General features: G+C 60.1%; 63 protein-coding genes and 2 tRNA genes (2 of these 65 running past the window's edge). 49 read left to right on the forward strand and 16 right to left on the reverse strand.

Going from position 1 to position 54,425, the window contains the following annotated elements:
- Positions 1-588, forward strand: partial view of a 1-acyl-sn-glycerol-3-phosphate acyltransferase gene (locus JQF37_RS16560; protein ID WP_189340423.1) — the 3' portion only. It extends 576 nt beyond the left edge of the window; 588 of the gene's 1,164 nt are visible here — the last part of the coding sequence; its start codon lies beyond the left edge, outside the window; the stop codon is at positions 586-588.
- 76 nt (positions 589-664) lie between these two features.
- Here JQF37_RS16560 and JQF37_RS16565 read toward each other — a convergent pair whose 3' ends face one another.
- A complete protein-coding gene (locus tag JQF37_RS16565; RefSeq protein WP_130208275.1) occupies positions 665-949 on the reverse strand; it encodes a hypothetical protein in 285 nt (94 codons plus the stop codon).
- 192 nt (positions 950-1,141) lie between these two features.
- Here JQF37_RS16565 and JQF37_RS16570 point away from each other — a divergent pair, with 192 nt between their 5' ends.
- Positions 1,142-1,348, forward strand: coding sequence for a hypothetical protein (locus JQF37_RS16570; protein WP_047533094.1), 207 nt, complete (start codon positions 1,142-1,144; stop codon positions 1,346-1,348).
- A gap of 148 nt (positions 1,349-1,496) precedes the next feature.
- On the opposite strand, the gene JQF37_RS16575 is transcribed toward JQF37_RS16570, so the two are convergent.
- On the reverse strand, positions 1,497-2,081 hold the full coding sequence (locus tag JQF37_RS16575) for a YajG family lipoprotein (RefSeq protein WP_090325093.1): 585 nt from the start codon (positions 2,079-2,081) through the stop codon (positions 1,497-1,499).
- A 204-nt stretch (positions 2,082-2,285) separates the two neighbouring features.
- Here JQF37_RS16575 and JQF37_RS16580 point away from each other — a divergent pair, with 204 nt between their 5' ends.
- Positions 2,286-2,519, forward strand: a complete 234-nt coding sequence (locus JQF37_RS16580; RefSeq protein WP_130208277.1) for a hypothetical protein — start codon at positions 2,286-2,288, stop codon at positions 2,517-2,519.
- Positions 2,520-3,258: 739 nt separating this feature from the next.
- A complete protein-coding gene (mqo, locus tag JQF37_RS16585; RefSeq protein ID WP_103405131.1) occupies positions 3,259-4,767 on the forward strand; it encodes a malate dehydrogenase (quinone) in 1,509 nt (502 codons plus the stop codon).
- A 103-nt stretch (positions 4,768-4,870) separates the two neighbouring features.
- On the opposite strand, the gene JQF37_RS16590 is transcribed toward mqo, so the two are convergent.
- The 4 genes from JQF37_RS16590 to JQF37_RS16605 all read right to left on the reverse strand — a co-directional run bounded on the left by JQF37_RS16590 (position 4,871) and on the right by JQF37_RS16605 (position 6,826).
- The gene (locus JQF37_RS16590) at positions 4,871-5,158 is read right to left on the reverse strand and encodes a PA4642 family protein (RefSeq protein WP_090465008.1); all 288 of its coding nucleotides are present in this window, start codon (positions 5,156-5,158) and stop codon (positions 4,871-4,873) included.
- A 63-nt stretch (positions 5,159-5,221) separates the two neighbouring features.
- Positions 5,222-5,707 carry a hypothetical protein gene (locus JQF37_RS16595; RefSeq protein WP_130208279.1) on the reverse strand — a complete coding sequence of 162 codons (486 nt, stop codon included), beginning with the start codon at positions 5,705-5,707 and terminating at the stop codon, positions 5,222-5,224.
- 83 nt (positions 5,708-5,790) lie between these two features.
- A complete protein-coding gene (locus tag JQF37_RS16600) occupies positions 5,791-6,264 on the reverse strand; it encodes a WbuC family cupin fold metalloprotein (RefSeq protein WP_130208281.1) in 474 nt (157 codons plus the stop codon).
- Between the two features lie 4 nt (positions 6,265-6,268).
- Entirely contained in the window at positions 6,269-6,826 is a 558-nt protein-coding gene (locus JQF37_RS16605) for a hypoxanthine-guanine phosphoribosyltransferase (protein ID WP_047533108.1), read from the reverse strand.
- A 165-nt stretch (positions 6,827-6,991) separates the two neighbouring features.
- Between JQF37_RS16605 and upp the strand changes: the two genes are divergently transcribed.
- Together upp and JQF37_RS16615 are read left to right on the forward strand one after the other, a co-directional pair.
- The gene (gene upp / locus JQF37_RS16610; RefSeq protein ID WP_096509110.1) at positions 6,992-7,630 is read left to right on the forward strand and encodes a uracil phosphoribosyltransferase; all 639 of its coding nucleotides are present in this window, start codon (positions 6,992-6,994) and stop codon (positions 7,628-7,630) included.
- Positions 7,631-7,632: 2 nt separating this feature from the next.
- Positions 7,633-8,907, forward strand: a complete 1,275-nt coding sequence (locus JQF37_RS16615) for a uracil-xanthine permease family protein (RefSeq protein ID WP_130208283.1) — start codon at positions 7,633-7,635, stop codon at positions 8,905-8,907.
- A gap of 51 nt (positions 8,908-8,958) precedes the next feature.
- On the opposite strand, the gene hemH is transcribed toward JQF37_RS16615, so the two are convergent.
- Positions 8,959-9,984 carry a ferrochelatase gene (gene hemH / locus JQF37_RS16620; RefSeq protein ID WP_130208285.1) on the reverse strand — a complete coding sequence of 342 codons (1,026 nt, stop codon included), beginning with the start codon at positions 9,982-9,984 and terminating at the stop codon, positions 8,959-8,961.
- Between the two features lie 13 nt (positions 9,985-9,997).
- Complete coding sequence (locus JQF37_RS16625; protein WP_130208287.1) at positions 9,998-10,900, reverse strand: TIGR01777 family oxidoreductase; 903 nt, start codon at positions 10,898-10,900, stop codon at positions 9,998-10,000.
- Positions 10,901-11,098: 198 nt separating this feature from the next.
- Here JQF37_RS16625 and JQF37_RS16630 point away from each other — a divergent pair, with 198 nt between their 5' ends.
- The 11 genes from JQF37_RS16630 (at position 11,099) to JQF37_RS16680 (ending at position 20,647) form a co-directional block, all read left to right on the forward strand.
- The gene (locus tag JQF37_RS16630; protein WP_130208289.1) at positions 11,099-12,085 is read left to right on the forward strand and encodes an NAD(P)/FAD-dependent oxidoreductase; all 987 of its coding nucleotides are present in this window, start codon (positions 11,099-11,101) and stop codon (positions 12,083-12,085) included.
- Entirely contained in the window at positions 12,082-12,297 is a 216-nt protein-coding gene (locus tag JQF37_RS16635; RefSeq protein WP_130208291.1) for a TIGR02450 family Trp-rich protein, read from the forward strand. Before JQF37_RS16630 ends, JQF37_RS16635 begins: the two co-directional genes overlap by 4 nt.
- 115 nt (positions 12,298-12,412) lie before the next feature.
- Positions 12,413-13,372, forward strand: coding sequence for a DUF523 and DUF1722 domain-containing protein (locus JQF37_RS16640; protein ID WP_130208293.1), 960 nt, complete (start codon positions 12,413-12,415; stop codon positions 13,370-13,372).
- Complete coding sequence (locus tag JQF37_RS16645; RefSeq protein WP_130208295.1) at positions 13,372-14,313, forward strand: MerR family transcriptional regulator; 942 nt, start codon at positions 13,372-13,374, stop codon at positions 14,311-14,313. Before JQF37_RS16640 ends, JQF37_RS16645 begins: the two co-directional genes overlap by 1 nt.
- A gap of 13 nt (positions 14,314-14,326) precedes the next feature.
- Positions 14,327-15,772, forward strand: a complete 1,446-nt coding sequence (gene phrB / locus JQF37_RS16650; protein WP_130208297.1) for a deoxyribodipyrimidine photo-lyase — start codon at positions 14,327-14,329, stop codon at positions 15,770-15,772.
- Positions 15,765-16,187 carry a nuclear transport factor 2 family protein gene (locus JQF37_RS16655; RefSeq protein WP_130208299.1) on the forward strand — a complete coding sequence of 141 codons (423 nt, stop codon included), beginning with the start codon at positions 15,765-15,767 and terminating at the stop codon, positions 16,185-16,187. Before phrB ends, JQF37_RS16655 begins: the two co-directional genes overlap by 8 nt.
- The gene (locus JQF37_RS16660) at positions 16,184-16,966 is read left to right on the forward strand and encodes an SDR family NAD(P)-dependent oxidoreductase (RefSeq protein WP_130208301.1); all 783 of its coding nucleotides are present in this window, start codon (positions 16,184-16,186) and stop codon (positions 16,964-16,966) included. The genes JQF37_RS16655 and JQF37_RS16660 overlap by 4 nt, the downstream gene beginning before the upstream one ends.
- Positions 16,963-18,210, forward strand: a complete 1,248-nt coding sequence (locus JQF37_RS16665; protein ID WP_204149696.1) for an FAD-dependent oxidoreductase — start codon at positions 16,963-16,965, stop codon at positions 18,208-18,210. Before JQF37_RS16660 ends, JQF37_RS16665 begins: the two co-directional genes overlap by 4 nt.
- On the forward strand, positions 18,207-19,022 hold the full coding sequence (locus JQF37_RS16670) for a DUF1365 domain-containing protein (protein ID WP_204149697.1): 816 nt from the start codon (positions 18,207-18,209) through the stop codon (positions 19,020-19,022). The genes JQF37_RS16665 and JQF37_RS16670 overlap by 4 nt, the downstream gene beginning before the upstream one ends.
- Complete coding sequence (locus JQF37_RS16675) at positions 19,009-20,280, forward strand: cyclopropane-fatty-acyl-phospholipid synthase family protein (RefSeq protein ID WP_130208307.1); 1,272 nt, start codon at positions 19,009-19,011, stop codon at positions 20,278-20,280. Before JQF37_RS16670 ends, JQF37_RS16675 begins: the two co-directional genes overlap by 14 nt.
- Before the next feature lie 61 nt (positions 20,281-20,341).
- Positions 20,342-20,647 (forward strand): YkgJ family cysteine cluster protein, encoded by a 306-nt coding sequence (locus JQF37_RS16680; protein ID WP_007981864.1) that lies wholly within the window; start codon positions 20,342-20,344, stop codon positions 20,645-20,647.
- 70 nt (positions 20,648-20,717) lie between these two features.
- Here the strand turns inward: JQF37_RS16680 and JQF37_RS16685 are convergent, their stop codons facing one another.
- The 6 genes from JQF37_RS16685 to hemA form a co-directional block, all read right to left on the reverse strand.
- On the reverse strand, positions 20,718-21,236 hold the full coding sequence (locus JQF37_RS16685) for an acyloxyacyl hydrolase (RefSeq protein ID WP_130208309.1): 519 nt from the start codon (positions 21,234-21,236) through the stop codon (positions 20,718-20,720).
- 119 nt (positions 21,237-21,355) lie between these two features.
- The gene (murI, locus tag JQF37_RS16690; protein WP_130208311.1) at positions 21,356-22,147 is read right to left on the reverse strand and encodes a glutamate racemase; all 792 of its coding nucleotides are present in this window, start codon (positions 22,145-22,147) and stop codon (positions 21,356-21,358) included.
- Positions 22,140-22,895, reverse strand: a complete 756-nt coding sequence (locus JQF37_RS16695; protein ID WP_130208313.1) for a molybdopterin-synthase adenylyltransferase MoeB — start codon at positions 22,893-22,895, stop codon at positions 22,140-22,142. Before JQF37_RS16695 ends, murI begins: the two co-directional genes overlap by 8 nt.
- Positions 22,889-23,719 carry a peptide chain release factor N(5)-glutamine methyltransferase gene (gene prmC, locus JQF37_RS16700; protein WP_130208315.1) on the reverse strand — a complete coding sequence of 277 codons (831 nt, stop codon included), beginning with the start codon at positions 23,717-23,719 and terminating at the stop codon, positions 22,889-22,891. Before prmC ends, JQF37_RS16695 begins: the two co-directional genes overlap by 7 nt.
- Entirely contained in the window at positions 23,720-24,802 is a 1,083-nt protein-coding gene (gene prfA / locus JQF37_RS16705) for a peptide chain release factor 1 (protein WP_047533169.1), read from the reverse strand. It abuts the gene before it with no gap.
- Positions 24,799-26,088 carry a glutamyl-tRNA reductase gene (gene hemA / locus JQF37_RS16710; RefSeq protein WP_130208317.1) on the reverse strand — a complete coding sequence of 430 codons (1,290 nt, stop codon included), beginning with the start codon at positions 26,086-26,088 and terminating at the stop codon, positions 24,799-24,801. The genes prfA and hemA overlap by 4 nt, the downstream gene beginning before the upstream one ends.
- A 214-nt stretch (positions 26,089-26,302) precedes the next feature.
- Here hemA and JQF37_RS16715 point away from each other — a divergent pair, with 214 nt between their 5' ends.
- From JQF37_RS16715 to ychF, 8 genes are all read left to right on the forward strand, one after another.
- Positions 26,303-28,027 (forward strand): tetratricopeptide repeat protein, encoded by a 1,725-nt coding sequence (locus JQF37_RS16715; RefSeq protein ID WP_130208319.1) that lies wholly within the window; start codon positions 26,303-26,305, stop codon positions 28,025-28,027.
- 4 nt (positions 28,028-28,031) lie between these two features.
- Positions 28,032-28,649, forward strand: coding sequence for a lipoprotein insertase outer membrane protein LolB (gene lolB / locus JQF37_RS16720; RefSeq protein WP_047533176.1), 618 nt, complete (start codon positions 28,032-28,034; stop codon positions 28,647-28,649).
- Position 28,650: 1 nt separating this feature from the next.
- Positions 28,651-29,502: a 4-(cytidine 5'-diphospho)-2-C-methyl-D-erythritol kinase gene (gene ispE / locus JQF37_RS16725; protein WP_130208321.1), complete on the forward strand. Its 852-nt coding sequence runs from the start codon at positions 28,651-28,653 to the stop codon at positions 29,500-29,502.
- A 36-nt stretch (positions 29,503-29,538) separates the two neighbouring features.
- Positions 29,539-29,613, forward strand: a tRNA-Gln gene (locus JQF37_RS16730).
- Between the two features lie 46 nt (positions 29,614-29,659).
- Positions 29,660-30,601 (forward strand): ribose-phosphate pyrophosphokinase, encoded by a 942-nt coding sequence (locus JQF37_RS16735; RefSeq protein ID WP_003171603.1) that lies wholly within the window; start codon positions 29,660-29,662, stop codon positions 30,599-30,601.
- Positions 30,602-30,742: 141 nt separating this feature from the next.
- Positions 30,743-31,345 carry a 50S ribosomal protein L25/general stress protein Ctc gene (locus tag JQF37_RS16740; protein ID WP_130208323.1) on the forward strand — a complete coding sequence of 201 codons (603 nt, stop codon included), beginning with the start codon at positions 30,743-30,745 and terminating at the stop codon, positions 31,343-31,345.
- Positions 31,346-31,513: 168 nt separating this feature from the next.
- Positions 31,514-32,098, forward strand: a complete 585-nt coding sequence (gene pth / locus JQF37_RS16745; RefSeq protein WP_130208325.1) for an aminoacyl-tRNA hydrolase — start codon at positions 31,514-31,516, stop codon at positions 32,096-32,098.
- Positions 32,099-32,121: 23 nt separating this feature from the next.
- Entirely contained in the window at positions 32,122-33,222 is a 1,101-nt protein-coding gene (gene ychF / locus JQF37_RS16750) for a redox-regulated ATPase YchF (protein ID WP_130208326.1), read from the forward strand.
- 121 nt (positions 33,223-33,343) lie between these two features.
- Here ychF and JQF37_RS16755 read toward each other — a convergent pair whose 3' ends face one another.
- Positions 33,344-34,120 (reverse strand): DNA-binding transcriptional regulator, encoded by a 777-nt coding sequence (locus tag JQF37_RS16755; protein ID WP_130208328.1) that lies wholly within the window; start codon positions 34,118-34,120, stop codon positions 33,344-33,346.
- Between the two features lie 133 nt (positions 34,121-34,253).
- Here JQF37_RS16755 and JQF37_RS16760 point away from each other — a divergent pair, with 133 nt between their 5' ends.
- From JQF37_RS16760 to JQF37_RS16795, 8 genes are all read left to right on the forward strand, one after another.
- Positions 34,254-35,912, forward strand: coding sequence for a bifunctional 3-(3-hydroxy-phenyl)propionate/3-hydroxycinnamic acid hydroxylase (locus JQF37_RS16760; RefSeq protein WP_130208330.1), 1,659 nt, complete (start codon positions 34,254-34,256; stop codon positions 35,910-35,912).
- Between the two features lies 1 nt (position 35,913).
- On the forward strand, positions 35,914-36,864 hold the full coding sequence (gene mhpB / locus JQF37_RS16765) for a 3-carboxyethylcatechol 2,3-dioxygenase (RefSeq protein ID WP_130208332.1): 951 nt from the start codon (positions 35,914-35,916) through the stop codon (positions 36,862-36,864).
- 20 nt (positions 36,865-36,884) lie between these two features.
- Positions 36,885-37,748: an alpha/beta fold hydrolase gene (locus tag JQF37_RS16770; protein ID WP_130208334.1), complete on the forward strand. Its 864-nt coding sequence runs from the start codon at positions 36,885-36,887 to the stop codon at positions 37,746-37,748.
- A gap of 14 nt (positions 37,749-37,762) precedes the next feature.
- Positions 37,763-38,569, forward strand: coding sequence for a 2-keto-4-pentenoate hydratase (mhpD, locus tag JQF37_RS16775; RefSeq protein ID WP_130208336.1), 807 nt, complete (start codon positions 37,763-37,765; stop codon positions 38,567-38,569).
- 32 nt (positions 38,570-38,601) lie between these two features.
- Positions 38,602-39,537: an acetaldehyde dehydrogenase (acetylating) gene (locus JQF37_RS16780; RefSeq protein ID WP_189340424.1), complete on the forward strand. Its 936-nt coding sequence runs from the start codon at positions 38,602-38,604 to the stop codon at positions 39,535-39,537.
- A gap of 10 nt (positions 39,538-39,547) precedes the next feature.
- On the forward strand, positions 39,548-40,558 hold the full coding sequence (gene dmpG, locus JQF37_RS16785; RefSeq protein ID WP_204149698.1) for a 4-hydroxy-2-oxovalerate aldolase: 1,011 nt from the start codon (positions 39,548-39,550) through the stop codon (positions 40,556-40,558).
- An 85-nt stretch (positions 40,559-40,643) separates the two neighbouring features.
- Complete coding sequence (gene mhpT, locus JQF37_RS16790) at positions 40,644-41,849, forward strand: 3-(3-hydroxy-phenyl)propionate transporter MhpT (RefSeq protein ID WP_130208338.1); 1,206 nt, start codon at positions 40,644-40,646, stop codon at positions 41,847-41,849.
- Between the two features lie 74 nt (positions 41,850-41,923).
- Positions 41,924-43,195 (forward strand): OprD family porin, encoded by a 1,272-nt coding sequence (locus tag JQF37_RS16795; protein WP_130208340.1) that lies wholly within the window; start codon positions 41,924-41,926, stop codon positions 43,193-43,195.
- A gap of 115 nt (positions 43,196-43,310) precedes the next feature.
- On the opposite strand, the gene JQF37_RS16800 is transcribed toward JQF37_RS16795, so the two are convergent.
- Positions 43,311-44,528 carry an MFS transporter gene (locus tag JQF37_RS16800; protein WP_130208342.1) on the reverse strand — a complete coding sequence of 406 codons (1,218 nt, stop codon included), beginning with the start codon at positions 44,526-44,528 and terminating at the stop codon, positions 43,311-43,313.
- A gap of 332 nt (positions 44,529-44,860) precedes the next feature.
- Between JQF37_RS16800 and JQF37_RS16805 the strand changes: the two genes are divergently transcribed.
- The 16 genes from JQF37_RS16805 to JQF37_RS16880 all read left to right on the forward strand — a co-directional run.
- Positions 44,861-46,918 (forward strand): methyl-accepting chemotaxis protein, encoded by a 2,058-nt coding sequence (locus JQF37_RS16805; protein ID WP_130208344.1) that lies wholly within the window; start codon positions 44,861-44,863, stop codon positions 46,916-46,918.
- Positions 46,919-47,034: 116 nt separating this feature from the next.
- A tRNA-Met gene (locus JQF37_RS16810) sits at positions 47,035-47,111 on the forward strand.
- Between the two features lie 168 nt (positions 47,112-47,279).
- A complete protein-coding gene (locus tag JQF37_RS16815) occupies positions 47,280-48,518 on the forward strand; it encodes a tyrosine-type recombinase/integrase (protein ID WP_204149699.1) in 1,239 nt (412 codons plus the stop codon).
- A gap of 164 nt (positions 48,519-48,682) precedes the next feature.
- Entirely contained in the window at positions 48,683-49,588 is a 906-nt protein-coding gene (locus JQF37_RS16820; RefSeq protein WP_204149700.1) for a DUF6387 family protein, read from the forward strand.
- A gap of 161 nt (positions 49,589-49,749) precedes the next feature.
- Positions 49,750-50,016, forward strand: coding sequence for an AlpA family phage regulatory protein (locus tag JQF37_RS16825; protein WP_204149701.1), 267 nt, complete (start codon positions 49,750-49,752; stop codon positions 50,014-50,016).
- Between the two features lies 1 nt (position 50,017).
- A complete protein-coding gene (locus JQF37_RS16830; RefSeq protein ID WP_204149702.1) occupies positions 50,018-50,377 on the forward strand; it encodes a hypothetical protein in 360 nt (119 codons plus the stop codon).
- Entirely contained in the window at positions 50,374-51,021 is a 648-nt protein-coding gene (locus tag JQF37_RS31845) for a KilA-N domain-containing protein (RefSeq protein ID WP_204149703.1), read from the forward strand. Before JQF37_RS16830 ends, JQF37_RS31845 begins: the two co-directional genes overlap by 4 nt.
- A gap of 308 nt (positions 51,022-51,329) precedes the next feature.
- On the forward strand, positions 51,330-51,503 hold the full coding sequence (locus JQF37_RS16840; protein ID WP_204149723.1) for a hypothetical protein: 174 nt from the start codon (positions 51,330-51,332) through the stop codon (positions 51,501-51,503).
- Positions 51,500-51,742, forward strand: a complete 243-nt coding sequence (locus tag JQF37_RS16845; protein ID WP_204149704.1) for a hypothetical protein — start codon at positions 51,500-51,502, stop codon at positions 51,740-51,742. Before JQF37_RS16840 ends, JQF37_RS16845 begins: the two co-directional genes overlap by 4 nt.
- Complete coding sequence (locus tag JQF37_RS16850) at positions 51,739-51,966, forward strand: hypothetical protein (RefSeq protein ID WP_204149705.1); 228 nt, start codon at positions 51,739-51,741, stop codon at positions 51,964-51,966. The genes JQF37_RS16845 and JQF37_RS16850 overlap by 4 nt, the downstream gene beginning before the upstream one ends.
- Complete coding sequence (locus JQF37_RS16855) at positions 51,963-52,307, forward strand: hypothetical protein (RefSeq protein ID WP_204149706.1); 345 nt, start codon at positions 51,963-51,965, stop codon at positions 52,305-52,307. The genes JQF37_RS16850 and JQF37_RS16855 overlap by 4 nt, the downstream gene beginning before the upstream one ends.
- Positions 52,308-52,309: 2 nt before the next feature.
- On the forward strand, positions 52,310-52,939 hold the full coding sequence (locus JQF37_RS16860) for a DUF3102 domain-containing protein (protein WP_204149707.1): 630 nt from the start codon (positions 52,310-52,312) through the stop codon (positions 52,937-52,939).
- A gap of 6 nt (positions 52,940-52,945) precedes the next feature.
- Positions 52,946-53,233: a hypothetical protein gene (locus JQF37_RS16865; RefSeq protein WP_204149708.1), complete on the forward strand. Its 288-nt coding sequence runs from the start codon at positions 52,946-52,948 to the stop codon at positions 53,231-53,233.
- On the forward strand, positions 53,226-53,447 hold the full coding sequence (locus tag JQF37_RS16870) for a hypothetical protein (RefSeq protein ID WP_204149709.1): 222 nt from the start codon (positions 53,226-53,228) through the stop codon (positions 53,445-53,447). Before JQF37_RS16865 ends, JQF37_RS16870 begins: the two co-directional genes overlap by 8 nt.
- Entirely contained in the window at positions 53,444-54,334 is an 891-nt protein-coding gene (locus JQF37_RS16875; RefSeq protein ID WP_204149710.1) for a toprim domain-containing protein, read from the forward strand. Before JQF37_RS16870 ends, JQF37_RS16875 begins: the two co-directional genes overlap by 4 nt.
- Positions 54,321-54,425, forward strand: the beginning of a protein-coding gene (locus JQF37_RS16880) for a DUF927 domain-containing protein (RefSeq protein ID WP_204149711.1). It continues 1,695 nt past the right edge of the window; the window shows 105 of its 1,800 coding nt (coding positions 1-105); the start codon lies at positions 54,321-54,323; its stop codon lies off the right edge, out of view. The genes JQF37_RS16875 and JQF37_RS16880 overlap by 14 nt, the downstream gene beginning before the upstream one ends.

The following is a 54,425-nucleotide window of genomic DNA, read 5'->3' on the forward strand; positions in this document are numbered from 1 at the left end:
GCCGAGGGCCGGGCCAAGGACGGCGACGACCGTACCGAGTCGGCCATCCTCAAGATGTTCCACATGAGCCGCAAGGACGAGCCGTTTGGCGAAGTCATTCGCTCGCTGAACCTCACGCCGGTGTCGATCAGCTACGAATACGACCCGTGCGACCTGGCCAAGGCCCGTGAGCTTTATATCCGAGCCACCACCGGCAGCTACACCAAAGTGCCAGGCGAGGACGACGTCAGCATCGCCAAGGGCATTACCGGCTACAAGGGTCGGGTCCATGTGAACTTTGCCGCACCGATCACCGAGCTGTTCGAAGACACCAAGCAACTGGCCGTCGAAATGGACAAGCAAATCCTCGGTGGCTATCGCCTGTTCCCGGTGCACTACCTCGCCTATGCGCAATGGAAGGACGCCGACCCGCAATTACAGGTACCGAGCGCCGCCAAGATGTTCCCGGCCGATGAACTGGCCAAGGCCCAGGAGCAATGGCAACAGCGCCTGGACGCCTGCCCCGAGGAGCACCGCCCCTTCCTGGTGCTGCAATATGCGACGCCGGTACGCAATCAGTACCGTGTGAAGGCGGGATTGCCGCTGTAAGGCAGTTCGCGGATACGACAACGGCGCCTTTGGGGCGCCGTTTTTGTTTTCTGCTCACTACCGGGTTACATCTGGTTCAGACTCGAGTGCTGATCCACGACACCAGCAACGCCAACCCCAGGCAGGCAAAACCGAAGCTGTAGAAAAACCGGTTCATGCGCACGGTCGCGCCATCAAGAAACAACATGGGCTCATCGATGCGACGGCTCTGGCTCTGCGCCTCGAGGTTGGCCATCGCGCGCTGCTCGCGGCGGCGGGTCGCGTGCAGCAGCCATCCGCCGGGGCAAGCAAAGAGCAAGGCCAGCAGATTGATCAATTTGGCGGGATGGGCGGTAAGCAGCGTCATCAAATGCAGCGACATCATGGGCCTCGGGGGAAACAGATGTGGCAGACGCCGAACCGACGACCGCGGCGCGAATTCTACCGAAAGCCTGGGCATCTGCCCGTTCTTTCCGACAAATAACAAGCATTTGACCAACGGTTGTCCTGCGTCACGGCATCGTCATCTGCATCGGTCAGTCTGTCGCCCCTCGAAACCGACAGGGACCGTGTCATGTTGCACGCAGAAAACCAGGATCGACTCTACCTCATCAATCACAGCGACGAACAACAAGCCCTCGTCGGCAGCCTCGCCTTCAACGTTCAGGACCGCCATTGGCTGGTGTATTGCGCGCTGGGCGGCCATCAACATGCGGACTTGCCCGAAGCGGATTTGCTGACGGGTGTGAGTGTGCTGGACTTTTATTCGCAAGCGGCTTGATACCACGTCCCCCTGCAGGGGCTCGCCAGCGGTTGCCTTTGTGGGAGCGAGCCTGCTCGCGATGGGCTTGAGGACGCCGCGGGGTATCAGATTTCCTGCGGAATCGTTGACGACCATCGCGAGCGGGCTCGCTCCTACAGGGCTCGCATTACTCGCCGAGGATCTGACCTACGGTCGGGTCCTTGAACAGTCGGGTCAAGGCATCGCTCAACACGTCGCTGACCAGCTTGGTGTTGGTTTCCTGGTTCGGCGCCATGCCGAAACGCTGGTCCAGGGATGAACCATAACGGCCGCTGTAGCGACGATTGGCGTTCTGCACATCGGAGCGGAAGGTCGCGCCGATGGTCGCCTCGGTCACATACATGCCTTCTTTGGGCGACTGATACTTCAGCTCGGTCAGGGTCACGGTCAGTTGTGGCGCATTCATCGCGTTGGCTGTCGGGGTGAAGCCCAGCAGGCGCACGGCGGCTTCGGCCTGAGCCTGCAACTTCGGCAGGATCTGCTGGCCTTGCACGGTAATCGCGCTGGTTTCCGGGTACAGGCCACCACGGGTGCCCAGGGTCGGCGACGGACGGCCGTCCACTACACGCACCACCACCGGCTGACCGTGGCCTACCGGCGCCAGTTGAGCGGTGAGCTTGGGTTCCGGACTCAGTTGTTGCGGACTGTGGGCGCAGCCGACCAGCGTCAAGCTGGTCACAGTGATCAAACCGAACAACAGGCGTTGCAACATGCTCTTCTCTCCAGAATCAGGCACAAACAGGCCGGCAGTATAGCGGTGCGCCACTGCGGCTAACTAGGGTCATGCAACGATTACTGAAATCTCTGACACACCCTTGCCCACGCGGTTCCTGTCATACATTTTTCATCCGCCATTCACTTGCGCGTCACGACTGGAAGTCATCTTTGTCCGCAACCACCCAAAAGGTAATCTGCCATGCGCTTTCTCGTTTCGTTGTTCACTCCACGTCCGCGCCACCGCAGCTTTGCCCTGCTCGACAGCAATGGCCATTGCCAGGCATTCAAGCAATGCAGCCTTCAACCGATGGGCGATGGCTGGGTCGAAATCGAAGAAATTCGCCTCAACTGGTTGCACCGACCTCTGCCCGCTGGCGCCCGCGTCAGTCAGCATCAATCCCGTTCGCGGGTGCAACAACTGTTAACGACCTGACCAGACGCCTAATAAAAGTCATTAAACACGACCATTTCCCTGCATTTCTTAGATACAATCTCCCCCCGATTATAAGGACGTCTCCTGATCGGGCCTCGCAGCATCGTCAATGCCCAGGTATTGGCACCCCGCACCGCCCACAGAGAGCCGCCCACACAGATCGAGTGAAGCTGGCGCGCTTGCTGTTTTCTTCGGCAAAACCTCCACTTACCGCGAATCTGTAGAGCTGTCATTACGCTCGGTCACTGAGCTGTTTGCCCGTTTTGCCTGCCATGGTTTCCCTGGCGGCAAGCCATCCGGGCACGGTGCCAGGCTGGGACAGCCCTTTTTTGAGGTTCACGTCTTCAAAAGAGCGTGAAAAAAACGGGTTTTCACAACTTCACAAGAGTGTGGCGAGCAAATGAATAGTTTTGCGTCTGAACATGCACCATTAGCGTCTACAACAGCCCAACGACACAGGACCGAGTACTCCTCGAACACCGGAGCCTGAAGCCTGTCCGCTACGGATTTGGTTGCACAAACGGATGTATCGACCATAAGTCGAATTGCCTCCCGCGCGCTGAAATGAGTTCATATGGCTCATAGGCCCGGCAGGTAGCGTCCGTCGAAGTTGCGAAAAATTGCGAAGATTCGGACATGGCGATCCTGGCCATGAGTACCTGGGGCATCACTGACACGCCCCGGAACGCCTGGCAGCCATGCCGTCAATTTGGTGCTGCAGATTTTGGAGACGCGTTAAATGGCGCATAACGAAGCAGTCGACGTAGTACTGGTTGGGGCCGGCATCATGAGTGCCACCCTCGCGGTACTGCTCAAAGAGCTCGACCCCGCGATCAAGCTGGAAGTCGTCGAGCTGATGGATTCCGGTGCTGCGGAGAGTTCCAACCCCTGGAACAACGCCGGTACCGGTCACGCTGGCCTGTGCGAGTTGAACTACACGCCGCAGGCTGCCGATGGCACCGTCGACATCAAGAAGGCCGTGCACATCAACACCCAGTTCGAGGTGTCGAAGCAATTCTGGTCGTACCTGACCAAGAAAGGCACGTTCGGCTCATGCAAATCATTCATCAGCCCGGTTCCACACCTGAGTTTCGTGCAGGGTGAAAGTGGCGTGTCCTTCCTCAAGGAACGCTTCAAGGTGCTGAGCAAGCACCACGCCTTCGCCAGCATGGAGTACACCGAAGACAAAGCTAAAATGGCAGAGTGGATGCCATTGATGATGCCTGGCCGCGACCCTGGCGAAACCCTCGCCGCCACCCGCGTGATCAATGGCACCGACGTCAACTTCGGTGCCCTGACCAACCAGTTGCTCAAGCACCTGACCAGCGCACCCGATGCCCAGGTCAAGTACTGCAAGCGTGTGACCGGCCTGAAGCGCAACAACGGCGGCTGGACCGTCAGCATCAAGGACGTCAACAGCGGCAGTTCCCGTGATGTCGATGCCAAATTCGTTTTCCTCGGTGCCGGCGGCGCGGCGTTGCCACTGCTGCAAGCTTCGGGCATCGAAGAGAGCAAGGGCTTCGGCGGCTTCCCGATCAGTGGCCAATGGCTGCGTTGCGACAACCCGGAAGTGGTCAAGCATCACCAGGCCAAGGTCTACAGCCAGGCCGCCGTGGGTTCGCCACCGATGTCCGTACCGCACCTGGACACCCGTGTCGTCGATGGCAAGAAGTCCCTGCTGTTCGGACCTTATGCCGGTTTCACCACCAAGTTCCTCAAGCACGGTTCCTTCATGGACCTGCCGATGTCGGTTCGCGCCGGCAACATCGGCCCGATGCTCGCCGTGGCGAAAAACAACATGGACCTGACCAAGTACCTGGTCAGCGAAGTGATGCAATCGATGGAACAGCGCCTGGAATCCCTGCGCCGCTTCTACCCGGAGGCGAAAGCCGAAGACTGGCGCCTGGAGGTGGCTGGCCAACGGGTGCAGATCATCAAGAAAGACCCGAAGAAAGGTGGCGTCCTGCAATTCGGCACCGAACTGGTCGCCGCCAAGGACGGTTCCCTGGCCGCGCTGCTCGGCGCTTCGCCGGGTGCCTCGGTGACCGTTTCGATCATGATCGAGTTGATCGAAAAATGCTTCCCGGGCAAAGCCAAGGGCGAATGGGCTGCCAAACTGGCAGAAATCTTCCCGGCCCGTGAGAAAGTCCTGGAAACCGACGCTGCGCTGTATCGCAAGATCAACGCGCAGAACAACGTCGCGCTGGAACTGGTTGAAGCAAGCAGCGAAACCGAAAGCTACGCTTGATCGAGCCACACAAAAAACGCCCCGTTCTCATTGAGAGCGGGGCGTTTTTTTATGGGCGGTCAGCCTATCGTTGTGGCGAGGGAGCTTGCTCCCTCGCCACAAGTCAGCCGCGCGCTTTCTCGATCAGCTCGATGTAATCCGCTGCGTTGCGCTGATCCTTGATCAGGGCGACAAAATCATTGCCGTGCTCGTCCTTGCCGTTCAGGTCCAGGCCGGCCTCGACGAAGAACGTCAGAAAACGCTCGAAATCATCGATACGCAGGCCACGATAAGCCTTGACCAGTTTGTGCAACGAAGGCGAAGTGGCGTCGACCGGTTCGAAATCGAGGAACAACTTGATCTGCTCATCGCCGATCTCGTCACCAATCACTTGTTTCTTATCTTTACGCATTGCCGACTCCAGCTCGCAGACATTTCACGGGGCGGGCAGTTTACCCCTGCGCGGGCCCGGCACTCAACGCGGACGAACACTGCCAGTGTGAAGATCGGCCCAGATATGACCGTTGGCGTAACTGAGGAACTGGCAATACACCGTGTCATTGCGTAGCAAGTCCATCACCACCCGGTACTGAGCCAAGGGGTAATAGAGCGTCAGGGTCTTGCTCTTGTCGTCGTAGACCGGTTTTTTCAGGCTTTTGCTTTCGCCGTCGAAATTGACCAGCACCTGATTGATCGTGGCGCCCTTGTTCAAGGCTTTGCCCTTGAGGCGGATCGACAGCGGCGAGGTGACCGGAATCGGTTGCTGGTTGGACTGGCGTTGCGCACCGACCACCACTGAATAGTCGGTGACCTGCATCAGTTGCTGCTGCTCAGGCGCGGTATCGCGCAGGGTCAGGTCATCCGGTGGCAGGAACTGCGCATGCATCGGCGCCGGGGCGGCGGCCAGGGGAAGGCTGAGGGTCAGCAACAGGGCGGCGCAGCAGCGGATCGAACGGCTCATGACAGGCTCCGGAATCGGGGCTGAGCACTCTAGCATGAGCTAACAGGACTGGATGGGTGAACACATCTCCTGCAGGTCATGGTTCAGTCGAACTGCGCGCGCATCCAGGCGTGATACTCCGCGACACCCGGTTCACCTTCACGCGGTGCCCAGTGGGCCTGCTCGCCTTCACCCACCGGACGGTAAGGACCGGCCTTGCATTCGAACATCAGGCTGTCGGCCTCCAGCACCACCAGACCATGGAACACGCCAGCGGGCAGGTCCACGCCAACGCAATCACCACCGGCCTGCAGGACCGACCTGCTCAGCACTGCACCGGATTCGTCGAAGATCAACAAGCCCAGCTTCCCCTTGAGCACCAGCAAGGTTTCAGCCTTGTTTTCCCCCAGGTGCCGGTGAGGCGGGATATAGGTGGCAGGCTGCAAACCCACCGCCATGCGGTGACAAGCCTCTTCCATCTGGTGGAAATTGTGATGTTGGCGTCCGCGAGGATTAGCCGCGGCTTTCTCGGCCAGTTCAGCGAACAGCGTTTGATCAAGAAAGCTCGCGTTGGTCATGGTCTTACATACCTTTGACGGCAAAAATCCCGTTGGCGTTGCGCCAGTAGCCTTTGTAATCCATGCCGTAGCCGAAAATGTAACGGTCGATGCAGGGCAGCCCCACGAAATCGGCCTTGAGATCCGGACGCGCCTTGCGGTCATGGTCCTTGTCGATCAGCACGGCGGTGTGCACTTTGCGCGCGCCGGCGTGTTTGCAGAAGTCGATGATCGCGCCCAGGGTGTGACCTTCGTCGAGGATGTCATCGATGATCAGCACATCGCGGTCGATGAACGACACTTCCGGCTTGGCCTTCCAGAACAGCTCGCCGCCGCTGGTTTCGTTGCGATAGCGGGTGGCGTGCAGGTAGGAGGCTTCCAGCGGGAAATGCAGATGGGTCAGCAGTTTGCCGGCGAAAATCAGCCCGCCGTTCATCACACAGAACACCACCGGATTGCTGTCCGCCAGTTGTTCGTTGATGTGCGCACCGACGCGAGCGATGGCCGCCTCGACTTCAGCTTCGGTGTACAGGCAGTCAGCCTCTCGCATGATTTGACGGATATGCTCGAGATCAGCGGACATGGTGCTCTCCAGGGGGGTGACGGATTTGGGAAAAGCGGGCAAAGGTACGCATCAAGCGAGGCCAGATCAAGCGTTTGTGGACTAACGTACTGAATGTCTATAGGACAACACCCTCGGATAGATTAATCTAGGCCGGTTTTTTTGCCCGCCGCCGGAGCCTTTCCCATGCCCATCCTCGAGATCCGCCATCCGCTGATCCGTCATAAACTTGGCCTGATGCGCCGCGCAGACATCAGCACCAAGAATTTCCGTGAACTCGCTCAGGAAGTCGGCGCCCTGCTGACCTATGAAGCCACCAAAGACCTGCCGCTGGAAACCTACGATATCGAAGGTTGGTGCGGCACTGTGTCGGTCGAGAAAATCGCCGGCAAGAAAATCACTGTAGTACCGATCCTGCGCGCCGGCATCGGCATGCTCGAAGGCGTGCTGAGCCTGATCCCGGGCGCCAAAGTCAGCGCCGTGGGCGTGGCCCGCAACGAGGAAACCCTCGAAGCCCACACCTATCTGGAAAAACTCGTCCCTGAAATCGACGAACGGCTCGCGATGATCATCGACCCGATGCTCGCCACCGGCGGTTCGATGGTCGCCACCATCGATCTGCTGAAAAAAGCGGGCTGCAAGGACATCCGCGCCATGGTGCTGGTGGCCGCGCCGGAAGGCATCGCCGTGGTCGAGAAAGCTCACCCGGACGTGACTATCTATACCGCTTCCATCGATCAGAAATTGAACGAACACGGTTACATCATCCCGGGCCTGGGCGATGCCGGTGACAAGATCTTCGGCACCAAGCAGAAGGACGCGTGACCATGCAGGATGAGTTCAACGATCCGCTCTGGCGCACGGTGCTGTCCGGCGCACAGATGCTGTTCGTGGCCTTCGGCGCTTTGGTGCTGATGCCGCTGATCACCGGCCTGGACCCGAACGTGGCGCTGTTTACCGCCGGCCTGGGGACGATTCTGTTCCAGATCGTCACCGGGCGTCAGGTGCCGGTGTTCCTGGCCTCGAGCTTTGCCTTCATCACCCCGATCATCCTCGCCAAAGGCCAGTTCGGCCTGGCCGCGACCATGGGCGGCGTGATGGCGGCCGGTTTCGTCTACACCTTCCTCGGCCTGGCCGTGAAGATCAAAGGCACCGGTTTCATCGACCGCTTGCTGCCGCCCGTGGTCATCGGCCCGGTGATCATCTCCATTGGCCTGGCCATGGCGCCGATTGCCGCCAACATGGCGATGGGCAAGGCCGGCGACGGCACTGAACTGATTCATTACCAGACGGCAATGATGATCTCGATGCCAGCGTTGCTGACCACCCTGATCGTCGCGGTGTTCGGCAAAGGCATTTTCCGCCTGGTGCCGATCATCTCGGGCGTGCTGGTGGGTTTTGGCATGTCGTTCTACTTCGGCGTAGTCGATACCGCGAAAATTGCTGCTGCGCCGTGGTTCGCCCTCCCCCACTTCACTGCGCCGGAATTCAACTGGCAGGCGATCCTGTTCATCGTTCCGGTGGCCCTGGCCCCGGCCATCGAGCACATTGGCGGTGTGATTGCCGTGGGTAGCGTGACCGGTCGCGATTACCTGAAAAAACCCGGCCTGCACCGCACCCTGCTCGGCGATGGCATTGCCACCACCGCTGCCGGCCTGTTCGGCGGTCCACCGAACACCACCTACGCCGAAGTGACCGGCGCGGTGATGCTGACCAAGAACTACAACCCGAAAATCATGACCTGGGCAGCAATCTTCGCCATCAGCCTGGCATTCATCGGCAAGTTTGGTGCACTGCTGCAAAGCATTCCGGTGCCGGTAATGGGCGGGATTCTCTGCCTGTTGTTCGGCTCGATCGCGGCCGTGGGCATGAACACGCTGATTCGCCACAAGATCGACCTGGGCGAAGCACGCAACCTGGTGATCGTGTCGGTGACCCTGGTGTTCGGGATTGGCGGCGTACTGGTCGGCACCGGAACCGGCCCCGATGACTTCGGCCTCAAAGGCATCGCGCTGTGCGCGGTGGTGGCGATTGCGCTGAACCTGATTCTGCCGGGCAATGACAGCTGGAAGCACAAGAAGGCGGATGAGCCGCTGGTGTAACAGATGATCCCTGTGGTGAGGGAGCTTGCTCCCTCACCACAGGTTGTATGCCTACAGCGCCAACGGCGCTCGCTCGCACAACGCACTCAACGCTCGCGCCCACTGCGGGTCATCGTTGAGGCACGGCACCAGCACCAACTCCTCGCCGCCCGCTTCGCGGAATTGCTCCCGTCCGCGATCACCGATCTCCTCCAGTGTCTCGATGCAGTCGGCGACGAACGCCGGGCACATCACCAGTACCTTTTTCACGCCACTCTTGGCCAGTTCGTCGAGGCGCGCTTCGGTGTAGGGTTCAATCCATTTCGCGCGGCCCAGTCGCGATTGAAATGACACCGACCACTTGCCGTCCGGCAAGCCCATGCGCCTGGCAAACTCGGCCGCGCTACGCAGGCATTGGGCGCGGTAACAGGTCGCCAGGGAGGCCGGCGAAGCATTCCTGCAGCATTCGTCATTCTTGAAGCAATGCTGGCCGGTCGGATCGAGCTTGGTCAGGTGGCGCTCAGGCAACCCGTGAAAGCTCAACAACAGGTGATCGTAGTCCTGTTGCAGATAAGGTTTGGCGCTGGCCACCAGGGCATCGAGGTATTCCGGCTGATCGTAAAACGGCTGGAGCACCGACAGTTGCACGTCGAGTTTCTTTTCGCGCACCACCCGCTTGGCCTCTTCGATCACAGTGGTGGTGGTGCTGTCGGCGAACTGTGGATAAAGCGGCGCCAGGGTGATTCGCTTGATTCCCGCGGCCACCAGACGCAGCAGCGACGACTCGATGGACGGCTCGCCATAACGCATCGCCAGCTCCACCGGGCCATGCTTCCAGTGGGCCGTCACGGCCTGCTGCAGGCGACGGCTGAGCACCACCAGTGGCGAGCCCTCCTCCCACCAGATCGAGGCATAGGCATGGGCCGATTGCTCGGGGCGCTTGATCAGGATCAACGACACCAACAAGCGCCGAACCGGCCATGGCAGGTCGATCACATACGGATCCATCAAAAACTGATTGAGGTAGCTGCGTACATCCGCCACCGAGGTGGAGGCTGGTGAGCCCAGGTTGACCAGAAGCAACGCGTGATCCGTCATGCAACGTCCTATTTCAGAGGCGGCTGGACAGATCGTCCAGGGCCGCGCGCAAATCAGTGAACTGGAAAGTGAAACCCGCCTGCAGCAAACGAACCGGCGTGGCTCGCTGACCGCCCAGCAGTAACAATGACAACTCGCCCAGGCCGATCTTCAGTACAAAGGCCGGCAACGGCATGAACGCCGGGCGATGGAGCACGCTGCCCAACGTTTTGGCAAATTCGCGATTGCGCACCGGCTTCGGTGCGCAGGCATTATATGGACCGCTGGCTTCATTGCGATGCAGAAGAAAATCAATCAGGGCGATTTGATCGTTGATATGGATCCATGGCATCCACTGGCGACCATTGCCAATCGGGCCGCCCAACCCTGATTTGAATGGCAACAACAGCCGCGACAAAAAGCCGCCTTCGGCCGACAGCACCAGCCCGGTGCGTATAAGGATCACACGAATACCCAAGGCCTCGGCGCGCTGCGCGGTTTCCTCCCAGGCGATGCACAACTGACTGGCGAAATCTTCGTTGACCGGTGGCGATTCCTCGGTCAGCTCGCGCTCGCCACCATCACCGTACCAACCGACCGCCGACCCGGAAATCAATACCTGCGGTTTGTGCTCACGGCCTTCAAGCCAGGTCAGCAAGGTTTCGGTCAGGGTGATACGGCTGCTCCACAACAAGGCTTTGCGTTTGTGCGTCCATGGACGGTCGGCGATCGGTGCGCCGGCGAGGTTCACCACGGCATCGACAGGGGCCGCGCCCAGGTCTTCGAGCCGCGCGATTCCACGCACTTGATCGCCACAGATTTTCGCGACTTTTTCAGGCGTCCGGCTCCAGACTGTCAGGCGATGCCCCTGACTCGACCAGTGTCGGCAGAGCTGACGTCCTATCAAACCAGTACCGCCGGTCAGCAATATGTGCATGACATCTTCCTCACGTGGCGTTTTACCCTGATCACTAGTCTATTTTTATAAGCAAGGGATCTTTTGGTATCGGGCAGGCTCTGTGTTTAACAATAGGCCAAGCTGTCAGAACGAGAACGCTAAAAGTTATACCAAAAAACAATATTGTACAGGTTTAAACCCCGGCGTAGTCTGTACAGAAAGGTAAACGAGGCCCTTATGACTGTACCTATCGCGATCATCGGCACCGGCATTGCCGGGTTATCCGCCGCACAAGCCCTGACAGATGCAGGGCATGTCGTTAAACTTTTCGATAAAAGCCGCGGCAGTGGCGGACGCATGTCGAGCAAGCGCAGCGACGCGGGCGCCCTGGACATGGGCGCGCAATATTTCACGGCTCGCGATCGCCGCTTCGTCACCGAAGTGCAGCGCTGGCAAGCCAACGGCTGGGTCGCCGAATGGGCGCCGCAGCTGTACACCTTTCATGGCGGCCAGCTCAACCTGTCACCGGACGAACAGACCCGCTGGGTCGGTACGCCGCGCATGAGCGCCATCACCCGCGCTTTGCTCGGCGACCTGGAAGTGCATTTCGCCTGCCGCATCACCGAGGTCTATCGCGGCGAAGAACACTGGCACCTGCAAGACGCCGAAGGCTTCACCCATGGCCCCTTCAGCCATGTGGTGATCGCCACGCCGGCGCCTCAGGCAACCGCGTTGCTGGCCTCCGCGCCGAAGCTTGCCGGTGCCGCCGCCGGGGTGAAAATGGACCCTACCTGGGCGGTCGCACTGGCGTTCGAAACCCCGCTGGACACCCCCATGGAAGGCTGTTTCGTGCAGGACAGTCCGCTGGACTGGCTGGCACGCAACCGCAGTAAACCGGGCCGCGACAACACCCTCGATACCTGGGTGTTGCATGCCACCAGCGCCTGGAGTCGCCAGCACATCGACCTGCCGAAAGAAGCCGTGATCGAGCAACTGCACGGCGCCTTCGCCGAACTGCTGCACAGTGCCATGCCCGCCCCGAGCTTCAGCCTCGCCCACCGCTGGCTCTATGCCCGTCCCGCGAGCAGCCATGAGTGGGGCACCCTGGCCGATGCCGACCTGGGTCTGTATGCGTGTGGCGACTGGTGCCTGTCCGGACGCGTGGAAGGCGCCTGGCTCAGCGGTCAGGAAGCCGCCCGCCGCTTGCATGAACACCTGCAATGAACCGCATCAACCCAAGCAAGTTGCTGCTGTCGAAATGGACAGCAGCCCACCCGCAAAACCGCGAGAAACACTTTCTGGTGACCGAACTGATCCGCAACGACGAAGGGGAGGTGCTGGAGGTCGAGTTGCAAGCGGTGTTGACCAAACGCAGCGAACAGCTCAAGTGGCAGGCCCTTCGCGATAAGGATCAGTGGAAGTTCGGCTGGCTGTAGGCACGTCTCGGAAAAACTTGTGCAAATTGTTTGACTTGTACACCTTTGAATCTATGATGAACCTATGTTGTACAGATCGCGAAGTCTGTATAGGTTTTGATTTTGAGGTGCTCCAATGCTCCCGTCCCCTGCCAAACCAAAAATCGCCATCAGCGCCTGCCTGATGGGCGCAGAAGTGCGCTACAACGGCGGGCACAAGGAATCGCGACTGTGCAGCCGCGTCCTCACCGACTACTTCGATTTCGTGCCGGTCTGCCCGGAAGTCGCGATTGGCCTGGGCATTCCCCGGGAGCCGATCCGGCTGGTGGGTGATCCGGATCAACCCGAAGCCGTCGGCACGATCAACCGCGAGATCAATGTCACCCGGCCGCTGGCCGATTACGGCCGGACGATGGCAGCAGAGCTGAGCGATATCTGTGGCTACATCTTTATGCAGAAATCGCCGTCCTGCGGACTGGAGCGGGTCAAGGTCTACCGCGCCAATGGCGCACCGCAGGACGGTGGCGGCCAAGGCATCTATGCCCGGGCGTTTTGCGCCTTGCATCCGGATTTGCCGGTGGAAGAAGACGGCCGACTCAACGACCCGGTGCTGCGCGAAAACTTTCTCACCCGTGTATTCGCCTACAGCGAATGGCAGCAATTGCTGCAAGAAGGCCTGACTCGACGCGGTCTCACAGACTTCCACTCGCGCTACAAATACCTGCTGATGGCCCACAACCCGGTGCAATACAAAACCCTGGGCAATCTGTTGGGCAGCATGGGCCGCACCGACCCGAAGGTGCTTGGCCCGCGCTATTTCAGCGAGTTGATGGCGGCCCTGAAAAAATGCGCGACCCGCCGCACCCACACCAACGTTCTGCATCACATCAGCGGTTACTTGAAACAGGCAATCAGCGCCGAGGATAAACAGGAAGTGCAACACGTCATTGGCCAGTACCGCCACGGCATCGTGCCATTGGTGGTGCCGCTGATGCTGCTCAAGCACTACTTTCGCCAGCACCCGGACCCCTACATCGCGCAGCAGGTTTACCTGCAACCGCACCCGGAAAACCTCAGCCTGCGAAACGCCATCTGATGAAAGTCCCTCTCGACAGTAGCGCCAGCGAAGACCTCGGCGCCGATTTCAAGAAGGCCCTGGACGAGGGCTGGCTGCCGATCCGCGAAGTGGCCCGGCAAACCGGGGTCAACGCCATCACCTTGCGCGCCTGGGAGCGGCGCTATGGCCTGATCGTGCCGCAACGCACGCCCAAGGGGCATCGACTGTTCTCGACCGAACATGTGCAACGCATCCTGACCATCCTCACCTGGCTCAATCGCGGCGTAGCCGTCAGCCAGGTCAAGCAATTGCTCGACACCCCGCAAGACTTCAGCGAGTCCGCGGAGAACGATTGGCAGCGTCTTCGCCAGACCTTGTTGCAAGCCGTTGCGACTTTGTCCGAGCGCACTCTGGACGACACCGTCAACCAGGTCATGGCCCTGTATCCACCGCGGACCTTGTGCGAACAACTGCTGATGCCATTGCTCACCGATCTGGAACAACGCTGGCAAGGCCAGTTCGGCGCGCAAATGGAGCGGGTATTTATTTATTCCTGGCTGCGCAGCAAATTCGGCGCGCGCATCTACCATAACAATCGTCAGCTACACACCGCGCCGTTGCTGTTGATCAACCACTCGGACCTGCCCCTCGAACCTCACCTGTGGCTGACCGCGTGGCTGATCAGCAGTGCCGATTGCCCGGTGGAAGTGTTCGACTGGCCCCTACCCGCCGGCGAACTGGCGCTGGCGGTTGATCATCTGCAACCCCGTGGCGTCCTGCTGTACTCCAGCAAAGCCATCAACCCTTCGCAGCTGCCGAAACTGTTCAATGGCGTCAGTTGCCCAAAAATGATTGCCGGACCAACGGTATGCATCCATCACGCCGAGTTGTCCGTAAAAACATCAGAGATCGCTGATCTGTACGTGGCCGAAGATCCTTTGGCAGCTCATCAAGTACTGGTTCAGCGCGGGCTTATTTAATGCGGGCACTCCCATGCAATTGATCTGGCTGCGCAGTGACTTGCGCGTGAACGACAACACCGCCCTCTCGGCCGCCGCTGCGGTTGGCCCCTGCGTGGCGGTGTATCTGCCGAGCCCGGAGCAATGGCTGGAACACGATGACGCGCCGTGCAAAGTCGACTTCTGGTTACGTAACCTGAAGACGTTGAGCCAGGCGTTGGGCGAACTGAACATTCCACTGCTGATCCGCAACGCCCCGCGCTGGGACGATGCACCCCAGGTGCTACTGGACCTGTGCCGGCAGTTGAACGTCGACGCCGTGCACTTCAACGAAGAGTACGGCCTGCATGAAACCCGCCGCGATGCCGCAGTCGCCGATCGGCTCAAGGCCCAAGGCATCGACGCCCGCAGTTACCTGGATCAACTGCTGTTCAAGCCCGGTAGCGTGCTGACCAAGACCGGGAGCTACTTCCAGGTCTTCAGCCAATTCCGCAAGGTGTGCTACGAACGCCTGCATCGATCATTGCCCCGCCTGGTCAGCGCGCCAATGGCCCAAGCGCCGCTGAACATCATCAGCGACGCGATCCCTGCACAGATCCAGGGTTTCGATACACCCGGCGAACGCCTGCGCGCACTCTGGCCGGCCGGCGAAGTCGAAGCCCGCCGCCGCCTCGACACCTTCGCCGACGCCCAGATCGACTACTACCAGAGCGAGCGTGATTTCCCGGCAAAACCCGGCACCAGCCAACTCTCGGCGTACCTCGCCGCCGGGGTGATTTCGCCTCGCCAGTGCCTGCACGCGGCACTGCAAAGCAATCAGGGCGAATTCGAAAGCGGCAAGGTCGGCGCTGTCACCTGGATCAATGAGCTGCTGTGGCGCGAGTTTTATAAACATATTCTGGTGGGCTACCCACGGGTCTCCCGTCATCGCGCCTTCCGCCCGGAAACCGAAGCCCTGGCCTGGCGCGACGCCCCAGAAGAACTGGCGGCCTGGCAAGAAGCGCGTACCGGCGTGCCAATCATCGACGCGGCCATGCGCCAATTGCTGGAAACCGGCTGGATGCACAACCGCTTGCGCATGGTGGTGGCGATGTTCCTGACCAAGAACCTGTTGATCGACTGGCGCGAGGGCGAACGTTTTTTCATGCGTCACCTGATCGATGGTGACCTGGCCGCCAACAACGGCGGCTGGCAATGGAGCTCATCGACCGGCACTGACTCGGCACCCTACTTCCGGATTTTCAACCCGCTGAGCCAGTCGGAAAAATTCGACGCCGAAGGCGTGTTCATCAAGCACTGGTTGCCGGAACTGGCCGGGCTGAACAAAAAGGAAGTGCACAACCCGGCGAAACTCGGCGCTTTGTTCGGCGTGGCGGATTATCCGCCCCCGATCGTCGACCTGAACGCGTCCCGTGCTCGCGCCCTGGCGGCATTCAAGAACCTGCCGTCGCGCCAGAACGCCGGAGGTCACGATGAGTAGCTTCCTGCGCCAGTTCGCCCAGCGGTTTGCGCAATTGGATAAAGACAATCTGCAACGCCTCGGCGAGTTGTACACCGACGACGTTCGCTTCACCGATCCGCTGCACGAAGTGCAGGGTCTCGGGCAACTGCGCGGCTACTTCGCCGAGCTTTACGCCAACGTCAGCGAGCTGCGCTTCGACTTTCATGGTTTCGACCAGATCGCTGAAGGCGAAGGCTATTTGCGCTGGATCATGAGTTATCGCCATCCGCGCCTGGCGGGTGGCCGGCTGATCCGGGTCGACGGTTGTTCGCACCTGCGCTGGCGCGACAAGGTTTATTGCCACCGGGATTACTTCGATGCCGGGGCACTGCTTTATGAACATCTACCGGTATTGGGCCGGGCGATAGCCTGGCTGAAAAGGAGAATGGGATGAGCATTACACCTCCACGAAGATACTGGCTGACCGGCGCCAGCAGCGGTATTGGCGCCGCGTTGGCCGAAGAAATCCTCAAGACCGGCGCCCACCTGGCGGTCAGCTCACGCTCGATGGCCCCGTTGAAAGTCTTGTCCCAACGTTATCCAGGACAAGTGCTGGTGGTGGCAGGAGACCTGACCAACAGCCAGACCGTGCGTGAAATCGGCGAACAGATTGCCGAGGACTGGGGCTCGCTGGATACGGTGATCCTCAACGCCGGCACCTGCGAGTACGTGGATGCCCGGCAGTTCGATGCCTCGATCATCGAACATGTGGTGCGCACCAACCTGCTTGCCAGCAGCTATTGCATCGAAGCCGCGCTGCCACTGTTGCGGGCAGGCACTGCACCGCACCTGGTGGGCGTGGCCAGTTCCGTGACCTACCTGCCGTTGCCCAGGGCCGAAGCCTACGGCGCCTCAAAGGCCGGGATGCGTTATTTGTTCGAATCGCTGCGTATCGATCTGGCACCGGAAGGCATCGAAGTCACCGTGGTCAGCCCCGGATTCGTCGACACCCCCCTGACCGCAAAAAACGATTTCCCCATGCCCCTCAGCTGGCCGGCGGATAAAGCCGCGCGGCACATCTTCGCCAAACTCAAGGATCGACCGCTGGAAATCGCGTTTCCAGGGTTGTTCATGGCCGTCCTCTGGCCCTTGTCGAAGTTGCCCGGCCGGATGAAGTTGGCGATCGGCAAACGCATGGTTCGCAGCAATCCACCGATCAAGGACGAGCCGTGAACATTGCCATTATCGGCAGCGGTATCTCGGGGCTGACCTGTGCGTATCTACTCAATCGCCGTCACGAGATCACCCTGTTCGAGGCCAGCGACTGGATCGGCGGCCACACCCACACGGTGGACGTGACCGTCGATGGTCACCGCTATGCCGTGGACACCGGTTTCATCGTGTTCAATGACTGGACCTATCCGAATTTCATTCGTCTGCTGGGCCAGATCGGCGTGGGCTTCAAGCCCACCGAAATGAGCTTCTCGGTCACCGACCCCGACAGCGGCCTGGAATACAACGGCAACAACCTCAACAGCCTGTTCGCCCAGCGCCGCAACCTGCTATCGCCGGGGTTCTGGGGCATGCTGCGGGATATCCTGCGCTTCAACAAACAAGCCCTGCGTGACCTGGAAGAACAGCGGATCAAGCCCGACACCACGCTGGACGACTACTTGAAAGCCGGCGGCTACGGCGAGCGTTTCATCCTGCACTACATCGTGCCGATGGGCTCGGCGATCTGGTCGATGCCCATGGCTGACATGCTGGCCTTCCCGCTGCACTCGTTCGTCAGGTTTTTCAAGAATCACGGCTTGTTGTCCGTGAGCAATCGCCCGCAATGGCAGGTCATCGAAGGCGGTTCAAGCGCTTACATCGCGCCGTTGACCGCCAGCTTCCGCGAGAAAATCCGCCTCAACTGCCCAGTGACACGGGTCGAACGCGATGCAGAGGGTGTCGTTATCCACAGTCACACCGGGAGCGAGCGCTTTGACAAGGTGGTGTTCGCCTGCGACAGCGATCAGGCCCTGCAACTGTTGGCAGCGCCCAGCGAAGCCGAACAATCGATCCTCGGCGCTCTGCCCTACGCCGACAATGAGGTGGTGTTGCACACCGACACGCGCCTGCTTCCACAGCGAAAACTCGCCTGGGCCAGCTGGAACTTTCGTCTCGGCGGCGCTGGCCATACACGTGCCGCCGTCACCTACGACATGAACATCCTGCAAGGCATCCAGAGCGACACGACGTTCTGCGTCAGCCTCAACCAGAGCGCCGCCATCAACCCGTTCAAAGTGCTCGCCAAATACACCTACGCCCACCCGCAATACAGCCTGGCGGCGGTGGCGGCCCAGTCGCGCCGGGGAGAACTGGACGGGCAGCAGCACACCTGGTACTGCGGCGCGTACTGGGCCAACGGTTTCCATGAAGACGGCGTGGTCAGCGCCCTGCATGTGGCCCGCGCCTTTGGAGAAACCCTGTGAACAGCGCCCTTTACAGCGGCTGGATCGCCCATCGGCGCTTTGCCCCCCGGCACCACGCCTTCCGCTATCGGATCGGCCTGCTGTACCTGGACCTCGATGAACAGGACGCGGTGCTCGGCCTGTCACGACTGGCGGGGGCCAGCAGCTTTGCGCCGTTTTCATTTCGTGAACGCGATTACCTCAAGGCGTACACCGGCAACGGCATGCGCCTGATCGACGCCGTGCGCCAACTGGTCAGCGAAGCCATCGGCCATGTGCCGCAAGGCTCGATCTGCCTGCTAACCCAACCGCGCAGTTGGGGCTTGTCGTTCAATCCGGTGAGTTTTTTCTATTGCCATGAAGCCGATGGGCAACTGGCGGCAATCGTCTGCGAAGTCAGCAACACGCCGTGGCGCGAGCGTTATCACTACGTGTTGCCTGCCAGGGCACCGCAGGACCTGTCGGATTTCCATCAACACTTTGCCGTGCCCAAGGCTTTTCACGTGTCGCCATTCCTGCCGCGCGATATCCAGTACCGCATGAGCTTCAGCCCGGTGGCCAAACGAATTGGCGTGCACTTGGCCGACTGGCAGGGCGAAGAAAAACTGTTCGACGCCACGCTCACGCTCGAACGCGAACCCCTCGATCGCGCCAGCCTGCACCGTTACTTGCGGCGCTTTCCATGGATGACCGCGAAAACGGCCCTGGCCATCTATTGGCAAGCCCTGCGCCTGTTGCTCAAGCGCGTGCCGTTGTTTACCCACCAGACGGCCGACGGCCACGTTCAGATCGCCACCACCCTGCCCAAGGATCGCCACCATGAAAGCCTCTAGCGTCTCGGCCAAAGCCAACTTGTTCAACACCCAGGGCCTGACCGGATCGCTGCTGCGTCGCGGCGTGCTTCGGCAATTGACGCAACTCAAACACGGACAACTGGTGCTGATCGAAGACGGCGTACGCCATGTGTTCGGCAGTGCCAGCCATGAATTGCTGGGGGAGATCCATATCCTCGATGCCGCAGCCTGGGGACTGGTGGCGAGCAACGGTTCGATTGGCGCGGGCGAAGCGTTCATCCAGGGCTACTGGAGTTCGCCGGACCTGACCTCGGTGGTCCGGGTGTTCGTCAGTAACCTTGAAGTACTCGATGGCCTCGAAGGCGGCCTGGCGAAACTCGGTCGGCCACTGATCCAGGCCCTGCACTGGCTCAATCGCAATACCCGCAAGGGCTCGCAGAAAAACATCGCCGCCCACTACGACCTGGGTAATGACCTGTTTGAGCAGTTTCTCGACCCGACGATGATGTATTCGGCGGCGCAGTTTTTGACCGATGAGGACAGCCTTGAACAGGCGCAGTTGAACAAACTGCAGCGGATTTGCCAGAAGCTGGCCCTCAAGCCAACGGATCACTTGCTGGAGATCGGCACCGGCTGGGGCAGCATGGCGCTGTACGCGGCCCAACATTACGGCTGCAAAGTCACCACCACCACACTGTCCAAAGAGCAATATGCCTTCACCGCACAACGCATCGATGCCCTCGGACTGCAAGACCAGGTCACGTTGCTGCTCAAGGACTACCGCGACCTCACCGGCCAATACGACAAACTGGTGTCGATCGAGATGATCGAGGCCGTCGGCCATCGCTTCCTGCCGACCTACTTCAAGCAGTGCGCTCACCTGCTCAAGAGCAACGGTCTGATGCTGTTGCAAGCCATCACCATCCGCGAGCAGCGCTATGAACAGGCCAAGAACAGCGTCGATTTCATTCAACGCTACATCTTCCCCGGCGGCGCCTTGCCCTGTGTGCAGAAGATGCTGGAGATCGTGAGTCGCGACACCGACATGAACCTGCTGCACATGGAGGACTTCGGACTGCACTACGCCCGGACCCTGCGCTTGTGGCGTGAGAATTTTCGCCGCGCCCAGGGTCGCTTGAGTGAGCTGGGTTACGACGACTATTTCCTGCGACTGTGGGAGTTTTACCTGTGCTACTGCGAAGGCGGCTTTATGGAGCGCACCATCGGCACCGCGCAACTGCTGCTGGCCAAGCCTTCGGCAATCACGGCGCCGCTGTTGGGTCGCTTCGACGCTTGATGACTGAGCGTCCCGTCTGAGTGTTCACACAGCAGCGGGTGACTGCCTTACACTGCGCGCCATGAAAACCATACCTCACACGCAAATCGCCGAACCGGCCGTCACGTGCTCGACCTGCGCAGCCTGCTGTTGCCAGCTCGAAGTCATGCTGATCACCGACACAGGCGTGCCCGAGCGGTTTATCGATACCGATGACTGGGGTGGGGAAGTCATGCTGCGCCTGGACGACGGCTGGTGCGCCGCGCTGGATCGCAACACGATGATGTGCACCATCTACGAAAAGCGCCCGCTGATTTGCCGGGAATTCGAGATGGGCGCGCCGGAATGCATCGATGAGCGCCAGGGCATTTCCACGGCGTATCGCTGAATGTGCCACCCCCTGTGGGAGCTAGCTGGCTCCCAAAGGGGGCCACCGCAAATTGTCCAGGCCGTGATCGTTACAATGGCATCGTATAGTGCAACGCGTAACTCTCTGCGCCGTCGTTAGGGGTGGTCATGCCCGCATTGGAATAGTGCGTAGCCCGAACTCCAACTTCATGTCCGCCGGCAAAACGCAGACCGAAACCGAAGCGATCTTCGAACTGGAAGACACTGCCCAAGTGATTGTCTTCGACCTGGGTATTGGTGAAAAACGCCACGCCTACCCCCAGTTCCACGTAAGGTTTGACGCTCTGGCCGGCAAACTCGTAAACGAACACTGGCGAGAACGAAAGACTATTGTTGCTGGCACTCTTGTTGCCTTCCCAATAGGTGTAGGCGCCGCTCCAGTAACCTGTCAGGCGGCCAACATCGCTCTGCCACCAACTCTTGTCCCAATCGAACTGCATCCCCAATCGATAAGTCATGGTCGAGTCGCTGGTCTGGCCGATCCCGAATTCCACACCTGCCGCTTGTGCGGTGAAACTGTGCCCCATCAGTGCGGCCGCAATCGCGGCCAAGCAGAATAGTCGCTTCATTAGAAACTTCCTTTTCCGAACGATTACGTTTGGTTTTTTTGTTGCTCGACACTCACAGCTATAGAAGTCGGCGATTTATCAGAAGTTCACCCCAATTATTCGCTTGCCCCACAACCTTCTTACTCGTTGAAGCTTTGCACAACGCCAACGGTATTCCACAGTATCGGCAAAATATTTGCGAAGTGCAGGGGATCGGCACTGGTCCAGAATTGCGCCTCACGAGCAGGGCCTTGAGCGAGCAAATTGCGCTCGGCCAGCAGACGCTGAAGTTGGCGCGCAACAGCGGCGCCGGTGTCGATCAAGCTGATGTCATCGGGGATCATCTGCTTGAGCATCGGCTTGAGGAAAGGGTAATGGGTGCAGCCCAGGATGATGGTGTCGGCACCTTCGGCAAGCAGGGGCTCGACGTAACCGGCCAACAACTGACGCAGTGCGGGACTGTGCAGATCACCCTTTTCAATCAGCTCCACCAGCCCGGGGCAAGGCTGGGTGATCACGCGCACATCCGTGGCGAAACGATCGAGCAATGCCGCGAACTTGGCACTCTGCAATGTACCGGTCGTGGCCAGCACGCCGACCACGCCACTGCGGGTCGCGGCAGCCGCCGGCTTGACCGCCGGCTCCATGCCGACGATAGGCCATTGCGGATAATCGCGTCGCAGGTCGGCAACGCCCGCGACGGTGGCAGTGTTGCAGGCCAGTACCAGGGCCTTGGCGCCCTGCCGTTGAAAGAAACCGGCCATGACGCTGCAACGCTGCCGGATGAATTCCGGGGTTTTCTCGCCGTAGGGAATATTGCCGCAATCGGCGACGTACAGCAGTGACTCGTTGGGCAACAAACGCTGGATCTCGGCCAGCACCGACAGCCCACCGACGCCGGAGTCGAACACGCCAATCGGCGCTTCACGCATGCTTTGGCCCACAAACGCTGCAACCCGGGTCCCGCTTGACTCGCAATTCACGAAAGCGTGAGCCCAAGGCATCGATCAACAACAGGCGTCCCACCAGTGGCTCGCCGAAACCTGCCAGCAGCTTCAGCGCTTCAAGGGCTTGCAGGCTGCCGACCAGGCCCACCAGCGGACCGACCACCCCGGCCTCGCTGCAGGTCAATTCCGCCTCGCTGCCGTGTCCGTATAAGCAGTGGTAGCACGGACTCTCCGCACGACGCGGGTCGAACACCGACAACTGCCCTTCAAGGCGAATCGCCGCGCCACTGACCAGCGGTTTTGCGGCGGCCACGCAAGCGGCATTGACCGCTTCACGGGTGGAGAAATTGTCCGAACAGTCGAGGACCAGGTCCACACCTGCCACGGCAGCCGCCAGGGAATCTTCATCCAGCGCCGTGCGGTGGGCGATCAGTTGAACCTCGGGATTGATTGCCGTCAGGCGCTTGATCGCCGAATCGACCTTGCTCATGCCAACACTGTCGGTGTCATGAATGATCTGGCGTTGCAGGTTGGTCAGGTCGACTGTATCGAAGTCCGCCAGATGCAACTCGCCGACACCCGCCGCGGCCAGATACAACGCCACCGGCGCACCCAGCCCACCGAGGCCGACAATCAGCACGCGGCTTTCTTTCAAGCGCAACTGGCCGTCGATATCGATGTGGTGCAACAGAATTTGCCGGCTGTAGCGCAGCAATTCCTGATCATTCAGCATGGCAGGCGCCCCAGACTGATGCGTTGATGACCGCCCAGATCGGTGCGGCTGTGGACGTCTTCAAAGCCACGGGTCAGCAGCAGATCACGCACCGCCTCGGCCTGGTCGTAACCGTGTTCAAGCATCAGCCAGCCACCGGCCTCCAGATGCTCCGGCGCCTGGGCGACGATCAAGCGCAGATCGTCGAGCCCGTCGACACCGGCCACCAGGGCACTGGCCGGCTCGAAGCGCACATCGCCTTCCACCAGGTGCGGATCGGCTGCCGCGATGTAGGGCGGATTGCTGATGATCAACTGAAAACGCTGACCTTCCAGAGCGCTGAACCAATGACTGCTCAACACTGTGGCGTTGTTCAGGTTCAGACGCTGACGATTGCGTTCGGCCAGGGCCACCGCTTCAAGCACACGATCGACGGCGGTGACCTTCCACGCCGGACGCTCACTGGCCAGGGCCAGGGCGATGGCACCGCTGCCGGTGCCAAGGTCGAGGACTTTGCACGGTGTGGCCGGCAACAGTTCGAGCGCGGCCTCCACCAACAACTCGGTGTCCGGACGCGGGATCAGCGTGTGCGGCGCCACTTCCAGGTCGAGCTTCCAGAAACCCTGCTGACCCAGAATGTAGGCCACCGGCTCACCGCTGCGGCGGCGCTGCAGGTATTCGGCGAACGTCAGCGCCGCTTCGCTCGGAACGATACGTTCCGGCCAGGTGTGCAGAAAACTGCGGGACTTGCCCAACGCCGCCGCCAGCAACAATTCGGCATCCAGACGCGCCGTGGGCGAGTCGGGCAGATCGGCGGCGCGTAACAAACTGGCGATGATCGTCATTTACTCACCTATCGCCGCCAGTTGATCGGCCTGATATTCGGCCAGCAACGGCTCGATCACCGCATCGACGCCGCCGGCGAGGATTTCGTCGAGGGAATACAGCGTCAGGTTGACCCGGTGGTCGGTGACCCGGCCCTGGGCGAAGTTGTAGGTGCGGATGCGTTCGGAGCGATCACCCGAGCCCACCAGCAATTTACGTTCGCTGGCAATGGCATTGGCGGCGGCACTGGTCTGCTGATCGTTGAGTTTGGCCGACAGCCAGGACATCGCCCGCGCACGGTTCTTGTGCTGGGAACGTTCTTCCTGGCACTCGACCACGATGCCCGACGGCAAGTGGGTGATGCGGATCGCCGAGTCGGTCTTGTTGACGTGCTGACCGCCGGCACCGGAGGAACGATAGGTGTCGATCCGCAGGTCCGCCGGGTTGATCTCGATCGCTTCCTGCTCATCCGGCTCGGGCAATACCGCCACTGTGCAGGCCGAGGTATGGATGCGCCCTTGGGATTCGGTGGCCGGAACCCGCTGCACGCGGTGCGCACCGGACTCGAATTTCAGCTTGCCGTAGACGTTGTCGCCTTCCACGCGGGCAATGACTTCTTTATAGCCGCCGTGCTCACCCTCGTTCTCGGAGAGGATTTCCACCCGCCAGCCGCGACGCTCGGCGTAACGCGAATACATGCGGAACAGGTCGCCGGAGAAAATCGCCGCCTCGTCACCGCCCGTACCCGCGCGGATTTCCAGAAACACGTTACGCCCGTCATTCGGGTCCTTGGGCAGCAGCATGCGTTGCAGGCTGGCTTCCAGTTCGACCAGGCGCTCCTTGGCTTCGCGGACTTCTTCCACGGCCATCTCGCGCATGTCCGGGTCGCTGTCCTTGAGCAATGCCTGGGCGCCTTCCAGGTCGCCCTGCACTTTGAGCAACTGTTTATAGGTCTCGACGATCGGCTCGACTTCCGCGTATTCCTTGGAATAGGTGCGGAATTTGTTCTGATCGGAAATGACCTCGCCATCGCCAAGCAAGGCGGTCAATTCCTCGAAACGGTCCTGGAGGATGTCCAGCTTATTGAGCAGTGACGCTTTCATTGCGGTTTCTTATCCGAAAAGCTTTCCGATGAGCCCTCACCGAGGGCAAAGAGTTCCTGGGCCATCGCCAGCGCATCGAGGCGACCTTCGGCAGAGAGCTTTTTCAACTGCACGCTCGGTGCGTGCATGAGTTTGTTGGTCAGGCCACGGGCCAGTTGCAGCAGCACATCTTCGGCACTGGCGCCGTTGGCCAGCAGGCGCTGGGCCTTTTGCAATTCTTCGTCGCGCAAGCGTTCGCTTTGTTGACGATAGGCCTTGAGCACGTCCACCGCCGCCAATTCGCGCAGGCGGACCATGAAATCTTCGGCACCGACCGACACCATCTCTTCAGCCGCTTGCGCAGCGCCTTGCCGGCTCTTGAGGTTCTCGGCGACCACCTCATGGAGATCGTCGACGCTATACAGGTAAACGTCGTCCAGCTCGCCGACTTCTGGCTCGATATCCCGCGGAACGGCAATATCCACCATGAAAATGGGTTTGTGCTTGCGCAGTTTCAGTGCGCTTTCCACGGCGCCCTTGCCGAGGATCGGCAATTGGCTGGCGGTGGAACTGATGACGATGTCGCTGCGCACCAGTTCCGCAGGAATGTCCGACAGCAGCACCGCATGGGCACCGAACTGCTCGGCCAGCAGGCTCGCCCGCTCCAGCGTGCGATTGGCGACCACGATTCGCTTTACGCCGAGGTCATGCAGATGGCGGGCGACCAGGGTGATGGTCTCGCCGGCGCCAATCAGCAAGGCCTGACTGCGTTGCAAGTCGCTGAAAATCTGTTTCGCCAGGCTGACTGCGGCGAACGCCACGGACACCGGGTTTTCACCAATGGCGGTGTCGGTGCGCACCTGCTTGGCGGCATTGAACGTGGCCTGGAACAGGCGTCCGAGCAACGGGCCGATGGTGCCGGCCTCCCGAGCCACGGCGTAGGCCGATTTCATCTGGCCAAGAATCTGCGGTTCGCCCAACACCAGCGAATCGAGCCCCGAGGCCACCCGCATCATGTGACGAACTGCCGCATCATCTTCGTGCACATAGGCGCTCGCGCGCAGTTCGTCGAGGCTCAAATGATGGTATTCGGCCAGCCAGCGCAGGACGATATCCGCCGACAGGTGATCCTGTTCTATATAGAGCTCACTGCGATTGCAGGTGGAGAGGATCGCAGCTTCGCGGCTGTCGGTGAGTCGGCAGAGCTGCTGCAAGGCCTCCACCAGCTGCTCAGGGGTAAAGGCCACGCGCTCGCGGACGTCTACTGAAGCAGTCTTATGGTTAATACCGAGTGCAAGGAAGGCCATTCAAAGTCGCTGATGGTGACGTGAAGCCGGCAATTGTCCTACTTCGACGGAATCAGAACAACTATTCGATATCTATCGCCATGGCAGGCGTCCACCACAACCGCGAATAGTTCTCGATTACGGTCGCTCACACGCGAAAATGCCAGGCCGGTTATGTTTGGCCCAAGGCTTGTGTCATGATGATCCGACCGCAGGTTAGTCGTCCTCTTCCTATATGAATAGATCCTCCGCGTTGCTCCTCGCTTTTGTCTTCCTCAGCGGCTGCCAGGCCTTGGCACCCGTATCGTCGGACAGTACGTCGCCGGCCGAAGACAGCACTCCGGCGCCTGAAAAGCCCAAGGTTTACAGCTCATTCAGCGAAGACACGGTCTTCAGCCTGCTGAGCGCCGAACTGGCTGGCCAGCGCAATCGTTTCGACATTGCCCTGGACAACTATGTGACCCAGGCCATCAATACCCAGGATCCGGGCATTTCCGAGCGGGCATTCCGTATCGCCGAGTACCTGGGCGCCGATCAGGCCGCCCTGGACACCGCACTGATCTGGGCCAGGAACGCCCCGGACGACCTCGAGGCGCAACGGGCCGCTGCCGTACAACTGGCCCGCGCCGGGCGCTACGACGACTCCATGGTCTATATGGAGAAAGTCCTGCAAGGCAAGGGCGACACCCACTTCGACTTCCTCGCCTTGTCCGCAGCCGACACCGACCAGGACACGCGCAACGGTTTGATGAAGAGTTTCGACCGTTTATTGCAGCGCCATCCGCACAACAGTCAGCTGATTTTCGGCAAGGCCTTGCTGATGCAACAGGACGGCGACGCCAAAGGTGCGCTGACCCTGCTTGAAGACAATCCGCCCGACGACGGCGAAATCGCCCCGATTCTGCTGCGCGCACGCCTGCTGCAAACCCTCGATCGCGGTGACGAGGCCTTGCCGCTGCTGCAAAAAAGCATCAAGAAATATCCGGACGACAAACGCCTGCGCCTGACTTATGCGCGCATGCTGGTTGAACAGGACCGGATGGATGACGCCAAAGCCGAGTTCTCGAGCCTGGTCCAGCAATACCCCGAAGACGACGAATTGCGTTACTCCCTGGCGCTGGTTTGCCTGGAAGCCAAGGCCTGGAACGAGGCCAAGGGCTATCTGGAAGACTTGATCGCCCGGGACAGCCATGTCGACTCGGCACACCTGAACCTCGGCCGGATCGCCGAAGAACGCAATGACCCGCAGGGCGCCTTGATCGAGTACGGCAAGGTGGGTCCGGGCAACGATTACCTGCCGGCACAATTGCGTCAGGCCGATATTCTGATGAACAACGGCAGGACCGCCGAAGCCCAATCCCGCCTGGCGACGGAACGCGACGAGCAACCGGACTACGTGATCCAGCTGTACCTGATCGAGGCGGAAACCCTGTCCGCCAACAAACAGGGCGACAAAGCCTGGAATGTGCTGGAAAAAGCCCTGCAGCAATACCCCGACGACCTGAACCTGCTTTACACCCGTGCCATGCTGGCGGAAAAGCGCAATGACCTGGCGCAGATGGAAAAAGACCTGCGACTGATCATCAAGCACGACCCGGACAATGCCATGGCGCTCAACGCCCTGGGCTACACCCTGTCCGACCGCACGACACGTTACGCCGAAGCCAAGGCCCTGATCGAACAGGCTCACCAGATCAATCCGGAAGACCCGGCGGTGCTCGACAGCCTCGGCTGGGTGAATTTCCGCATGGGCAACCTCGACGAAGCCGAACGCCTGCTGCGCCAGGCGCTGCAACGCTTCCCCGATCAGGAAGTCGCCGCACACCTGGGTGAAGTCCTGTGGGCCAATGGCAAACAGCGCGAAGCCAGGCAAATATGGGGCAAGTTCCTCAAGGAACAGCCTGACAGCCCAACTCTGCGCGGTACCATCAAGCGCCTGACCGGATCAGAGACTCTTTAAGATTATGTTTTTGCGCCACATCATCGTTTTCAGTTTCATCGCCCTGCTCGCCGGTTGCGCGGGCTTCGGTGCCCGCGAATCCGTCGAGGGCCACGGTAACCCCGCCCAATGGCGCGAGCACAAACAGCAGCTTGCCGCCCTGGATGGCTGGCAGATCGACGGCAAGATCGGCATTCGCGCGCCAAAGGATTCGGGTAGCGGCACGCTGTTCTGGCTGCAGCGCCAGGACTATTACGACATCCGCCTTTCCGGCCCCCTGGGTCGCGGTGCGGCACGCCTGACCGGACGGCCCGGCAAGGTCTCTCTGGAAGTTGCCAACCAGGGTCGCTATGAAGCGCCAAGCCCGGAAGTCCTGCTTGAAGAACAACTGGGCTGGAAATTGCCGGTGTCCAATCTGGCCTGGTGGGTCCGCGGGCTTCCGGCTCCGGACAGCAAGAGCCGCCTGACCCTGGATGGCGACAGCCGCCTGGCCAGCCTTGAACAAGATGGCTGGCAGGTCGAGTACACCGCCTACACCGAGCAAAACGGCTACTGGCTGCCCGAGCGCATCAAGCTGCACGGCACCGACCTCGATGTCACGCTGGTGATCAAGGCCTGGCAACCACGCAAGCTGGGGCAATGACATGCCTGCCAGTCGCCTGACCCTGCCCTCCCCGGCCAAGCTCAACCTGATGTTGCACATTCTCGGTCGCCGCGAAGACGGCTACCACGAGTTGCAGACGCTGTTTCAGTTTCTCGACTATGGCGATGAAATCACCTTCGCCGTGCGCGATGACGGCGTCATTCATTTGCACACCGAGTTCGAAGGTGTCCCCCATGACAGCAACCTGATCGTCAAAGCCGCGAAAAAACTTCAGGAGCAATCCGGTTGCTCGCTCGGCATTGATATCTGGATCGACAAAGTTTTGCCCATGGGCGGTGGAATCGGTGGCGGCAGTTCGAATGCCGCGACGACCTTGCTTGGCCTCAATCATCTCTGGCAATTGGGCTGGGATGAAGATCGGCTGGCCGCACTGGGCCTGACACTGGGCGCCGATGTCCCGGTTTTCGTGCGCGGCCACGCGGCTTTCGCCGAAGGCGTGGGGGAGAAACTGACCCCGGTAGACCCGGAAGAACCGTGGTATCTGGTGCTGGTGCCGCAAGTATCTGTAAGTACGGCAGAAATTTTTTCCGATCCGTTGTTGACACGTAACTCGCCGCCCATTAAAGTGCGCCCCGTTCCCAAGGGAAACAGTCGAAATGACTGCTTGCCGGTAGTAGCAAGGCGTTATCCAGAGGTACGTAACGCATTGAATTTGTTAGGTAATTTTACCGAAGCAAAACTCACCGGAACTGGAAGTTGTGTGTTTGGGGGCTTCCCAAGCAAAGCTGAAGCTGATAAAGTCTCGGCCCTTCTTACAGAGACCCTTACAGGGTTTGTAGCAAAAGGAAGCAACGTTTCGATGTTGCATCGCAAGCTGCAAAGTCTGCTCTAAAGGAATCGATTACTGGGTAATCGTTGCAACAGATACAGGGGCGTCGCCAAGCGGTAAGGCAGCAGGTTTTGATCCTGCCATGCGTTGGTTCGAATCCAGCCGCCCCTGCCATTTTCCTATACTCATCCAGGTTACCCTCAGCCTTCAGGTACTGCGCGTGTCCAAGATGATGGTCTTTACGGGGAACGCTAACCCCGATCTGGCTCGGCGTGTCGTACGTCAGCTGCATATCCCTCTCGGTGACATCTCTGTCGGTAAATTTTCCGACGGCGAAATTACAGCCGAGATCAATGAAAACGTCCGCGGTAAAGACGTCTTCATTATTCAGCCGACTTGCGCTCCGACCAACGATAACCTGATGGAACTGGTAGTGATGGCTGATGCCTTCCGCCGCTCCTCGGCTACTCGTATCACTGCTGTTATTCCTTACTTTGGTTATGCCCGTCAGGATCGCCGTCCGCGTTCCGCACGTGTGGCTATCAGCGCGAAAGTCGTCGCTGACATGCTTACCGTAGTCGGCATCGACCGTGTTCTCACGGTTGATCTGCATGCTGACCAAATCCAGGGTTTCTTCGATATTCCGGTAGATAACATCTACGGCTCCCCGGTTCTGGTGGATGACATTGAAGATCAGCGCTTCGAAAACCTGATGATCGTGTCCCCGGACATTGGTGGCGTCGTGCGTGCACGTGCCGTTGCCAAATCCCTGGGCGTGGATCTCGGGATCATCGACAAACGCCGTGAGAAAGCCAATCACTCTGAAGTGATGCATATCATCGGTGATGTCGAAGGGCGCACCTGTATTCTGGTCGATGACATGGTCGATACCGCCGGCACCCTGTGCCACGCGGCCAAGGCCCTGAAAGAGCATGGCGCTGCCAAGGTTTTCGCCTACTGCACGCACCCTGTGCTGTCGGGTCGGGCGATCGAAAACATTGAAAATTCCGTGCTGGACGAGCTGGTGGTGACCAACACCATTCCGCTGTCCGCTGCAGCACAAGCCTGTGCGCGTATCCGTCAACTGGATATCGCACCGGTAGTTGCCGAGGCGGTCCGCCGCATCAGCAATGAAGAATCGATCAGCGCGATGTTCCGCTAAGGGCCCTGCCCTTCTCGAACATCTCGTTGACGAAAAGCGCCCCGCCCCGGCATTCCTGTCGGGGCGGGGCTTTTTTGCCCATACCGCCTTTAGCGCTGGTCGCAAACGCTGGGGCGAATGTGGTTATTTTGGAGATACAACATGAACGATTTTACTCTGAATGCTGAAGTGCGTTCCGACCTGGGGAAAGGTGCGAGCCGCCGCCTGCGTCGTCTCGCAAGCCTGGTTCCAGCTGTAGTTTACGGTGGCGAAAAAGCCCCTGAATCCATCAGCATGCTGGCTAAAGAAGTTGCCAAACTGCTCGAAAACGAAGCGGCTTACAGCCACATCATCGAGCTGAACGTTGGTGGCACCAAGCAAAACGTAATCATCAAGGCTCTGCAGCGTCACCCGGCCAAAGGCCACGTGATGCACGCTGACTTCGTACGCGTAGTGGCCGGCCAGAAGCTGACTGCTGTCGTTCCAGTGCACTTCATCAACGAAGCTGCCCCGGTGAAGAAAGGCGGCGAGATTTCGCACGTTGTTGCTGAAATCGAAGTGACCTGCCTGCCAAAAGACCTGCCTGAATTCATCGAAGTTGACCTGGCTAACGCCGAAGTCGGCTCGATCATTCACCTGTCCGACATCAGCGCTCCTAAAGGCGTTGAGTTCGTTGCTCTGGCTCACGGTAACGACCTGGCTGTTGCCAACGTTCACGCTCCACGTGTTGCTCCAGAAGCTACCGAAGAAGGCGCAGCAGAGTAATTTCACTCTGTTCGCCGGAGTGACGGAAACATCGCGGACTGGAACGTAGCGAGAAAGCGGGCGAGAACGCGGAGTTTACATAATGGTAAATGAGCAACTTTCGTCCACTTTCGCCGCTCTCTCCGATTGCGGCGATGTTATCCACCACTCCTGGGAAGGGCCCCTATCGTGACTGCCATTAAACTGATCGTTGGCTTGGGAAATCCAGGTGCAGAATACGAACAGACCCGGCATAACGCAGGGGCCCTTTTTGTTGAGCGCATCGCGAACGCACAAGGCATAAACCTTGTAGCCGATCGCAAATATTTCGGCCTGACCGGGCGCTATACGCACCTGGGTCAGGATGTTCGTCTGCTGATCCCCACCACCTACATGAACCGCAGCGGCCAGGCCGTAGCGGCACTCGCCGGATTCTTCCGCATCAAGCCCGAAGAGATCCTGGTGGCGCACGACGAACTCGACCTGCCTCCGGGCGTCGCCAAGCTCAAACAGGGCGGCGGCCATGGCGGTCACAACGGGTTGCGCGACATCATTGCGCAACTGGGCAATCAGAATACCTTTCACCGCTTGCGGCTTGGCATTGGCCACCCGGGCGTTGCCAGTATGGTTTCAAATTTCGTCCTGGGTCGTGCGCCACGCGCCGAACAGGAAAAACTCGATGCCAGCATCGACTTTGCCCTCGGCGTGCTGCCGGATATCCTCGCCGGTGAATGGAACCGCGCGATGAAAAACCTGCACAGCCAGAAGGCCTGACTCTAACTCCTCGGGGAAACACCATGGGATTCAATTGCGGCATCGTCGGCCTGCCTAACGTCGGCAAGTCCACCCTGTTCAACGCCCTGACCAAATCCGGTATCGCGGCCGAGAACTTCCCCTTCTGCACCATCGAGCCCAACAGCGGAATCGTGCCGATGCCGGACCCGCGCCTCGATGCCCTGGCCGCCATCGTCAATCCAAAGCGCGTCCTGCCGACCACCATGGAATTCGTCGACATCGCTGGCCTGGTGGCCGGCGCGTCGAAAGGTGAAGGCCTGGGCAACAAATTCCTGGCCAACATCCGCGAAACCGATGCGATCGCCCACGTAGTCCGCTGCTTCGAAGACGAGAACGTGATTCACGTTTCCAACAGCGTCGACCCGAAACGCGACATCGAAATCATCGACCTGGAACTGATCTTCGCCGACCTCGACAGCTGCGAGAAGCAACTGCAGAAAGTCGCGCGCAACGCCAAGGGCGGTGACAAGGACGCCGTGGTCCAGAAAGGCCTGCTGGAGCAATTGATCGCTCACTTCACCCTGGGCAAGCCTGCGCGCAGCCTGATGAAGAACATGAGCGCCGACGAAAAGGCGATGATCAAGGGCTTCCACCTGCTGACCACCAAACCGGTCATGTACATCGCCAACGTCGCTGAAGACGGTTTCGAAAACAACCCGCACCTGGACGTGGTGAAAGCCATTGCCGAAGAAGAAGGCGCCATGGTTGTACCGGTCTGCAACAAGATCGAAGCGGAAATCGCCGAACTTGAAGACGGTGAAGAGAAAGACATGTTCCTCGAAGCCCTGGGCCTCGAAGAGCCAGGCCTGAACCGCGTGATCCGCGCTGGCTACGAGATGCTGCACCTGCAGACCTACTTCACCGCCGGTGTCGAAGAAGTCCGCGCCTGGACCGTCCGCGTCGGTGCCACCGCTCCGCAAGCGGCTGGCGTGATCCACACCGACTTCGAAAAAGGCTTCATCCGTGCCGAAGTCATCGCCTACAACGACTTCATCCAGTACAAGGGTGAAGCCGGTGCCAAGGAAGCCGGTAAATGGCGCCTGGAAGGCAAGGACTACATCGTCAAGGACGGCGACGTGATGCACTTCCGCTTCAACGTGTAATGGGTGCCGTGGATATCCACGGAACTCGATAGACGAAAAATCCCCGTAATCACTCGCTGATACGGGGATTTTTGCGTCTTGCGAGGGCTGAATCGCGCAGCACCGCAGAGCGCCGCCCACACTACGCCAATTGCGCCCTGATCTTTTGCACCACGCCTTGCATCGCCGGCAGATACCGGCGGGCGGCTTCCTCAACCGACATCGCCTTGGCGATGTACACCAGGTTCAGGCAACCCATCACCCGCTCCTCGTGCTCAACCGGAATCGCGATGGCAGCAATTTTGCGCTCCTGGCCCCAGTGGGAATTGTTTTCTCCATAGCCCTTGCCGAGAGTGTGCTCCACCAACCGGTCGACAAAGCCGCGATCCGCCGCCAGCGCCGACTGTTCATCTTCGCGGCTGATCATCAACTCAATCAGCTCTTCGCGCTCAGCCGCGGGGCAGAACGCAAAGTACGCACGCCCAGTGGCCGTCATGAGCAACGGTAAGCGCCGACCGACCATGGAGCGGTGGAATGACAGGCGACTGAATCGATGAGTGGTCTCGCGAATCACCATGGCGTCGCCATCCAGCGTGCACAGGTCGGTTGGCCAGACAACTTGTTGCAGCAGCTCGCCAAGCAGCGGCGCGGCAATCGAAGAAATCCATTGCTCGTCGCGAAATCCCTCGCTCAGCTCGCGGACTTTCAACGTCAGGCGATAGCTGTCATCTGACTCACTGCGTCGCACGTAACCCTCGGTTTGCAAGGTCTCCAGCAATCGACGAACCGTGGTGCGATGTAGCCCGCTTTGCTCGGCCAACTGCGCCGTAGTGGCCCCGCCATCGAAACGATTCAAGCCATTGATCAGGGCCAAACCGCGCATTAGCCCACGAACGGCCTTGTATTCTGTTTCGCTCATGGAGGCTCCATTTTTTCTATAAATCAAGCTTGTGCACCTGGTGCACACTAGCAAGGGTTTTCGTTGTCCACCAGCTACCTGATTTCCATACTGCGCCCAACAAGAAATCCAAAAGCGCTGTACGGAGATACCCATGAGTCTTGCACCCACTCCTTCCACGGTGGAGCTGAGCACCGACGTTGCCATCGTCGGCGCAGGCCCTGTCGGCCTGATGATTGCCAATTACCTGGGGCAATGTGGCGTCAACGTCACATTGGTGGAAAAGCTCGACAGCCTGATCGACTACCCCCGCGCCATCGGCCTGGACGATGAAAGCCTGCGTACTTTCCAGTCCGTCAGTCTGGCCGACAAGGTGCTGCCGCATACCACGCCCTGGCACGCCATGCGTTTCCTGACCCCCAAGGGTCGCTGCTTTGCCGATATCCAACCGAAAACCGACGAATTCGGCTGGTCTCGGCGCAACGCATTCATTCAACCCTTGGCCGACCGGGTACTGTTCGACGGCCTGCAGCGTTTCAACAACGTCAAGGTACTGTTCAGCCGTGAGCTCAGCAGTTTTGAGCAAAACGACAGCGCGGTGGTGCTCAACCTCACGGATCAGAATGGCCGCAGCGAACGCCTGCATGCCCGTTACCTGATCGGTTGCGACGGCGGCAACAGCCTGGTGCGGCGCAGCCTGGACATCAGCTTCGAAGGCAAGACCGCGCCGAATCAATGGATCGTCGTCGACATCGCCAATGACCCGTTGAGCACGCCACACGTTTATCTGTGCTGCGACCCGGTGCGCCCTTACGTTTCCGCCGCCCTGCCCCATGGCGTGCGTCGTTTCGAGTTCATGGTCATGCCCGGCGAAACCGAAGCCGAGCTGAGCAAACCGGAAAACATGCGCAAGCTGCTGGGCAAGGTGCTGCCGAACCCGGACAACATCGAACTGATCCGCAGCCGCGTCTATACCCATAACGCTCGTCTGGCCGGTCGGTTCCGTCAGGGCCGGGTGCTGCTGGCCGGCGATGCCGCGCACATCATGCCGGTATGGCAAGGCCAGGGTTACAACAGCGGCATGCGCGACGCGTCCAACCTGGCGTGGAAACTGTCGCTGGTGATCAAGGGCCTGGCCGCCGACAGCCTGCTCGACAGCTACGAACAGGAACGCCGCGACCATGCCAAGGCGATGATCGACCTTTCGGTACTCGCCGGCCATGTGCTGGCACCGCCGAAACGCTGGCAAGGCACCCTGCGCGATGGTGTGTCCTGGCTGCTCAATTACGTGCCGCCGGTCAAACGCTACTTCCTGGAAATGCGCTTCAAACCGATGCCGCAATACACCCGGGGCGCCTTGATCGTGCCGAGTGAAAAGGGCTCGCCAACAGGCAAGATGTTCATTCAACCGCAGGTGTTGACTGACGCCGGCAGCACGGTGTTGCTGGATGAAGTGATCGGTGAAAACTTCGCGATTATCGCCTGGGGCTGCGATCCGACCTGGGGCCTGACGGCAGCGCAAATTACCCAATGGAAAAACCTGGGCACGCGCTTTATTCAAGTGTTGCCGGACGTCCAGCTCAGAGCACCGAGCGATGCCGGCCACGACGTGATCCGCGTGGGTGACAGCACCGGTCGTTTGAAAGAGTGGTTCGCACTCGGCAATTCGTCCATCGCCCTGGTGCGTCCCGACCGCTTCGTCGCCGGATTGGCCATCCCCCAAACCGTTGGCCAGGCCTGCGATGAATTGGCCCGGGCGCTCAAAGTCCTGCCACAAACCGCTGCGAACGCTGTTGTCAGCAAGGTAGCTTGAGATGAGCGCCTATCTGCATTGTTTGTCTCACACGCCATTGGTGGGCTACGTCGATCCTGAACCGCACGTGTTGGCCGAAGTCGATGCCGTGATCAGCGATGCTCGCGAACGCATCGCCCGCTTCGACCCGCAGCTGGTGGTGGTGTTCGGACCGGACCATTACAACGGCTTTTTCTACGACGTGATGCCGGCCTTTTGCATCGGCATGGCGGCCGACGCCATTGGTGATTTCGACACCGCCGCCGGCCCCCTGGACGTGCCTAAAGCGCTGGCTGAATCCTGCGCCCAGGCTGTGCTGGATGCCGGTATCGACGCCGCGGTGTCTTATCGCATGCAGGTCGATCATGCGTTCGCGCAGCCGTTGGAACTGTTGCTCGGCGGCTTGCAGGGCTGTCCGGTGATTCCGGTGTTCATCAACTCCGTGGCCGTGCCCCTGCCTGGCTTCAATCGCGCCCGAATGCTGGGTGAGGCGATTGGCCAATGGGCGAAGTCGTTGAATAAGCGCGTGCTGTTTCTGGCCTCCGGCGGCCTGTCCCATCAGCCACCGGTACCGGAACTGGCCAAGGTCGATGCGCGTATGGCTGACCGTCTGATGGGCAGCGGGCGCCAGCTACCCGCCGATGAACGACAGGCACGCCAGAACCGGGTCATTCAAGCCGCCCGAGACTTCGTCGAAGACCCGCACAGCCTGCACCCCCTGAACCCGACATGGGATCAGCAGTTTCTCGACACCCTCGAACAGGGCCGTATGAGCGACCTCGACAGCCTGAGCAATGACGAATTGTCGGCGCTGGCCGGCAAGTCCACCCACGAAGTGAAAACCTGGGTCGCCGCCTTCTGCGCCCTCAGTGCTTTCGGCCCCTATCAGACCGAGGGCCGCTACTACCGCCCGATTCCCGAGTGGATTGCAGGCTTCGGTGCCCTTGGCGCACAGCCGCTGAACAATCACTAATGAATTCAAGGAACACTGCCATGACAGCCACTGCATTCAGTGAAGCTTCCACCAGCCGCTTTGCCCGTATCAAGGAAGGCGACCTGGACCTGCAACTGCACTACAACGACCTTGGCGAAGGTGCCGAAACCGTGGTCATGCTGCACGGCTCCGGGCCGGGCGCCAGCGGCTGGGCCAACTTCAATCGCAATATCGAGCCGCTGGTGAATGCCGGTTTCCGCGTGATCCTGATGGACTGCCCGGGCTGGAGCAAAAGCGACACGATCGTCAGTGAAGGCTCGCGCTCGAACCTCAATGCACAAGCGCTCAAGGGCCTGCTCGACGTGCTGGACCTGGACCGCGTGCACATCATCGGCAACTCGATGGGCGCCCACAGCACCGTGGCCTTCGCCCTGGAATACCCTGAGCGGATCGGCAAACTGATCCTGATGGGCGGCGGCACCGGCGGCCCGAGCGCCTTCGTTCCCCAGCCCACCGAAGGCATCAAACTGATCGGCGCGCTGTACCGCGATCCGACCATCGAGAACTTGAAGAAGATGATGAACGTCTTCGTTTTCGATGCCAGCGGCCTGACCGACGAACTGTTCCAGACCCGCCTGGACAACATTCTGTCGCGCCGCGATCACCTGGAAAACTTCGTCAAGAGCAGCACGATCAACCCCAAGCAATTTCCGGATTTCAGCCACCGCCTGCACGAAATCAGCGCCGACACCCTGCTTGTCTGGGGCCGCGAGGACCGCTTCGTGCCCATGGACACTGGCTTGCGCCTGCTGGCCGGCCTGCCCAAGGCGCAGTTGCATGTGTTCAACCGTTGCGGCCACTGGGCGCAGTGGGAACACGCCGAGAAGTTCAACCGTATGGTCCTGGACTTCCTGACCCACTGATCATCGAGGCTGAAATGAATCTGACTCAAGACACACTGCATCAACTCGCCGCTGATCTGCGCCAGGCCGAAGCCCATGGCGAAGCCATCGGGCCGCTGCGCGAGCAGATCGGTGAAGACAACGCCGAAGCCGCGTATGCCATCCAGCGCCTCAACGTCGACCACGGCGTGGCCAACGGGCGCCGCGTGGTTGGCCGCAAGATCGGCCTGACCAATCCCAAGGTCCAGGCCCAGCTGGGCGTGGGCCAGCCAGACTTCGGTACGCTCTTCGCTGACATGTGCTACGGCGACAACCAAACCGTGCCCGTCGGCCGCGTACTGCAACCGAAGATCGAGGCTGAAATCGCCCTGATCCTCGACCGCGACCTGCCTCGCGCCGACACCACATTCGCCGACGTGATGGCAGCCACCGGCTGGGTCGTCCCGGCACTGGAAATCGTCGGCAGTCGGGTCCAGGGCTGGAACATCCGCTTCGTCGATACCGTGGCTGACAACGCCTCCAGCGGCTGCTTCGTACTCGGCGGCCCGGCTCGACGTATCGATGGGCTCGACCTGCGCCAGGCCAGCATGCGCATGACCCGCAAGGGTGAAGAAGTGTCCAGCGGCAGCGGCGCCGAATGCCTCGGCCATCCGCTCAATGCGGCCGTCTGGCTGGCCTGCACCATGGCGCGCCTGGGCGATCCGCTGCGGGCGGGCGACATCATTCTCACCGGTGCGCTGGGGCCGATGGTCGCGGTAGCCGCCGGTGATCGGTTCGAGGCCGAGATCGACGGCATCGGCCGGGTTGGTGTGAATTTCTCGGTAGACAGTCGCGCCGAGTGATCGGCGACTTGCGTGCACATGAGGCAACAATAATGAACAAACTCAAAGTCGCCATCATCGGCTCCGGCAACATCGGCACCGACCTGATGATCAAGATCCTGCGTAACGCCAGGCACCTGGAAATGGCGGTGATGGTCGGCATCGACCCGGCCTCCGACGGTTTGGCCCGCGCCCAGCGCATGGGCGTGGCCACCACCCACGAAGGCGTCGAAGGCCTGACCCGCATGGACGTGTTCAAGGACATCGACTTCGTCTTCGATGCCACCTCGGCAGGCGCCCACGTGAAGAACGATGCGTTCCTGCGCTCGATCAACCCCGGCATTCGCCTGATCGACCTGACGCCCGCCGCCATCGGCCCGTACTGCGTGCCGGTGGTCAACCTGGAGCAGAATCTGGATCAGCTCAACGTCAACATGGTCACCTGCGGCGGCCAGGCGACCATCCCGATGGTCGCGGCGGTGTCGCGGGTGGCCAAGGTGCATTACGCCGAAATCGTCGCCTCGATTGCCAGCAAATCCGCCGGGCCCGGCACCCGCGCCAACATCGACGAATTCACCGAAACCACCTCCAAGGCCATCGAAGTGATCGGCGGCGCGGCCAAGGGCAAGGCGATCATCGTGATGAACCCCGCCGAGCCGCCGCTGATCATGCGCGACACGGTGTTCGTATTGTCCGAAGCGGCGGATCAGGCGCTGGTCGAAGCCTCCATCGTCGAGATGGCGGCCGCCGTGCAGGCCTACGTGCCGGGCTATCGCCTCAAGCAAAAAGTGCAGTTCGACGTGATTCCTGAAGACGCACCGTTGAACATCCCCGGCCTGGGTAAATTCTCCGGCCTGAGGACCTCGGTGTTCCTCGAAGTCGAAGGCGCCGCCCATTACCTGCCGGCCTACGCCGGCAACCTCGACATCATGACCTCCGCTGCCTTGGCCACCGCCGAGCGCATGGCGCAGTCGATGCAACAGGCCTGAGGAGAGCGACATGAACGGTAAGAAAATCTACATCTCCGACGTGACCCTGCGCGACGGCAGCCATGCGGTGCGTCATCAGTATTCCCTGCAAAACGTGCAGGACATTGCGCGCGCCCTGGACAAGGCGAAAGTCGACTCGATCGAAGTCGCCCACGGCGATGGTCTGCAAGGCTCGAGCTTCAACTATGGCTTCGCCGCGCACACCGATCTGGAATGGATCGAAGCGGCGGCCGATGTGATCCGTCACGCGAAAATCACGACGTTGCTGCTGCCTGGCATCGGTACCGTGCATGACCTGAAGGCGGCCTACAACGCCGGCGCCCGGGTGGTGCGCATCGCCACCCATTGCACCGAAGCCGACGTGTCGAAACAGCACATCGAATACGCCCGCGAGCTGGGCATGGACACCGTCGGTTTCCTGATGATGAGCCACATGATCCCGGCCGACCAGCTCGCCGCCCAGGCGAAGCTGATGGAAAGCTACGGCGCGACCTGCGTGTACATGGCCGACTCGGGCGGTGCGATGAACATGCAGGACATCCGTGATCGCTTCCGTGCCTTTAAAGCCGTGCTCAAGCCGGAAACCGAAACCGGCATGCACGCCCACCACAACCTGTCGCTCGGCGTGGCCAACTCGATCACGGCCGTCGAGGAAGGCTGCGACCGCATCGACGCCAGCCTTGCCGGCATGGGCGCCGGTGCCGGCAACGCGCCGCTGGAAGTGTTCATCGCCGCCGCCGAGCGCCTGGGCTGGAACCACGGCACCGACCTGTACACGCTGATGGACGCTGCGGACGACATCGTGCGGCCGTTGCAGGATCGGCCGGTGCGGGTCGACCGCGAAACCCTGGCCTTGGGTTATGCCGGGGTCTATTCGAGCTTCCTGCGCCACGCCGAAATCGCCGCAGCGAAGTACGGCCTCAAGACCCTCGACATCCTCGTCGAGCTGGGCAAGCGCCGGATGGTCGGTGGCCAGGAAGACATGATCGTCGACGTGGCGCTGGATCTGCTCAAGCGCTGAACCCTGCATCACCCCCGACTGGCCGCCCACGCAGCGGCCGGAAGGGCTTGCTTTGCCCATTACAACAATAAAACGGGTATTTCCCATGACATCGCTAAACGTGCTGACACCGTTATACATGGCACGGACCATCGGTCTGTGTTTCCTCGTTGCCCTGATGGAAGGCCTGGACCTGCAGGCCTCGGGGATCGCCGCCCAAGGTATGGCGGCGGCTTTCCAACTGGATAAATTACACATGGGCTGGGTCTTCAGCGCGGGCATTTTCGGCCTGCTGCCCGGTGCATTTCTCGGCGGTTTGCTGGCTGATCGCATTGGCCGTAAACGTGTGTTGATGGCGTCGGTCGCCCTGTTCGGACTGTTCTCGCTGGTCACGACCATGGCCTGGGACTTCAACAGCCTGCTGGTTGCCCGCTGCCTCACGGGCGTCGGCCTGGGCGCCGCATTGCCTAACCTGATCGCACTGAGCAGTGAAGTGGCTGGCCCGCGCCTGCGTGGCACGGCCGTGAGCCTGATGTATTGCGGCGTGCCCCTGGGCGCAGCGCTGGCTGCAAGCATTGGCATTGCCCAACTGGCCGGTGGCTGGCAAGTGGTGTTCTACGTCGGCGGCGTCGTGCCGTTGCTGATCGTGCCACTGCTGGGACTTTATCTGCCGGAATCAGCGGCGTTTCGCAGCGTCCGCGACGCTGCTCCGATCGGCGTGGTCAGCGGCCTGTTCCGCAACGGCGCGGCATTGCCGACCGTGATGATCTGGGTCAGCTACTTCTTTACGCTCATGGTGGTTTACATCCTGATCAACTGGCTGCCGAGCCTGTTGATCGGCCAGGGCTTCAGCGGGGCTCAAGCAAGCTGGGTGATGCTGGCGCTGCAATTTGGCGCGGCGGCAGGTACGTTGTTGCTGGGCTGGGTCATGGATCGTCTGCCGGCCTGGGCATTGTCGGCGTTGATTTACCTCGGCATTCTCGCGTCCCTGACCGCCCTGGGCATGGTCAGTCAATTGCAAAGCATGCTGGTGGCCGGCTTCGTCGCCGGTTTCTTCGCCACGGGCGGGCAATGTGTGCTGTATGCCTTGGCACCGCATTTCTATCGTCCGTCAATTCGCGCCACAGGTGTCGGCAGCGCCGTCGCCATCGGCCGGCTGGGCGCGATGAGCGGCCCGCTGGTGGCTGGCAAAATGCTCGCACTGGGCACTGGCACCGCCGGCGTGATGATGGCCTCGGCACCGGGCATCGTCATGGCGGCGCTGGCGGTGTTTTACCTGTCGGTACGCCGCAACCGCTCGCCCGCTGACTGACTCATCCGCTCTTTTCCCCCCGTGCCTCGATGGCGCGGGGCGTTATCCCTACAACAATAAAAGTGAACACTGCCATGCTCAGGAATTTTCTTCGGGCCTTCAGCGCCTGCACCTGCGTTTTGTCCATTGGCCAGGCTTGCGCCGCCGGTTTTGTCGACGACAGCCATGCCGATCTGGTGATGCGCAACTATTACTTCGATCGCAATTACGTCAACGCCACGCCTCAGGCGGCTGCTCGCGAGTGGGCGCAGGGCTTCATTCTCAACATGCGGTCGGGTTATACCGAAGGGCCTGTCGGCTTCGGCCTGGACGCCCAGGGATTGCTGGGGGTGCGCCTGGACTCGTCGCCTGACCGTACCGGGACCGGCCTGCTGCCGTACAACCCCACCACCCGCGAGCCGGCCAGTGAATATTCGGAGCTGGGCCTGACTGCCAAGGCCCGGGCGTCGAAGAGCGAGTTGCAACTGGGTACCATCAGCACGTTTCTGCCTATCGCCTTTGCCAGCCCTACCCGCTTGCTGCCGCAGACCTTCCGGGGCACGTACCTCAAGTCCCAGGAAATCGACAACCTGACCCTGCATGCCGGCTGGCTCGATCGTATCAACCTGCGCGACTCCACCAACTACCAGAAAATGTCGGTAGCCTCGCCTAACGGCCGCTTCAATGGCGCCGCCGAATCTGACCGCTTTACCTTCCTCGGCGGCGACTATGCCTGGTCGCCGCAACTGACGCTGAAGTACTACCACGCCGAACTGGCTGACCTTTACCGCAAGGACTTCTACGGCTTCGTCGACAATCGTCCGATCGGCCCCGGCAGCCTGAAAAGCGACTTCCGCCTGTTCGTCACTGGCGAGGACGGAGCGGCCAAGGCCGGCCCCGTGGACAACCGCAATGCGGCACTGATGCTGACCTATGCCTTGGGTGCCCACAAATTCGGTGCCGGCTACATGCAACTGACCGGCAAGACCGCAATGCCCTACCTGTTCGGCACCGAGCCGTTAGTCATCACCGAAGGCACGCTGAGCTCCGAGTTTCTTAACCCCAAGGAGCGCAGTTGGCAGGTGCGCTATGACTACAACTTCGCAGCCATTGGCGTACCTGGGCTCAACGGTATGCTGCGTTATGTGAGTGGCGACAATATCGAGCTGCCCAAGCTGGGAGGCTCCAATCTGAAAGAGAGTGAGAAGGATATCGAGGTCAACTACGTGCTGCAGGGCACGCCCCTCAAAGGCCTGGCTCTGCGCGTGCGCAACGCGTGGTACCGCAATGATTTCGCCGCGCGGGCCAGCCACCGGGATGACAATGAGCTACGGGTAAACGTCGATTACACATGGAAGCTATGGTGAGCTTCCGTCCAGCGAGTGGACGTGTATTGAATGTTGTCACCCTGGCGAGTGCGGCCTGTCGAGCGCAACGCAACGGCCCTTGAAATACACAACGCCCGATGCAGTGCATCGGGCGTCAGGCCTTTTTGGTTCGCGGCAAAAAAATCGCCAGGACACCCAATAGCGGCAGGAACGAACACAGGTAATACACGTATTCGATGCCGCGAATATCCGCCAGATGGCCGAGTAATGCCGCACCAATACCACCAAAACCGAACATCAGGCCGAAGAACACCCCGGCAATCATCCCCACATTACCCGGCACCAGTTCCTGGGCGTACACCACAATCGCCGAGAACGCCGAAGCCAGGATGAAACCGATGACCACGCTCAGGATGCTGGTCCAGAACAGATCGACGTGCGGCAAAACCAGGGTGAACGGCGCGACACCCAGGATCGAAAACCAGATCACCGCCTTGCGCCCGATCTTGTCGCCAATCGGCCCACCGAAGAAGGTCCCCGCCGCGACCGCACCGAGAAACAGGAACAGGTGCAGTTGCGAACTGGCCACCGACAGGTCGAATTTTTCGATCAGGTAGAAGGTGAAGTAACTGGTGAAACTGGCCATGTAGAAATACTTGGAGAACACCAGCAGCCCCAGCACCACTAACGCACTGATCACCCGGCCCCTGGACAAGCCGTGAGTCGCCGCCTGGCCTTGTTTGAGCTTGAACAGGTTCAAATGGTTGGCGTACCAGCGGCTGATCCGGTAGAGCACGAACAGAGCAAACACGGCGAACAGACCGAACCAGGCCACGTGACCCTGCCCATAGGGAATGATGATCGCGGCCGCCAGCAAGGGACCAAAGGCCGAGCCTGCGTTGCCGCCGACCTGAAAGGTCGATTGCGCCAGCCCGAAACGCCCGCCCGAGGCCAGTCGCGCCACCCGTGAAGCTTCCGGGTGAAAGGTCGAGGAGCCGATACCGATCAGCCCCGCCGCCAGCAGAATCAACGCAAAGCTGCCGACCACCGACATCATCAGAATTCCGACCAGCGTGCACACGGTGCCGGCGGGCAATAGCCATGGCTTGGGATGGCGATCGGTGTGATAACCGACCCACGGCTGCAATAGCGAAGCGGTCAGTTGAAACGTCAGGGTGATCAAGCCGACCTGGGTGAACGTCAGGCCGTAATTGGCCTTGAGCATTGGATAAATCGACGGCAGTACCGACTGGATCAGGTCGTTGATCAGGTGCGCCAGCGCGACCGCGCCGATGATTCGCATGACCAGAGGACTGCTTTGTGAAGGAGCAGGCGCCGATCCAGCGGCGGACTGAACATTGCTGATAGCCATGAGAATTTCCGGACAACAAGTAAGTGCGCACAGGCAGGTGCGTCAATGTGCCATTTTTCGGTGCGACAGCGCCATCCCCTTAGCCTGCTAACGACTTTTATATTCATCGGAAAGACGGTGATAGCCCAACGCCATGGTCTGAATCTTGCCTCGCTCTTGCGCTTCAACGCGGCCCCTTACAAAGGGGACCGAGAATGGGAAGTTTCACCACAGCGCTGGCTTACACAGCTGGCAAAGGTGAACTTTCGAGGCCGTTTACGGGGACACAGGTCGCGGTCGCAAAGACCTCGATACACGCCGATGGCGCGTGGTGTCCGAAGGAGTCATGGGGCATGCAGGCTTTTTTATCACCGGGGATCAGGCTGCTGGGGCGCTTTGGCTTCGCACGCAAATTTCAACTGTTGTTTCTGCTGTTTATCCTGCCGCTGGCCGGCAGTCTATGGATGATTGGTCTGGACTACCGAGACAAACTGAACCTGATCTCCGGCGAACGGGCCGGGGTCCGCCAGTTACTCGCCCTCGATTTGCTCGATAACCTGCTGGAGGCCCAGCGTGACCGTGCCGCTCGCTGGCGCGCCACCGAAACCAATCGCCAGCCAACGCCGGCAACACTCAGCGCCATGGCCGCATTCGACGCGGTCCAGCCTGCTGTCGCCCAAGCCACCTCAGACCTGAGCAGCGCCCTGCAAAAGGAAGGTGCGGAAGGCGAAACCCTGACCCGTTTTCAAGCGCTGCAAAATGCCCTCAACGGCCTGGACTCGAAGAGTCTGAGCAGCGTCGGATGGTGGCCGGACGGCTATGATCGCTTCACCAACGCCCTGAGCGCGCTGCAAGCCTTGCGCGAGCAGATCGCCATGGATAATCGCCTGACGCTGGCCCCCTGGCTGGAAACCTACCTGCTGACGCAGATCTCCACTCAGCACGCGCCCGACCTGATCGAACGCGTCGGCCGCCTGGCCAGTCTCGGCCAGGCCTCGGTGGTGTCCGGGCAATTCACGCTGCAAAGTCGCCTGCAACTGCGCGACTTGCGCAGTCGAATCGGCGATGCCCGGGAACAACTGGTCAAAACGGCAGGTTTGCTTGAAGCGCGGCTGCCCAGCGCTCTGCAAGCCTGGGCCGGGCAATACCATGACAGCCTCAAGCACCTCGACGCTGGCCTGAAAGTTCTGGACGACGGTGTGTTCGGCGGCAGCATCACCCTCAAGCCCGAAGACTTCGAACGCAGCCTCGATGCCCTGCTTTCCGACCTCGCCGCGTTGCGCCAGCAATCACTGGTTTCACTGGATCAGCGCCTGGATGACTACCAGGGTTCGGCCATACGCCGGTTCATTGTGACGGCGAGCATATTGGGCGGCCTGCTGCTGGCCGCGCTGTACCTGTTCATCTGTTTGCAGGCGTCGATCCGCCGCAGCGCCAGCGGTATCACCTTGCTGGCCGAGGCCTTGCGCGATGGCAATCTGAGCTTGCAGGTGCCGGTGCACGGCCGCGACGAACTGGCCGCCATCAGCACCGCCCTCAACGTCGCGGTGGTGCAATTGCGCGCCAGCCTGCTGGGGGTCGATCACGAAACCCTGCAACTGAGCAACGCGGTGCAAACCCTCAATCATCACTCTGCCGACGCCTTGGGCGAGGTCGAAGCCCAGCAACTGCAAATCAGCCAGATTGCAGCGGCGGCGACGCAACTGGCCGCGACCTCCCAAGGGGTCTCCGACAGCTGCGAACGAGCGTCCGGCAGCGCCCAGCAGACCCAGCGTATCGCCGCCGACAGCAGCCGTGACAGCCAGCGCACGACGGCCAGCATCCAACAACTCAATCAACGCTTGAATGACACGGCGGCGGCGCTGGGCCGGGTCAGTGAGCAGGGGCAGCAGATTCAACTGGTGGTCGATACCATTCGCGGCGTCGCCGAACAGACCAACCTGCTGGCGCTCAATGCCGCCATCGAAGCGGCCCGCGCCGGTGAACAGGGCCGCGGTTTCGCCGTGGTGGCCGATGAAGTGCGCAGCCTGTCGCAACGCACCCAGTCCTCGACCGCGCAAATCGCCGGCACCGTCGACAGCCTGCGCAGCACCGTGAACGAAGCCGTCAGCCTGATGGAAGCGGCCTGCGGGCAGGCTCAGACCGATGCGCAGGCCGTCACCAGCCTCGGCGAACGCTTGGGGGAAATCGCCAGCGCCGTACAGGGGGTCACCGACACCCTGGCGCAGATCGCCACGGCGGTCGACGAGCAAGCGAGTACAGCCGATGAGGTCAGCGGCAACATCCAGCAAGTCGATCAGGCGGCGGTCCGCTTGCTCGAAGGTGCGCGGGCGGTGAACCTTGCGGCAGATACCTTGAGTCAGGGCAGCAAGGCTTTGAGCGCCAATACCGGCAGATTTCAGCTCAAATGATGCCCTCCCCTGACCCGTTTTTTCGGGTCAGGAGGATAAGCGGTTGAAAGCGTAGAGAAATATTTTAGATTTATGCTTGACGCATCCCCGTTACCGGTGAATAATGCGCGCCACTTGGCTACATAGCTCAGTTGGTTAGAGCATAGCATTCATAATGCTGGGGTCCGGGGTTCAAGTCCCTGTGTAGCCACCAAGTACCGATTCACAGATGTCTACAGCAGTCTATGAATCACCTCAAGAAGCCCGCCTCGTGCGGGCTTTCTTGTTTCTGGCTGTATCTACTTATCTCCCCCTATATCTTCCCTTCGTGTATCCCCTCATGTACCTTGGAAAATAATTGAAACTGAGGGGTACAAGGAAAATGAAGCGCAGCGAGATAAAACGCCGCCCTTTAGCCGACACCGTGCTGGCCACACTGGAACCAGAGGCCAAGGAGTACCGGGAGCTGGACGGCAACGCCCTGTATCTGCGCGTGCGCCCGGATGGAAGTAAGTCGTGGCAACTGCGCTACAAGAAGCCAGACGGCAAGTGGTCGTGGCTTGGCCTTGGCGGTTACGGCACTGGCGATCATCAGCTATCAGGATCGCAAGCCAGACAAAAAGCCGCCCTGCTGAGAGAGGACGCCGCAAAAGGCGGGAACCCACTCGCCACCAAGCGAGCCAGGAAGGCCGCAGAGATCGAGGCAACGAACAACACGTTTGAGCACTTGGCACGGGAGTGGTACGCCGCCAAGCGCAAAAGCTGGACGGATGGAACGGCAACCCGAACCATCGGCGCACTGGAGCTTCATGTATTCCCCGTGTTTGGCAAACGGATTTACACCGAGATCCTGCCAATGGAGTGGATGGAGTTCCTACGCGGTATGGAGCAAAAGGGCATCATCGAGCAGACCAGCCGAGTGCGCGCCCGCTGCCAAGAGATTTACGACCTTGCCCGCGTCACTGGCCGCGCCACCCATAATCCGCTGGAAGGGCTCCACAAGTTTCTCCAGACCAAGCCATCAGAGAACTACGCCCATGTTCCGGTGGATGAATTGCCACCACTGTTACGCGCCATCCGGGCATACCCCAGCGCCATAGATGTTCGGATCGGCCTACACCTCCTTTCCATGCTTGCCTGTCGCCCGTCCGAGTTACGCGAGGCCCGGTGGTCTGAGTTCGACCTAGACAGCGCTCTTTGGACAATCCCTGCCGAGCGGATGAAGCGACGCCGCGAACACCTTGTGCCCCTGCCCCGCCAAGCTGTGGAGTTGCTGATCGGCCTACGCAATCTCACTGGAGGTTATCCGCTGCTGTTCCCTGGCCGCAGCGACTCCACCAAGCCCCGCAGCAACACCGTATTTCTAATGGCCCTGCGCCGCCTCGGCTACGAAGGTCGCCAAACCGGCCACGGTTTCCGTCACATCGCCTCAACGATCCTCAACGAGCACGGTTTCGACGAAAACCACATCGAGGCGCAGCTATCGCACGTCAAGGAAGGCGTGGCTGGGATCTACAACAAAGCTCAGTACTTGGCACAGCGCACGACCATGATGCAATGGTACGCCGACCATCAGGACACCTTGGCCAAGGGAAACGTCGTGTCAATCAAGAGGGCCTGAAGCGGGCCTTCCTTTGTGCCCATAGACAGATATAGACTGAATGCTATTACTGTTTAAATAACCAGTGCAAGAACAGAAAGTTTGGCTAACCAAATTAGTAAATAGCGGGCTATTCGCCCGTATGGAAAGCTGACTTATTCCAGGACGCCCGCCCGGGGGACAGTATGGCCAGAGCCAAAATTCCAGAATGGTTTGATCTCAAAGCTTATCAAATACCTCTATCGCATGATCAGTGGGGCGTGAGCATAGAAATGCGTGCGCTGTTTATGAAGACGAAGCCATTTTTAGGAAAGGACCAGCAGGAAAGTTATTTTAGAACCTTTGCCGGCCGCATCCCTGGCGATTTTGGATTGATCGAGCGCCACACTGATCCATTTCCAGTGAGATCAATGATTGCTGCCGATCTGGCAGTAATCTCTGCGTCCTGGTCAGTGGACGAGTCTTGGCAGGCACTTTACAAAAAAGTGTGCTCTGTCGTAGGCAAGGATGCCCCTCCGGAGCTATTAGAGGAGGTAGTCAGCATTTACGAAGGTGGAAGCTTGCTAAAAAAAGAAGCGTTGGAAAAGGTTGGCTGGCTTGCTCCAGAGTTCTGCCACGGAGTTCCAATTACGGTGGACCTCGATAGCGACGACGAAACACTCAAGATCGCTTTTAGCATATGGCTCGCAGGAGTCAGGAGCGATATGAATGAGCGATTCAAAAAGCCCATCAGCGACGACGACTTTCAAAAATGGCACAAGTACAGAATTCTAGCGGCCTTTGATCTGTACCAATGGGCAGAAATCAAAGGCGTACGCTTCACGCATAACCAGATAGCGAATGCACTGTTTCCACCCAGCTCGATCACCTTTGAGGACAGAGATGTCGATATGGGGGATCGGATTAGGAAAGTAGTCAAACCGCTAATGGAGCAGAGCATTACGTCAGAGACGGTTCGCCTTATTGGTGCCACTACCAGGCTTGAAAGATACCTGGGCCAGGTGGTGGAAAAAGACAAGGCGGAAAGGATTGCTGCCGAAGCGGAATCAAAACCAGAAAAAACCATTCCGGAGTCGCCTGAATCCTCCTGAGTTCCGGATTCAAATGCCGGCACCACGGTGCCGGAAAGGCTTTCGCCAATAGCTCATCCGGAACGAAAACCGAGCTTTTCCATGACTTCTGTTGCTGGGCGTAACCCCTTTAAATCTGAACCCGAGGACACACCAGTCTCTATCACTCGGGATACAGAACTATGCACTCGACCCAAGCTCATATACAGCCAGCCGCTACGACCATTCACCAGTTCGACCCAGCCACGGTCATCATCCGCATCAGCGAACTTTCGGCAATCACTGGCTACGCCCGCCCGACCATCTACAAACGCCTGAAAGACGATCCGACCTTCCCACGTCCCGTGCCACTGAGCGATAGCAAATCGCGCGGGGCGCCTGTTGGCTGGGTTTTGGCTGAAGCTCAGGAATGGGTGCGCCAGCGCATCGCCCTGCGCGAGGTGGCCTGAAATGAAAAAGAGCCAGCCCCTTAACCAGCAGACCGACCCCTCGCCCGCCGATATTACCACCAGCACCGGGAAAGCGCCGACGAAGATCAGTCGCGTCCTGAACTTTATGCTTCAGGATCACAGCCTCAACCGCTTTGAGGCTGAACGCCTAGGCGACCACTGCTTGCACTCGACCATCAGCAGCCTGGCGAATGGCTACGGTCTGAAATTTGAGCGCCAGATTGAACGCGTGCCGAACCACTGGGGCGAACCTTGCACCGTGACGCGCTACACCCTGCCGGCCAGCGAGCACCGCCGCGCACGCAACGTACTGCTGATGCTGAGCAAGCCCCTGAAGCAGCGCCAGAAGGTGGCAGCATGAGCGCCCGCATCATTCCCTTCGACTACGACGGTCAGGCCGTGCGCTTCAATGCTGAAGGCTGGATCAATGCCACTGAAGCAGCCGCACGCTTCGGCAAGCTCCCGCACGAATGGCTGCGCCTTCCAGAAACAGTTGCCTACCTGGAGGCCCTGGTTAAATGCGGGAAAATCCCGCAATTAGTCCGCACCCAGCGTGGCCGCAACGGCGGCACCTGGCTCCATCCCAAGCTGGCAGTAGCCTTTGCCCGGTGGCTTTCCGTGGACTTCGCCATCTGGTGTGACGATCAGATCGATGCCCTACTCCGCGGCGATCAAAGCACTTGGCAGCAAGCTCGCCAACAATCCGCCGTCGGCTACCGCGGTCTGTGTGATGCCCTAGCAATCGCCTACGAGGAGAACGGCAAGACTCCCCAGCGCCACCACTTCATCAACGAAGCCAAGCTGATCAACCAGGTAATCACTGGGCAATTCGCCGGCCGCGATCGCGATCAACTCACCGCGCATGAACTGGTGCTGGTGTCACTGATAGAGATCCGCGACGTGCTCCTGATCGGCCAAGGCAAAGACTTCGCAGCCCGTAAATCCTCCCTTCTGCGCTACATCCAGAGCCTGCGCGCCAAGCATCTTCGGAGTGATGCCGCATGATGACTATGCTCATGTCCAACGATGAGTGGTCTATAACTTCTCTTGCCAGCAGTCACCCCCGCAGGTATGGTTTGCCCGTCGCTGCAAATTCAGCGAACGGGATTGGCGTCCTGAACTCCAAGGCGGATACCCCGCCTCTTGCGCGGTTTTTTTGTGTCCGCAACACGGTAATGCCTTTATGGGCGGGCCGTGTGGGGAGCATTCGTGCTCAGCAGCCCTTGGACTGCCACGCCAACCTGCACGGTTCTGCTCACCATGATTGGCGTCATGGGAGCGGAGTTTTAGACCGCACTCCAAGGCAAACCATCATGACCACGCGACATATCCTCACTCTAAATCTGCCCAAAGCCCGCACTGCTTTTCATCGTGCCTGCGCCCTGGCCGCTTTGCATGCCGACTCGTCGTTGGCTGTTCGCCTGCGTCGCTGGAATCACCACATGACCATCGTCCGCACACTGGAATCGGTCGGAGGTGAAAAATGAGCCAGGCCACCACCATCACCAACGATGCTCTCGAACTCCTCCGCGCCACACACGAACGCATCAACCATATGCGAGTGTTGTTCAACTCCATCATCAAGGATCTGAAGCACGGCAAGTCGAGCGACATCGAGGAGTTGGCCAACCTCGGCGGCTTCCTCGGTTACGACTGGGCGAACTACATCGACAGCGAAGTCGAGTCGATGCAAAAAACGCTGGATGCTGTGGAGGACGCAGTATGACCTTCCCTATCCAGCCCATCGCAGCACCGGCCCATTGCACTCTCGATGACTTGCGCGACGTGCAAGGCATCCTTGTATTACTGAGCCTAGCGCTTGCCGTCATCGCCTCGCCCACCACGCCAATCATCCTTGCCCGCGTCGCCGCCGTAATGGCGCAGCACACCGCTATGGCCTGGGCCGAGTTGCTGGATGGCGTTATCGCTGAGCAAGGGGGTGAACTATGAACGCAGCAATCAAGCGCCCCATCCTTTGCCGTGACGACCTGAGCTTCACAAAGCGCGATGACGAAGACCGACTCATTAACTGGCCTCGGTACAACAAAGGGGCGCCGGCGGACTGGAAAAAGGGCATCGCTTGCTTCGATGGCGAAGTTGCCGAACTGGCTGCTCACGATGAAACCGAGGCGTTCCACGCTATCCAGTTCGCAATTGCGGACATGGGCGGGCGCTCCACCTGCCTTGAAACCGGCTTTATCGATCGCGTGGCGCGCGCCGCAGTAATTGGCTTGCGAGCAATGCGTAACGGCACTCAGCGGTTCGAACCTAAAGACTCCGAGGAGGCTTAATCGTGGCGAATATTCAGCAATGCCAGACGGCACCAATTGACGCGATCCCACTGGAAAGCCTGGCTGCGACGATCAACCGTTGTATCTGTGACGCAGAAAAATCAGCTCGCACCGCAATGGATCTGGCGCTTGAGGCTGGGCATAACCTCAATCTGGCCAAGGAGCAGGTTCCGCACGGTCAATGGAACGCATGGTTGGCGGAAAACGTGACGGCGGCACCACGCACGGCTCAGGCATACATGAGGCTGGCGCGGGAAGTCCCGTTGCTGTCTGTCGAAGAAGCGCAACGCGTTGCGGATTTGCCGTTGCGTGAGGCGGTAAAGGCAATCGCTACTTCGCCAGAAGCGCCCACACATAGCAACTTGCCGACGATTCGCGTCAAGGCCTTAAGCGACCGCGACCGTCTGAGCAAAGCGTTTGATAGCGCAGCCAAGGGAATCAGAAAGGTTTCGCGAGCATCAGCTCATGGCGTGAGTTTGAAGCAGAAAGAGATTGGGGCCGCACGGCGCGCACTGGAGCAGGCGCTTGCTCAACTCGATGAGTTAGAGCGCGACCACCTGGACATCGACCCGACGCAGGTATCAAGCGAGCCACCCACGACCAGCGCCAGCCCTGACACCGTAGAGGCTTAACCCACCATGAATAACCAAACCTGCAAAACAGCGGGCGCACACTCGGCTTACCCAAAAAAAGCCACTCACTTGTTTTTTGTGACCCATCCAAAGGTGCCCAAGACACTCCTCGGCCCATTTCTGACCGAGGCTGATGCCGAAGCTGGCCGCGTCGTGATGCGTAGTGCTGATGCCGTGGTGACGGCCTGCCCGGTCGAATCAATCGACCACATCACTCACTGGTACGCCATGAACAATGGCCGAGTTTGTCGTGCCTTCGCTGGCGCTGATCGCCTGGGGGTGAATCATGGGTGACGTTATCCAGTTCGACCCATTCACCAGCATTGTGCGCGATGACGTGCCGCCACACATGGACGACTTCGGGCGCGGGCTGCTGATCGGCGCGTTCAGCGATCTGGTGAAACTGCGTGACAGCGCGACGAACGAGCACAGCCGCAAGCAGGCCGATGCGATCGTTAAGCAGATCGGTCGCGTGCTGTCGCGGTACGAACCGGAGGGCGCCGCATGACTGATCCGGCGATCCTTTTCCGTGACGCGCTCCAGTCGGTCTATGGGGCGCTCGACTGGATACCCGTGCCCGATGGCGCCATTCACCGCTTCCACGTCCCCGGCGACAAGCCCGGCACGCTAGCCGGATGGTATGTCCTGTACCTGGACAACATCGCCTCGGGTGCGTTCGGTAGCTGGAAGACTGGTGGCGCCAGCACCTGGTGTAGTCGTGAACCGGTGGACGCCCGCGAAGCCGAGCAAGTGCGCCAGCGCATCGAGCAGGCCAGGCGCCAGCGTGAAGCCGAGCAGCAACGGCGCCAGCTCAAGGCCGCGAACCTTGCTCAGCGTTGGTGGCGTGATGCGCGTCGCGCCGATCCCGATCACCCGTACCTGACAGCCAAGGGCGTTCGCTCCCACAGCCTGCGCCAGCGTGGGGACGAATTGCTGGTGCCTCTGTACTCCAGTGGCGTGCTGGTCAACCTGCAACGAATCGCCCCGGACGGCAGCAAGCGCTTCCTGTTTGGGGGGCGGATCAAGGGCACCTATTCGCCGCTGGGACGCATCACACCGGGCAAGCCGCTTTGCATCTGCGAAGGCTGGGCAACGGGCGCAACGCTTCACGAAAGCGGCTACACCGTCGCCTGCGCCATGAACGCAGGGAATCTCAAGCCGGTGGCGCTGGCGCTTCGGGCTGAATACCACAGCGTCGAAATCATCATCGCGGGCGATGACGATCGCCTCACCGCAGCCGAGGGCAAGGGCAATCCCGGACGCGCCGCCGCCAATGCCGCCGCCGCAGCCGTAGGTGGGCTGGTGACGTTTCCCGAGTGGCCCGCCGACGCCCCTCTGGCCCTCACCGACTTCAACGACTTAGCAGCCTGGAGCCGCCACCATGCGCACGCCTGAGAACAACGTAATCAACCTGCGCCCCGAGGCGCCCATGGTCGAGCCTGAACGCCCGTGTTGGGGTGTTTACGATCACTGGGTGACGAATGAG

Origin of the sequence: Pseudomonas sp. MIL9 (assembly GCF_016887925.1) — a bacterium.
Taxonomy (GTDB): domain Bacteria; phylum Pseudomonadota; class Gammaproteobacteria; order Pseudomonadales; family Pseudomonadaceae; genus Aquipseudomonas; species Aquipseudomonas mohnii.

Excerpts from the sequence above, each read along its gene's own strand:
- JQF37_RS16565 (WP_130208275.1), bottom strand. The coding sequence starts at position 949 with ATGTCGCTGCATTTGATGACGCTGCTTACCGCCCATCCCGCCAAATTG.
- JQF37_RS16570 (WP_047533094.1), top strand. The coding sequence starts at position 1,142 with ATGTTGCACGCAGAAAACCAGGATCGACTCTACCTCATCAATCACAGC.
- JQF37_RS16575 (WP_090325093.1), bottom strand. The coding sequence starts at position 2,081 with ATGTTGCAACGCCTGTTGTTCGGTTTGATCACTGTGACCAGCTTGACG.
- JQF37_RS16580 (WP_130208277.1), top strand. The coding sequence starts at position 2,286 with ATGCGCTTTCTCGTTTCGTTGTTCACTCCACGTCCGCGCCACCGCAGC.
- mqo (WP_103405131.1), top strand. The coding sequence starts at position 3,259 with ATGGCGCATAACGAAGCAGTCGACGTAGTACTGGTTGGGGCCGGCATC.
- JQF37_RS16590 (WP_090465008.1), bottom strand. The coding sequence starts at position 5,158 with ATGCGTAAAGATAAGAAACAAGTGATTGGTGACGAGATCGGCGATGAG.
- JQF37_RS16595 (WP_130208279.1), bottom strand. The coding sequence starts at position 5,707 with ATGAGCCGTTCGATCCGCTGCTGCGCCGCCCTGTTGCTGACCCTCAGC.
- JQF37_RS16600 (WP_130208281.1), bottom strand. The coding sequence starts at position 6,264 with ATGACCAACGCGAGCTTTCTTGATCAAACGCTGTTCGCTGAACTGGCC.
- JQF37_RS16605 (WP_047533108.1), bottom strand. The coding sequence starts at position 6,826 with ATGTCCGCTGATCTCGAGCATATCCGTCAAATCATGCGAGAGGCTGAC.
- upp (WP_096509110.1), top strand. The coding sequence starts at position 6,992 with ATGCCCATCCTCGAGATCCGCCATCCGCTGATCCGTCATAAACTTGGC.
- JQF37_RS16615 (WP_130208283.1), top strand. The coding sequence starts at position 7,633 with ATGCAGGATGAGTTCAACGATCCGCTCTGGCGCACGGTGCTGTCCGGC.
- hemH (WP_130208285.1), bottom strand. The coding sequence starts at position 9,984 with ATGACGGATCACGCGTTGCTTCTGGTCAACCTGGGCTCACCAGCCTCC.
- JQF37_RS16625 (WP_130208287.1), bottom strand. The coding sequence starts at position 10,900 with ATGCACATATTGCTGACCGGCGGTACTGGTTTGATAGGACGTCAGCTC.
- JQF37_RS16630 (WP_130208289.1), top strand. The coding sequence starts at position 11,099 with ATGACTGTACCTATCGCGATCATCGGCACCGGCATTGCCGGGTTATCC.
- JQF37_RS16635 (WP_130208291.1), top strand. The coding sequence starts at position 12,082 with ATGAACCGCATCAACCCAAGCAAGTTGCTGCTGTCGAAATGGACAGCA.
- JQF37_RS16640 (WP_130208293.1), top strand. The coding sequence starts at position 12,413 with ATGCTCCCGTCCCCTGCCAAACCAAAAATCGCCATCAGCGCCTGCCTG.
- JQF37_RS16645 (WP_130208295.1), top strand. The coding sequence starts at position 13,372 with ATGAAAGTCCCTCTCGACAGTAGCGCCAGCGAAGACCTCGGCGCCGAT.
- phrB (WP_130208297.1), top strand. The coding sequence starts at position 14,327 with ATGCAATTGATCTGGCTGCGCAGTGACTTGCGCGTGAACGACAACACC.
- JQF37_RS16655 (WP_130208299.1), top strand. The coding sequence starts at position 15,765 with ATGAGTAGCTTCCTGCGCCAGTTCGCCCAGCGGTTTGCGCAATTGGAT.
- JQF37_RS16660 (WP_130208301.1), top strand. The coding sequence starts at position 16,184 with ATGAGCATTACACCTCCACGAAGATACTGGCTGACCGGCGCCAGCAGC.
- JQF37_RS16675 (WP_130208307.1), top strand. The coding sequence starts at position 19,009 with ATGAAAGCCTCTAGCGTCTCGGCCAAAGCCAACTTGTTCAACACCCAG.
- JQF37_RS16680 (WP_007981864.1), top strand. The coding sequence starts at position 20,342 with ATGAAAACCATACCTCACACGCAAATCGCCGAACCGGCCGTCACGTGC.
- JQF37_RS16685 (WP_130208309.1), bottom strand. The coding sequence starts at position 21,236 with ATGAAGCGACTATTCTGCTTGGCCGCGATTGCGGCCGCACTGATGGGG.
- murI (WP_130208311.1), bottom strand. The coding sequence starts at position 22,147 with ATGCGTGAAGCGCCGATTGGCGTGTTCGACTCCGGCGTCGGTGGGCTG.
- JQF37_RS16695 (WP_130208313.1), bottom strand. The coding sequence starts at position 22,895 with ATGCTGAATGATCAGGAATTGCTGCGCTACAGCCGGCAAATTCTGTTG.
- prmC (WP_130208315.1), bottom strand. The coding sequence starts at position 23,719 with ATGACGATCATCGCCAGTTTGTTACGCGCCGCCGATCTGCCCGACTCG.
- prfA (WP_047533169.1), bottom strand. The coding sequence starts at position 24,802 with ATGAAAGCGTCACTGCTCAATAAGCTGGACATCCTCCAGGACCGTTTC.
- hemA (WP_130208317.1), bottom strand. The coding sequence starts at position 26,088 with ATGGCCTTCCTTGCACTCGGTATTAACCATAAGACTGCTTCAGTAGAC.
- JQF37_RS16715 (WP_130208319.1), top strand. The coding sequence starts at position 26,303 with ATGAATAGATCCTCCGCGTTGCTCCTCGCTTTTGTCTTCCTCAGCGGC.
- lolB (WP_047533176.1), top strand. The coding sequence starts at position 28,032 with ATGTTTTTGCGCCACATCATCGTTTTCAGTTTCATCGCCCTGCTCGCC.
- ispE (WP_130208321.1), top strand. The coding sequence starts at position 28,651 with ATGCCTGCCAGTCGCCTGACCCTGCCCTCCCCGGCCAAGCTCAACCTG.
- JQF37_RS16740 (WP_130208323.1), top strand. The coding sequence starts at position 30,743 with ATGAACGATTTTACTCTGAATGCTGAAGTGCGTTCCGACCTGGGGAAA.
- ychF (WP_130208326.1), top strand. The coding sequence starts at position 32,122 with ATGGGATTCAATTGCGGCATCGTCGGCCTGCCTAACGTCGGCAAGTCC.
- JQF37_RS16755 (WP_130208328.1), bottom strand. The coding sequence starts at position 34,120 with ATGAGCGAAACAGAATACAAGGCCGTTCGTGGGCTAATGCGCGGTTTG.
- JQF37_RS16760 (WP_130208330.1), top strand. The coding sequence starts at position 34,254 with ATGAGTCTTGCACCCACTCCTTCCACGGTGGAGCTGAGCACCGACGTT.
- mhpB (WP_130208332.1), top strand. The coding sequence starts at position 35,914 with ATGAGCGCCTATCTGCATTGTTTGTCTCACACGCCATTGGTGGGCTAC.
- JQF37_RS16770 (WP_130208334.1), top strand. The coding sequence starts at position 36,885 with ATGACAGCCACTGCATTCAGTGAAGCTTCCACCAGCCGCTTTGCCCGT.
- mhpD (WP_130208336.1), top strand. The coding sequence starts at position 37,763 with ATGAATCTGACTCAAGACACACTGCATCAACTCGCCGCTGATCTGCGC.
- JQF37_RS16780 (WP_189340424.1), top strand. The coding sequence starts at position 38,602 with ATGAACAAACTCAAAGTCGCCATCATCGGCTCCGGCAACATCGGCACC.
- dmpG (WP_204149698.1), top strand. The coding sequence starts at position 39,548 with ATGAACGGTAAGAAAATCTACATCTCCGACGTGACCCTGCGCGACGGC.
- mhpT (WP_130208338.1), top strand. The coding sequence starts at position 40,644 with ATGACATCGCTAAACGTGCTGACACCGTTATACATGGCACGGACCATC.
- JQF37_RS16795 (WP_130208340.1), top strand. The coding sequence starts at position 41,924 with ATGCTCAGGAATTTTCTTCGGGCCTTCAGCGCCTGCACCTGCGTTTTG.
- JQF37_RS16800 (WP_130208342.1), bottom strand. The coding sequence starts at position 44,528 with ATGGCTATCAGCAATGTTCAGTCCGCCGCTGGATCGGCGCCTGCTCCT.
- JQF37_RS16805 (WP_130208344.1), top strand. The coding sequence starts at position 44,861 with ATGCAGGCTTTTTTATCACCGGGGATCAGGCTGCTGGGGCGCTTTGGC.
- JQF37_RS16815 (WP_204149699.1), top strand. The coding sequence starts at position 47,280 with ATGAAGCGCAGCGAGATAAAACGCCGCCCTTTAGCCGACACCGTGCTG.
- JQF37_RS16820 (WP_204149700.1), top strand. The coding sequence starts at position 48,683 with ATGGCCAGAGCCAAAATTCCAGAATGGTTTGATCTCAAAGCTTATCAA.
- JQF37_RS16825 (WP_204149701.1), top strand. The coding sequence starts at position 49,750 with ATGCACTCGACCCAAGCTCATATACAGCCAGCCGCTACGACCATTCAC.
- JQF37_RS16830 (WP_204149702.1), top strand. The coding sequence starts at position 50,018 with ATGAAAAAGAGCCAGCCCCTTAACCAGCAGACCGACCCCTCGCCCGCC.
- JQF37_RS31845 (WP_204149703.1), top strand. The coding sequence starts at position 50,374 with ATGAGCGCCCGCATCATTCCCTTCGACTACGACGGTCAGGCCGTGCGC.
- JQF37_RS16840 (WP_204149723.1), top strand. The coding sequence starts at position 51,330 with ATGACCACGCGACATATCCTCACTCTAAATCTGCCCAAAGCCCGCACT.
- JQF37_RS16845 (WP_204149704.1), top strand. The coding sequence starts at position 51,500 with ATGAGCCAGGCCACCACCATCACCAACGATGCTCTCGAACTCCTCCGC.
- JQF37_RS16850 (WP_204149705.1), top strand. The coding sequence starts at position 51,739 with ATGACCTTCCCTATCCAGCCCATCGCAGCACCGGCCCATTGCACTCTC.
- JQF37_RS16855 (WP_204149706.1), top strand. The coding sequence starts at position 51,963 with ATGAACGCAGCAATCAAGCGCCCCATCCTTTGCCGTGACGACCTGAGC.
- JQF37_RS16865 (WP_204149708.1), top strand. The coding sequence starts at position 52,946 with ATGAATAACCAAACCTGCAAAACAGCGGGCGCACACTCGGCTTACCCA.
- JQF37_RS16870 (WP_204149709.1), top strand. The coding sequence starts at position 53,226 with ATGGGTGACGTTATCCAGTTCGACCCATTCACCAGCATTGTGCGCGAT.
- JQF37_RS16875 (WP_204149710.1), top strand. The coding sequence starts at position 53,444 with ATGACTGATCCGGCGATCCTTTTCCGTGACGCGCTCCAGTCGGTCTAT.